Below are 57671 nucleotides of genomic sequence, written 5' to 3'. Positions count from 1 at the left end.
CACATCGGAATGGAACTCGCGGCGATACAAGATCAGCACCACACCAATACTGGTAACCATGAACAACCAGGGTCCGATGAACCAGGTGAGCATGGCCATGCCAAAATAATAGGCGCGCAGGCCCAAGTTGAACTGGTTGGCTGCCAGCGACAGCACGCGCGCGGCACGGGAGGCAAACGCCTTGCGCTCCAGCTCATTGACCTGGCGCTCGCCGATCATCGGCGCCGAGCCGACCAATACCGCGGCGAAGTTGTACTGACGCATGCACCAGCTGAAGGTGAAGAAGGCATAGACGAAGACTGCAGCCAGGCTCAACAGCTTGATCTCCGACATGCCCTGGGACGCCTGCTGGACCAACGGCAGGTCGGCCAGCAGCGACAAGGCCCGGTCCGATGCACCGAGCACGGTGAGGATACCGGCGAGGATGATCAGCGTACTGGAGGCGAAGAACGAGGCGTTGCGCTCGAGGTTACCGATCACGCTGGCGTCGGCAATACGGTTGTCACGCAGGAGCATGCGGCGCATCCAGTCTTCGCGGTACAAGTGCAACACACTGGCCAGGCAGGCGGTGTCGCGGCCTTTCCAGAGCGCATATCGGGTGTAGCCACCCCAGCACAAGGCGAACCAGCAGACCGCCAACAGATTGCTCAGATTGCTTTGAATGAAGCTCATGCAGGCTCTCGACCGTTCAGGTACAAAGAAGGATATTGACCGGGATTCGACGTCTGGATTCGCTAAAAGGCACGTACCGGACAGCGAAATCATCCAATAGAGATATTCTTCACCGCGGTGGATGGCACGGACTTCGCCCGCGAAGAGGCCGTGACTGGCAATGCAAATCTTGGAGAGGACCCGCCGTAAGGGCGGAAGGGGCCAGCACAACCATTACAACAAACGGATAAGCCGACAACTACAAGCCCCATCCCATCGTCCCGCCAATCCGGAAAGAAGCAAAAAAAAACCCGCATCCTCACGGACACGGGGTTCTGCTCTCAACCAACGGCGAGCGCCCTTCGGCTTGTGGCCGGCGCCCTCCTCTCGGCTTCAAGCCATCAGGCCAGCGCCTCGCGCGGCTTGCCCAGCATGCGGTCACAGACCACGGCAACACCCAGGGTGATCACCGACGGCACCAGCCAGGCCAGGCCTTGATCGCTCAGCGGCAAGTGCGCCATGGCATCCGGCAGGACATGCCCGATACTGGTGCCCTTGATCGCATCGATAACGCCGAATATCAGTGACACCAGCATCACCGGACCCATGATACGCACTGGCGAGTTCCACACTTCCTTGAGGAAGCTCAAGCCCACCAGCACGATGCACGGCGGGTAGATGGCTGTCAGCACCGGGATCGAGAACATGATCAGCTTGGTCAGGCCCAGGTTGGAGATCAGCAGCGAGAAGCCCGCCAGGATCACCACCAATGCACGGTACGACAGCGGCAGAATCTGGCTGAAATACTCGGCGCAGGCGCAGGTCAGTCCAACTGCGGTCACCAGGCAGGCCAAGGCGATCAGTACGGCGAGGAAGCCGCTGCCCAGCGAACCGAAGGTATGCTGCACATAGGCATGCAAGACCGCCGCACCATTGGTGGCATCGGCTGCGATGTCATGACTGCCAGCACCCAGACGGAACAGGCTGATGTACACCAGCGCCAGGCCGACACCAGCGATCAGGCCGGCGATGATGGCATAGCGGGTGATCAACTGCGGCGACTCGACACCACGCGAACGGATGGCATTGACGATGACGATACCAAAGACCAGCGCACCCAAGGTGTCCATGGTCAGGTAACCATCGCTGAAGCCCTTGGAGAATGCCGCAGCGGCGTACGCCGGCTGTGCCTCACCAATGGTCCCGGCTGGCAGCGCGAACGCAGCAATGCCCAATACCGCCAGGGCAATGATCTTCAACGGCGCGAGGAAGCGGCCCACGGTATCGAGCAGCTTGCCCGGATACATGGAAACCGCCAGCACTACCAGGAAGTAGACCAGGCTGTAGATGAACAGCGCCATCGGGCTTTCGCCAGTCAGCGGCGCCACACCCACCTCGAACGACACCGTCGCAGTACGCGGGGTGGCGAACAGCGGGCCGACCGACAGGTAGCACACAGCCGCCAGCAGGCCGCCGAAGAACTTGCCGATCGGGCTGCTCAGTGCATCCATGCCGCCGCCGACCTTGGCCAAAGCGACCACGGTAATGACCGGCAGGCCAACCGCGGTGACCAGGAAGCCCAGGGCTGCCATCCACACGTGCGGACCTGACTGCAAACCGACGATGGGCGGGAAGATGATATTGCCGGCGCCTACGAAAAGCGCAAACGTCATAAAGCCAAGCGCCAGGATATCCTGGCCTTTTAAAACTTTCATTTAGGGTAGTACCACACTGCTGAAATCGGGGTTCGAGAAGGGATTTCCCCATGGGTGAGGGAAATGCTGCCCGGCTTGATAGGCCAGACCCGTTTAGCGTGTCGTTCCCTTTTGGGGCACGGGCACAGAGTGAGCACGTAGATTAAACGTTTTGCCTGGAAAAGGCACTGTGACAGTGCGGCTTGTCCGATGTGCGTATACGTTTGTCGTCTTATCGACTGACTTGGGTGGGAATTATCCCAGATTCCAGGCAATCGTCTGTCTGAAAATTCCTATCGCACTGATCGAAAATTCCGAACGTCGGCGAGATGCCCAGACCGGCAGAAGCCAATCTTCACAAAACACAAAGGCCACCCGAAGGTGGCCTCTGTGTTGCGTGGGGGGTAATGCGTGTTACTTACTTCTTGGCTTCCCAGCCAGTCAGCTCGGCCAGGGCCTTGCCGATGTCAGCCAGGGAGCGCACGGTTTTCACACCGGCGTCCTGCAGGGCAGCGAACTTCTCGTCCGCAGTGCCTTTGCCGCCGGAGATGATGGCGCCGGCGTGGCCCATGCGCTTACCAGCAGGTGCGGTAACACCGGCAATGTAAGAAACAACAGGCTTGGTGACGTGAGCCTTGATGTAGGCAGCAGCCTCTTCTTCAGCCGAACCGCCGATCTCACCGATCATGACGATCGCTTCGGTCTTCGGGTCTTCCTGGAACAGCTTCAGGATGTCGATGAAGTTCGAGCCTGGGATCGGGTCGCCGCCGATGCCGACGCAGGTCGACTGGCCGAAGCCGGCGTCGGTGGTCTGCTTGACCGCTTCATAGGTCAGGGTGCCGGAACGCGAAACGATACCGACCTTGCCTGGCAAGTGGATGTGACCTGGCATGATGCCGATCTTGCACTCGCCCGGAGTGATCACGCCTGGGCAGTTAGGGCCGATCAGGGTAACACCCAGCTCGTCGCACTTGACCTTGGCGTCCAGCATGTCCAGGGTAGGAATGCCTTCGGTGATGCAGACGATCAGCTTGATGCCGCCGAATGCTGCTTCCAGGATCGAGTCCTTGCAGAAAGGAGCCGGAACGTAGATGACCGAAGCGTCAGCGCCGGTAGCTTCTACTGCTTCTTTCACGGTGTTGAACACCGGCAGGCCCAGGTGAGTGGTGCCGCCTTTGCCTGGGGTCACGCCGCCAACCATCTTGGTGCCGTAGGCGATGGCTTGTTCGGAGTGGAAAGTACCCTGCGAGCCGGTGAAGCCCTGGCAGATGACTTTGGTGTCTTTATTGATCAGGACGCTCATTACTTGCCCTCCGCAGCTTTGACAACTTGTTGAGCAGCGTCGGTCAGGCTGGTTGCAGCAATGATGTTCAAACCGCTTTCTGCCAGTACTTTAGCGCCGAGTTCGGCATTGTTGCCTTCCAGACGGACGACAACCGGTACTTTGACGCCGACTTCTTTCACAGCGCCGATGATGCCTTCGGCAATCATGTCGCAACGAACGATGCCGCCGAAGATGTTGACCAGTACGGCCGCGACATTGCTGTCGGACAGGATGATCTTGAAGGCTTCGGTCACGCGCTCTTTGGTAGCGCCACCACCTACGTCGAGGAAGTTGGCTGGCTTGCCGCCGTGCAGGTTGACGATGTCCATGGTACCCATGGCCAGGCCAGCACCGTTGACCATGCAGCCAATGTTGCCTTCCAGGGCTACGTAGTTCAGTTCGAACTTGGCAGCGTGGGCTTCACGGGCGTCGTCTTGCGACGGGTCGTGGAAGGTTTTCAGCTTAGGCTGACGGTACATGGCGTTGGCGTCGATGTTCAGCTTGGCGTCGAGGCAGTGCAGATCGCCGTCAGCCTTGATCACCAGCGGGTTCACTTCCAGCAGCGCCAGATCGTGATCCTTGAACAGCTTGGCCAGACCTACGAAGATCTTGGCGAACTGAGTGACTTGCTTGCCTTCCAGGCCCAGCTGGAAAGCCAGCTCGCGGCCCTGGAACGGCTGAGCGCCGACCAGCGGATCGATGGTGGCCTTGATGATCTTCTCAGGAGTTTCGTGAGCGACCTTCTCGATGTCCACGCCACCTTCGGTGGAAGCCATGAACACGATACGGCGGCTCGAGCGGTCGACTACAGCGCCCAGGTACAGCTCTTTGGCGATGTCAGTGCAGGACTCGACCAGGATCTTGGAGACTGGCTGACCGTTGGCGTCGGTCTGGTAGGTAACCAGATTCTTGCCCAACCATTGCGCAGCGAACGCCTTGGCGTCTTCCTTGCTGCGAACCAGCTTGACGCCGCCCGCTTTACCGCGACCACCTGCGTGGACCTGGGCTTTGACGACCCACTCCGAACCGCCGATCTTGTCGCAGGCTTCTGCTGCTGCTTCAGGGGTGTCGACTGCGAAACCCTTGGAAACTGGCAGGCCGTATTCAGCGAACAGCTGCTTACCCTGATACTCGTGAAGATTCATGCTTTTTACCGTCTTCGTTAGGTACTGCGCTTCGGCGCTGCGCCAGTTACGGCGCCGCACCACCTGTGACCGTTAACCTCCGGGTGGTCCCGAAGGCCCGATCCGGCGGACGTTCCGCGGTGAGTCATGCACGCAAGACTCACGACGGGCAGCCCGCCGTGGTTTCTTATAATTAACGCTTCTTACGGTTGGCTACGTGAATGGCGCCGCCATTCACTGCCAGCGCGGCTTCGTGCAGCGCTTCGGACAGGGTCGGATGGCTGAACACCATCATGCCGATGTCTTCGGCGCTGGTGCCGAATTCCATTGCGATTGCGCCCTGCTGAACCAGTTCGGCAGCCGATGGGCCAATCACGTGCACACCCAGTACGCGGTCGGTCTTGGCATCGGCGATGACCTTGACGAAACCACCGGTGTCGTTGGCCGCCATCGCACGGCCGCTGGCCGCGAACGGGAAGGTGCCCACGTTAACCTCAACGCCTTCAGCCTTCAAGGCCTGTTCGGTCTTGCCGACCCATGCGATTTCCGGGTGGGTGTAGATGACCGAAGGGATCAGGTCGTAGTTCATCTGGGCCTTGTGACCCTTGATGCGCTCGACAACCATGATGCCCTCTTCCGAGGCCTTGTGGGCCAGCATCATGCCGCGTACCACGTCACCGATGGCGAACACGCCCGGTACGCTGGTAGCGCAGTAGTCATCAACGAAGATGTAGCCACGTTCGTCGATATTGACGCCGCTGTCGGAGGCCAGCAGTTCGGTGGTTACCGGACGACGGCCGACCGCAACGATCAGCTTGTCGAAGGTGATCTTCTGCTCGCCATTGGCATCGGTGTAGGTCACTTCAACTTCGTTGCCGTTGACCTGCGAGCCGGTCACGCGAGCGCCCAGCTTGATGTCCAGACCCTGTTTGGTCAGGGTTTTCTGCGCTTCCTTGGCAACCGCAGTGTCAGCGGCCATCAGGAAGGTATCCAGGGCTTCGAGAACGGTGACCTGCGCACCCAGGCGCGACCAGACCGAACCCAGCTCCAGGCCTATCACGCCGGCGCCGATGACGCCCAGACGCTGCGGCACGCTCTGGAATTCCAGGGCACCGGTGGAGTCGACGATGACGTTCTGGTCGACCGGAGCCGGCGGAATGTCGATCGGACGCGAGCCGGAGGCCAGGATCACGTTCTCGGCTTCGATGACTTCGGTGGTGCCATCAGCCTTGGTGACTTCGACTTTCTTGCCAGCCAGCAGTTTGCCGTGGCCTTGGATCGAGGTAACGCCGTTGGCCTTGAACAGGGTGGCAACGCCGCCAGTCAGGTTCTTGACGATGCCAGCCTTGCGGCCAACCATCGCTGCAACGTCCATCTTCACTTCGCCAGTGGAGATACCATGAACGTTGAAGCTCTCTTTGGCTTCCTTGTATTTCCAGGAGCTGTCCAGCAGCGCCTTGGAAGGAATGCAACCGACGTTCAGGCAGGTACCGCCCAATGCCAGTTTGCCTTCGGCGTCGGTGTACTTCTCGATGCAGGCGGTGCTCAAGCCAAGCTGAGCGGCCTTGATCGCGGCGACATAGCCGCCAGGGCCCGCACCAATCACTACCACGTCGAATTTCTGGGTCATAAAAGATTCCTTTTCAGCTACAAGCTGCAGGCCTCAAGCGGCAAGCGACGGGCTCGCACGGGAGCCGGCCGGTTGCCGCTTGCAGCTGCGTGTTAGATGTCCAGCAGCAGACGAGCCGGGTCTTCCAGCAGGTTCTTGATGGTTACCAGGAAGGTTACCGCTTCCTTGCCGTCGATCAGGCGGTGATCGTAGGACAGCGCCAGGTACATCATCGGGCGAATGGCCACTTGGCCATTGACCGCCATCGGACGCTGGAGGATGTTGTGCATGCCGAGAATGGCCGCCTGCGGCGGGTTGACAATCGGCGTCGACATCATCGACCCGAATGTACCACCGTTGGTGATAGTGAAGGTACCACCGGTCATGTCTTCGATGCCCAGCTTGCCGTCACGGGCCTTCTTGCCGAAGGTGGCGATGCCGTTCTCGATTTCCGCCAGGCTCATCTGCTCGGCGTTACGCAGTACCGGAACCACCAGGCCACGGTCGCTGGAAACAGCAACGCCGACGTCGGCAAAGCCGTGGTAAACGATGTCGTTGCCGTCGATCGAGGCGTTGACTGCCGGGAAGCGCTTCAGTGCTTCGGTAGCGGCCTTGACGAAGAACGACATGAAGCCCAGGCGCACGCCGTTGTGGGACTTCTCGAACAGGTCCTTGTACTTCGAACGCAGGGCCATGACTTCGGTCATGTCGACTTCGTTGAAGGTGGTCAGCATGGCCATGTTCGACTGGGCTTCGACCAGACGCTCGGCGATCTTGGCGCGCAGGCGGGTCATCGGCACACGCTTCTCGGTGCGATCGCCAGCGGCGGTCACAACCGGTGCAGCGGCAGCAGCGGCAGGCTTGGCAGCAGGAGCCGCGGCAGGCGCGGACTTCTTGTTGGCCACGGCAGCAACCACGTCTTCCTTGGTGATACGACCGCCTTTGCCGGTGCCGGCAACGGTCGCCAGGTCAATGCCGCTTTCTTCGGCCAGCTTGCGCGCGGCAGGCGCGGCAATCGGGTCGTCTTCGCCAGCATCGGCAGCAGCGGCCGGAGCAGCAGCGCCGGCAGCCGGGGCAGCAGCAGGTGCGGCAGCGGCAGCACCGCCTTCCACGATCGAACCCAGGACTTCGTCGGAGAGGACGGTTTCGCCCTCGCCCTTGACGATTGCGCCCAGCACGCCATCAGCGGTGGCCAGAACTTCCAGGACGACCTTGTCGGTTTCGATGTCGACGATCAGCTCGTCACGCTTGACGGCTTCGCCTGGCTGTTTGTGCCAGGTGGCAACGGTGCCGTCGGCGACCGATTCCGGGAAGGTTGGGGCTTTGATCTCGATAGCCATTAGCAGTATTTCCTTAAATTCGGTTTCAGGTGCGCGAAAGCATTAAACGGTGAAGGCGTCTTGCAGCAGTTTTTCCTGCTGCTCGGCGTGCTTCGATGCGTAACCACAGGCAGGCGCGGCAGACGCGTCGCGGCCGGCGTATTCGAGGACCAGTGCCTTGTTGTGGCGGCCCAGAATACGGCGCATGTGGTGCTGGCTGCTGTACCAGGCGCCCTGGTTCATCGGCTCTTCCTGGCACCACACGGCAGCCTTGAGGTTGCTGTACGGGGCGAGAATTTCGACCAGATCGTCCTCAGGGAACGGATACAGCTGCTCGATACGCACGATGGCGATGTCTTCACGGCCTTCGGCACGGCGTTTTTCCAGCAGGTCGTAGTAGACCTTGCCGCTGCACAGCACCAGGCGCTCGACCTTGGTCGGATCGAGCGAGTCGATTTCCGGGATCACGGTCTGGAACGAGCCTTCGGCCAGGTCTTCCAAGGTCGAGATGGCCAGCTTGTGGCGCAGCAGCGACTTCGGCGTCAGGACCACCAGCGGCTTGCGCAGCGGACGGATTACCTGGCGACGCAGCAGGTGGTAGATCTGAGCCGGCGTGGTCGGTACGCAGACCTGGATGTTGTGCTCGGCGCACAGCTGCAGGTAACGCTCCAGACGTGCCGAAGAGTGCTCTGGGCCTTGGCCTTCGTAGCCGTGTGGCAGGAGCATGGTCAGACCACAGAGACGGCCCCACTTGTGCTCGCCACTGGTGATGAACTGGTCGATCACCACCTGGGCACCGTTGGCAAAGTCACCGAACTGGGCTTCCCAGATCACCAGCGCGTTCGGCGTGGTGGTCGAGTAACCGTATTCGAAGGCCAGTACCGCTTCTTCCGAGAGGAACGAGTCGTACAGGTCGAACCGTGGCTGGCCCGGGTACAGGTTTTGCAGCGGCACGTAGGTGCTGGCGTCCTTCTGGTTATGCAACACCGCATGGCGGTGCGAGAAGGTGCCACGGCCGATGTCCTGGCCGGTCATGCGGATCGGGTGACCTTCGAACTGCAGAGTGGCGTAGGCCATGGTCTCTGCGTAACCCCAGTTGATCGGCAAGCCACCGGCCTGCATCTTCTGGCGATCTTCGTAGATCTTCGATACCTGACGCTGAACCACGAAGCCTTCCGGCAGCTCCAGCAGCTTGGCCGACAGGTCTTGCAGGGTCTTGAGGTCAAAGCGGGTGTCGTGACGCGCGGTCCAGGCGTGACCCAGGTACGGACGCCAGTCGACGAACAGCTCGCGGTTCGGCTCCTTGACCAGGCTCTTGACCACGTGCAGGCCGTTATCCAGCGCGTTGCGGTAGTCGTCGATCTTGGCCTGAGCGCGCTCGGCGTCGATGCGACCTGCCTGGATCAGCGACTCGGCATACAGCTCACGGGTGGTGCGCTGCTTGCTGATCTGCTGGTACATCAGCGGCTGGGTGCCATTTGGCTCGTCGGCCTCGTTGTGGCCGCGACGACGGTAGCAGACCAGGTCGACAACCACGTCACGCTTGAACTGCATGCGATAGTCGATGGCCAGCTGGGTAACGAACAGCACTGCTTCCGGATCATCACCGTTGACGTGCAGGATCGGCGCCTGAATCATCTTGGCAACGTCGGTGGCGTACTCGGTGGAGCGCGCGTCCAGCGGGTTGCTGATGGTGAAACCAACCTGGTTGTTGATCACGATGTGCACGGTACCGCCGGTCTTGAAACCGCGGGTCTGCGACATCTGGAAGGTTTCCAGGACGACGCCCTGGCCAGCGAAGGCCGCATCACCGTGGATCGAGATCGGCAGCACCTTGTCGCCAACGGTGTCGTTGCGACGGTCCTGACGGGCGCGCACCGAACCCTCGACCACTGGCGAGACGATTTCCAGGTGGGACGGGTTGAACGCCATGGCCAGGTGAACTTCGCCACCGGTGGTCATCACGTTCGAGGAGAAGCCCTGGTGATACTTGACGTCACCGGAGCCCAGCTCGTTCATCTTCTTGCCTTCGAACTCGTCGAACAGCTCGCGCGGGTTCTTGCCGAAGGTGTTGACCAGCACGTTCAGACGGCCGCGGTGGGCCATGCCGATCACGACTTCTTTGGTGCCGTAGGAGCCGGAGCGCTGGATCATTTCGTCCAGCATCGGGATCAGGCTTTCGCCGCCTTCAAGACCGAAGCGCTTGGTGCCCGGGTACTTGGTGCCCAGGTACTTCTCAAGGCCTTCACCCGCGGTCACGCGCTCAAGCAGATGCGCTTGCACATCGGCGGAGAACTCAGGACGCCCACGCACGCTTTCCAGACGCTGCTGGAACCAGCTGCGCTGCTCGGAATCGACGATGTGGGTGAACTCGGCGCCGATGGTGCGACAATATGTCTTCTCCAGCGCATCGAGAATTTCGCGTAGGCTCGCTTCCTCTTTGCCGATGTACAGGTCGCCGGCACGGAAGGTCGTATCAAGATCGGCATTGGTCAAGCCGTAGTGATTGATCGACAGGTCTACGGGCGCAGGGCGCTGCCACAACCCCAAGGGGTCGAGCTTGGCAGCCTGATGGCCGCGCATACGATAGGCCTGGATCAGTCGCAGAACTTCAACCTGCTTCTTCTCGTGTTCACTGCTCACGCTCCCGGCGGACACCGGTTGAGCGCGGCGCTGGTTCTTTGCCAGCAGTACGAAATGGTCGCGGATTGTCGAGTGCGATACATCAGTAGCGGTGCTGCCGTCGGCGGGCAACTTCTGGAAGTAGGTGCGCCACTCTTCTGGCACAGCGTTAGGGTCGTGCAGGTAGAGTTCGTAGAGCTCTTCCACATATGCAGCGTTACCACCTGAAAGGTGGGCGCTTTCCCACATGCGCTGCATCACGCTTTCTTGCATGCTTGGTCACCCTCGTTCGGGGACGAATCGGCAAGCGCCTCAGCACAACATGAGAAAGCCCGAGAACAGCGACTAATCACGCCACCGAGGATCCTGCAGATTTTCCGGGCACCAGCCCGGAAGCCCCTGCTGGTCTCAAATCTTCATAGGTAATGAGCGCGGGCTTTGTGGGCCCTTGCTCGGGTTTCACCTCAGTGCGGGCTCACCACCCGCACCTCAGTGTCTTGCACTAGCAACAACGATGAATCAGGTGCCGCTTTGCAGCAGCATGTTACGTACATGGCCGATTGCCTTGGTCGGGTTCAGACCCTTCGGGCAAACGTTCACGCAGTTCATGATCCCGCGGCAGCGGAATACGCTGAACGGGTCATCCAGGGACGCCAGGCGCTCCTGGGTCTTGGTATCACGGCTGTCGGCCAGGAAACGGTAGGCCTGCAGCAACGCAGCTGGACCAAGGAACTTGTCCGGGTTCCACCAGAACGACGGGCAGGAAGTCGAGCAGCAAGCGCACAGGATGCACTCGTACAGACCGTCCAGCTTGGCGCGCTCGTCCGGCGACTGCAGACGTTCGATGGCCGGAGCCGGCGTATCGTTCTGCAGGAATGGCTTCACCTTCTCGTACTGCTTGTAGAAGATGCTCATATCGACGACCAGGTCACGGATTACCGGCAGACCTGGCAGCGGACGGACGACCAACTTGTTACGTTTTACGACAGCGGACAGCGGCGTGATGCACGCCAGGCCGTTCTTGCCGTTGATGTTCATGCCATCAGAACCGCAAACACCTTCGCGGCAGGAGCGACGATAGGAGAAACCTTCGTCCTGCTCTTTGATCAGTGCCAGCACGTCCAGCACCATCAGGTCCTTGCCACCGGTATCGACCTGGAACACCTGGGTTTTAGGTGCCGAGTCGGAATCCGGGTTGTAACGATAAACTTCGACTTGCAACATAGCGGCCACCCTCAGTAAGTCCGGACTTTTGGTTCGAACGCCGGTACGGTCTTCGGCGCGAAGTTGACTGCACGCTTGGCAACCCGCTTCTCACCTGGGAAGTACAGGGTGTGGCACAGCCAGTTTTCATCGTCACGATCTTCGAAGTCTTCACGGGCGTGAGCGCCGCGCGACTCTTTACGTACTTCTGCAGCGATCGCCGTGGCTTCAGCGACTTCCAGCAGGTTCTGCAGCTCCAGCGCTTCGATACGCGCGGTGTTGAAGGCCTGGGACTTGTCGTTGATCTTGACGTTGGCGATACGCTCGCGCAGTTGGGCCAACTGCTCGATGCCCTTCTGCATGTATTCACCGGTACGGAATACACCGAAGTAGTTCTGCATGCAGCTTTGCAGCTCGCGACGCAGGGTTGCGACGTCTTCACCGTCGGTGCGCTCGTTGAGCTTGTTCAGACGGCTCAGGGCGACTTCGATGTCGGTGTCGCTGGCGTCGGTGTATTCGATGCCGTCGGACAGCGCCTTTTCCAGGTGCAGGCCAGCAGCGCGACCGAATACCACCAGGTCGAGCAGCGAGTTGCCGCCCAGGCGGTTGGCGCCGTGAACCGATACGCAGGCCACTTCACCCACGGCAAACAGACCCGGGATGATGTGATCGACGCCATCGGCGTCCTGGGTCATTGCCTGACCATGAATGTTGGTGGCAACGCCGCCCATCATGTAGTGGCAGGTTGGAACGACCGGCACCGGCGCGACCACTGGGTCGACGTGGGCGAAGGTCTTGGACAGCTCGCAGATACCTGGCAGGCGGCTGTGCAGCACTTCCTCGCCGAGGTGGTCGAGCTTGAGCATTACGTGGTCGCCATTCGGACCACAGCCGTTACCGGCGATGATCTCTTTAACCATCGAGCGGGCCACAACATCACGACCAGCAAGGTCCTTGGCGTTTGGCGCGTAACGCTCCATGAAGCGCTCGCCATGCTTGTTGATCAGGTAACCACCTTCACCACGGCAACCTTCGGTAACCAGTACACCAGCGCCGGCGATGCCGGTCGGGTGGAACTGCCACATCTCGATGTCCTGCACCGGAACACCGGCACGCAGGGCCATGCCGATACCGTCGCCGGTATTGATCAGGGCGTTGGTGGTCGACGAGTAGATACGGCCCGCACCACCAGTGGCCAGCACGGTTGCCTTGGCCTTGATGTACAGGGTTTCGCCGGTTTCGATGCAGATCGCGATCACACCGACGAACGCGCCGTCCTGGTTCTTCACCAGGTCAACAGCGTAGTACTCGTTGAGGAAGGTGGTACCAGCCTTCAGGTTGCCCTGATAAAGGGTGTGCAGCAGCGCGTGACCGGTACGGTCAGAGGCCGCACAAGTACGAGCAGCCTGACCGCCCTTGCCGAAGTCCTTGGACTGGCCACCGAACGGACGCTGGTAGATACGGCCGGTTTCGGTACGCGAGAACGGCAGGCCCATGTGGTCCAGCTCGAAGACCGCAGCCGGGCCTTCCTGGCACATGTATTCGATCGCGTCCTGGTCACCGATGTAGTCCGACCCCTTGACGGTGTCGTACATGTGCCAGCGCCAGTCGTCGTTCGGGTCGGCCGAAGCGATGGCGCAGGTGATGCCGCCCTGGGCGGACACAGTGTGCGAACGGGTCGGGAAGACCTTGGTGATCACGGCAGTCTTGTGACCGCCCTGTGCCAGCTGCAGCGCAGCGCGCATGCCGGCTCCGCCGCCGCCAACAATTATGGCGTCGAAAGAAATCGTTGGAATCATAGCCATGAATCAGATACCCCAGAGAATCTGCACGCCCCAGACGAAGTACGCGAACATCGCGACACCACAGACCGCCTGGACCAGAAAACGTACCGCAGTTGCCGACTTGCCGATCGCCATTGGCGTCAGGTAGTCAGTCGTAACAGTCCACATGCCGACCCAGGCGTGAGCGCCCAGCGCCACGATGGCAAGAAGACTGAAGATACGCATCAGGTTACTGGAGAACAGCGCATGCCATTGGGCGTATTCGAGCCCTGGATGCGCAACGAGGTAGCCGATCAGGAAAATGAAATAAGCCGCGAGAACGACCGCAGAAACACGTTGTGCCATCCAGTCATACAGACCAGAACGCGACAGGTTGGTGACGTTGGTTACCATATCCAGACTCCCGCCAGTACAAACGCCACCAAGGAAAGGGCGACGATGATTTTCGAGCCCAGCCTGCCGCCCTCGAGCGTTTCGCCGATGCCCGCATCCATGATCAGGTGGCGTATGCCAGCGATCAGGTGATACAGCAAGGATGACAGGAGGCCCCATGCTACGAACTTGGCCAGCGGACTGGTCAGGTATCCCTTCACTTCGGCAAAACCTTCATCCGAACCCAGCGACTTGCTCAAGGCGAAGAGCATGATGCCGAGACCGAGAAAGACGATGATGCCGGAAACTCGGTGCAGGAATGACGTAACAGCGGTTATGGGGACGTTGATGGTCCTTAGGTCTAGGTTTACAGGTCGTTGGCTTTTCACGGCTTTTTTCACACTGAAGAGCCCCTAGCGAACAGGGCAAAGTTGTTGGTAAGTGTACTGGTCAGGTACCCACCACCCAGAGAACGGCGACCCCCAGCAGTTCGGGCTTGCAAGCCCCTGGCGGTCGGCTGCCGAGTATAGACAGTTAGGCTGCTTATGACAACGTGACGGGCTAGCCCAAATAGCGCATTGCCTTTAGCCAGCAAAAGGCGTAAACGGGCGACAAATTCTAGAAAAATCAGGCCTTAGAGGGCGTTTCAAGCAGCCTTTAGGCAAATTGACATCTGAATTTATCCCTCTATAGTGGTGCGGGCCCTGCGTGGGGGGTCTGTCTGATGATTTCTAGCATTAATAGGAGGCCACATGGCTGACAAAAAAGCGCAGTTGGTCATCGAGGGCGCTGCCCCCGTCGAGCTGCCCATTTTAACCGGCACCGTTGGTCCCGATGTAATCGACGTCCGCGGGTTGGGGGCTACCGGTCACTTCACCTTCGACCCGGGTTTCATGGCGACCGCCTCGTGCGAGTCGAAGATCACCTACATCGACGGTGACAAAGGTGTCCTGCTACACCGCGGCTACCCGATCGAACAGCTCGCTGAGCAATCGGACTACCTCGAAACCTGCTACCTGCTGCTCAACGGCGAACTGCCGAACGCCGAGCAGAAGGCTCAGTTCGTCAGCACCGTAAAGAACCACACCATGGTTCACGAGCAGCTGAAGACCTTCTTCAACGGCTTCCGCCGCGACGCTCACCCGATGGCGGTGATGTGCGGTGTGGTCGGCGCCCTCTCGGCGTTCTACCACGACTCCCTGGATATCAATAACCCGCAACACCGCGAAATTTCTGCGGTACGCCTGGTCGCCAAGATGCCGACCCTGGCCGCGATGGTTTACAAGTACTCCATGGGCCAGCCGATGATGTATCCGCGCAACGACCTGTCGTACGCGGAAAACTTCCTGCACATGATGTTCAACACCCCGTGCGAGATCAAACCGATCAGCCCGGTGCTGGCCAAGGCAATGGACCGGATCTTCATCCTCCACGCCGACCACGAGCAGAACGCCTCCACCTCCACCGTGCGCCTGGCTGGCTCCTCCGGTGCCAACCCGTTCGCCTGTATCGCAGCCGGCATCGCCGCACTGTGGGGCCCGGCACACGGCGGCGCCAACGAAGCCGTGCTGACCATGCTGGATGAAATTGGCGATGTTTCCAACATCGACACCTTCATCGCCAAGGCCAAGGACAAGAACGATCCGTTCAAGCTCATGGGCTTCGGTCACCGGGTCTACAAGAACCGCGACCCGCGCGCTACCGTGATGAAGCAGACCTGCGACGAAGTCCTGCGCGAGCTGGGCATCAAGAACGACCCGCAGCTCGAACTGGCCATGCGTCTCGAAGAGATCGCCCTGACCGACCCGTACTTCATCGAGCGCTCGCTGTACCCGAACGTCGACTTCTACTCGGGCATCATCCTCAAGGCGATCGGTATTCCGACCAGCATGTTCACCGTGATCTTCGCCCTGGCGCGGACCGTCGGCTGGATTTCGCACTGGAAAGAAATGCTCTCCAGCCCGTACAAGATTGGCCGCCCGCGCCAGCTGTACACCGGCGAAGCGCAACGCGACATCGTCAACCTGACGGATCGCAAGTAAGCATTGCTGCACTGATGCCGAATGCGTAAAAAGGCTGCCCCCGGGCAGCCTTTTTCGTCTCTTGCACTGAGGTGCTAATACCCCTCAGTGCGCGCCACGACCATGTACGTGGTCAAGCGTACTCCAGCGTCAGTCGCTTCTTGTCGATCTTGCCAACCGCCGTAAGTGGCATCTGCTCCAGCAGTACGACAGCATCCGGGTACTTGAAGTCGGCAAGCCCTAACCCTTTGAGGTAATCGCAGACATCCCGTCGCGAAGGGCCGCTACCCAGGGGGCGGATAAAGTAAACGACGCGCTCGCCCAACTGCCGATCCTCGAAGCCGATCACAGCGCACTCACCTACACGCGACCAGTCGACCATCAGCTTTTCGATGTCGGAGGGCGAATACTTCTCGCCTGCGCGATTAATCTGCTCCTTGACCCGCCCTACCACCGTGACGTTACCTGCTTGATCAAGGCTTACCAGATCGCCGGTGCGGTAAAAACCCTGCTGGTCGAAGGCTGCGGCATTGATCTCAGGCCGAGCATGATAACCGCGAATCGTGTAGGGGCCGCGAACATGCAACTCACCCACTCCACCCGGCAGAACCTGCTCGCCGCGCTCCCCCACTACCCGCAACTCGTCGAACGCCGATAACGGTCGGCCCTGGGTTTCAATTTTGACACGCTCGTCATCCCCGCTCCGGTTAAAACATAGCAGGCCTTCAGCCATCCCATAGATGTGCTGGAGCTCGCAGCCAAGCAGTGTTTTCAACCGTCGAGCAGACTCACGAGAGAATCGGGCAGCGCCAACCTGGACAAGCTCCAACGCCTCAAAGTGGAGCTCGCTGAGCTCCAGGTACTCAATGAGCAATTCGGCGATCGATGGCACCAGCGAAGTCACGGTGATCCGCTCTTCAGCGAGCAGATCACAGAGTTTGAGTATGTCGGGCTGAGGCAGCAGGCGCACTATTCCACCCACCGCCAGCACACCCAGCACCCCAGGACAACCCAAGGCGAAGTTATGCGCGGCAGGCACCACACAGAGGTAACGGCTTTGCGCATGCAGCCCACAGGCTTCGGCCATGGCGGTGATGTTGTAGACGTAATCGGCATGGGTCCGCGGTATCAACTTCGGCACCTGGGTGGTACCGCCCGATAGGAGCAGGAACGCCACGTCATCAACTGCCGGAGAGGGAAACGGTGGCAGTTCGTTCGGGCGCACCCAGACCTGGGACGGCAGACGATCGAGGTAAACCACCCCACCGGCAGGCATACCGCGCTCAACCAAGGCAGACGCCAGAACGTCATAGGTGAAGTCGCCCAAATGGCTCTGGGCAATATACATCCTTGCCCCCGCAGCCTCCTGCAAACCCAGGATCTCGTATTGGCGATGCCCTGGCAAAGCCAGTACAGCAATCGCTCCCACCTTCATGGTGGCGAACAGGGCCACAAAAAAACCCGTGCAATTGGGCAATTGCAGGATGACCTTGTCCTCGGCACGCAGTCCGAGTCCATGCAGGTAGGCTGCCAGCGCATCTGAGCGCTCGGCAAGCTGCTGATAGGTCAAACTTTCGTGGTCATCTTTGAGCGCAACTCGCCCTGCATGAAGGACCGCCCATTGCTGCAGACATTCCAACAAGGTCGTCGCCGGCAGCGCACCCTGGTCAAGGTAGCGCTGAAACGATTGTGGATCAATGTAAGGCTTCATGATTCGAGATCCTTGGCGAAAGCGGCGGCGAAGCGCTTCAGGTGGGCCTGGGGAAGGTTGATCTTGACAGTGATTGCGTCAGGCCTGGACAGGCATGGGAAGAACTGCACGAAGCGCATCGGATCATGCATCGGTGCATCCACGTGTATCGGCGCGCCATGCCCGAGATCGAAGCGCTGCCAGGGCATACCGGTCAAGTTGTTGAACAACACACCGCGACCGTAAAGACTTTCATACAACGGCCTGAGCAGATAACGCCCTTTTTCACCCTCTTCGACCACAGCGCAAATGGCTTCAAGCTCCCCCTGCAGCGCCTCGCATTCGAGCACGCGCTGTCCGGCGGCCTGCCTGACAAGCGCGGCAAGCTCGGGCAAAGGCATGTTCATCACCTGTTGCGCCTGCGCCCTGACCGTGGGATAGCACAGCAGGTTACCCACCCGCGACGAACTGATCTCAATCAGTTGCCGAGCGTCATAAACCGGATAAAGCGTGACATCGCCCTGCGCATCGGCGTCTTCAGTGGCGACAATAAGGCGCCATATATAGCCGATCAAAAAGTCCTGACGCATGAATCCCTGGTAGGTGCAGCCACTCAGCAGCCATGCGATGTTCTCATCGCTGAGGATGAACGCACGCTCCGCAAACGCGCCCGACACCTGCTCGTCTCGCGGGCGCTGCCAGCGATCGACCAGCGCATCATCAGGCACCGGTCCAGACCGCGCCTGTAAAGGTACGAACTCAGGTAACGCGGCGGGTGCCTTGGCGCAGGCAAGTCTCGCCAGCAGCTCGAGAAACTGAAAAAACGTTGTGCCGTCGCTAAGGCCATGCCAGACACTGAACGCTATTACCGTGGCGTCTTCGAAAACACTCAGCCGAACCTGTAGCAGCGGCTGCTTGAGACTGGTCCGGGACAACCGGTGCTGTTCACGCCAATCCCTTGCACAAAAAGCGTCGATGTCGTCGTAGCAGCCTGCAAGAACAGCGTTGGGTAGCGGGCCATCTATCCGACAGTACTCCAAGCGGGCCCCCTCATTGTTGCCGCTCACCACAAGCCCTTGCTCGAGGGTCATTTTGCGTCCGGCAAAGTAAGGATTAATGTCCAATGCACGAGCCAAGTGGCTAGCAACGACGTGAGGATCCAGTACGTAGTCATAAACCAGCAGGTAGTCGGCCCAGGACTCAACCATGGTGTCGATACCGCTCAACCGCCACGGCCCCCGACGCTGCTGCCCCCTCACCTCAATCACGTTGACGCTCATGCATCGGCCCTCTCGCTGATGGCCGAAAACAGCAACGATACATTTTGCCCGCCGAATCCAAACGAATTGGACAGTACATGCCTGAGCTGGACCCCCGCCAGGGCCTGCCCAGCCACTCGCACACCCTGCCCTTCCAGGCTGCCGTCGTAGTGCAGCGTCGGCGTGATAGCCTGACGCGCCAGGCTCAATACCGACACCACTGCTTCCACGGCACCCGCAGCATGTATGGTATGACCGACCATGGACTTCACCGAGGTCACCCAGGGCTGATGTGGGAACAGCTCGCCAATCACCTGTGCCTCCATACGGTCGTTTTCCGGCGTGCTGGTGCCGTGGGCGTTGACACAGTCGACGTCCTCCATTGCCAGCCCCGCCGACTGGACAGCCAGGCGCATGCACTCGCGCATTCCAGCCCCTGTCGGGTCACCTTTGGTGCGATGCACGTTATCGGTAGTGCTCGCGCAGCCGGAGAACCGCGCCAGCACATCGGCACCACGTGCCTGCGCACTTGCTTCACTTTCCAGGATCAGGCAAGCGCCGCCCTCGCCGATTACAAAGCCGTCGCGATCCTCGCTAAACGGGCGACAGGCAGTCTGCGGCGAATCGTTACGGGTTGATAAAGCCGACAGGTTGTTGAACTTGCTGACGGTCTCGTCATAGATGGAGCTGTCCGCCGCCGCAACGATTACCCTGCTGGCGAGCCCGTTGGCGATAGCCTCGTAGCCCAACTGCAAGGCTGAAGCCGAGGAGGCGCAGGCTGTGGCGACAATAGCCGGGTACTCACTCAAGCTGTAGGAACGGGCGAAGCCGCTACTGAGCGACTCTTCCGAGGAAAGCGCCAGAAATGCGCTGTCAGGGCGCTCGCGAGACTTGTCCAGAAGGCGCTGCGACCAGTAATACATACCGCTGGGCAAGCTGTAGTACATACGGTCGAAGGTCGCCTGCCGACTGCCTTCGGCGGCCTCGGCCACCACCTCACGCAGGTAGGTCTCGATAATCACACGCGGGTTGCGCTCATGCTCGAACCGGTCATCCACGGCAGCAAATCGGGTACGGATCGAGCCAGGCGCCAGCCGTTGTGTCAGCTTGATGTTACAGCGCCCCTCGAGCATGGCGTGCCAGTTTGGTGTCACTCCCTGCCCAAGCGATGTGCTCAAGCCGAGCCCGGTTACAACCACATGATTCATTTGCATAGGTGCCTCGGCATCAAAGGTAGGCAGCGACCCGCTCTATGGTCGGGTGCTGAAGAAAGTCGCTCATATCGAGGCGCACGCTGTGTTCGCGCTCGACCAGTTGCACGAAACGCGTGGCCAGCAATGAGTTGCCTCCACAGGCAAAAAAGTCCATGTCAGGCCCGCTCACCTCGACCTTGAGCAGCCGGGAGAAGATTGCCGCGACCTTGCCCTGCTGCTCGGTCAAACCCGCCGCCACCGGTGAGCCGGCCGCGATCATCGATTCCAGAGCTCGCCGATCAACTTTGCCATTGGTTGTCAGCGGCAGCCGATCAATGACGTAAGCCCGCTGCGGGCGCATGTAGGCAGGCAGGCTGTCCAGCCAGGGAGTGAGCTGTTGAAGGGGCAACGGCATAGCCGACGACCGACACGCCGCACCGGGCTGGTAGAGCAAAAACGCCACCAGCAGCTGTCCATCGACCCCATCAGTCAGTGCATGCGCCATGACGATCGCCTCACGGACCAGAGGATCAGCCTTGAGGCAGGCCTCGATCTCTGACAACTCGACACGGTGACCATTGACTTTCACCTGGGTGTCCTGTCGGCCGTGGTAAATCAGCTGCCCCAAGGCATCGCGCGTCACCCGGTCTCCCGTTCGATACAGCCGCACCCACTCGCCTTGCGGTGAGTACCACTGCGTAAAACGTGCGGCAGTTTCTTCCGGGCGATTGATATAGCCGTTGGCCAGGCAGATGCCTGCCAGGCAAAGCTCTCCCTCCTCGCCATCGGCGACCGGGCGCAGGTGCTCGTCGACAACAAATGCGTCCACGTTGGCGATGGGCAAGCCAATCGGCACCTGCCGCGGCCACTGCTCCAGCGGCATGGCATTGCTGTAGCTGGTAACGACATGGGTTTCTGTCGGCCCATAGTGGTTGACCAGCTCGCAGGCACCGCCGCGCAGCCAAGCGATGATCTGCGTAGTGAGCCGCAGGGCTTCGCCCGCCGAAACCACCTGACGCAGGTCGCACGCTTGAGCCCCTTGCCGCTCATGCTCCGTGGCCAGCGTCTGGAGCACCGAGTAAGGCAGGAAAACGCGCTGCACACCGTTGTCACGAATGAAGCGGTACAGCTGGGAGAGATCCTGACGGACCGCAGCGGGCACCACCTGCAGCGCACTGCCGGTTGCCACCGCGCTGAGTACCTCCTGGACCGACACATCAAAACCTGGCGACGCAAACAGCAGGGTTTTCAGCGGGGCGTTAAATGCACCGCCGCTCTCCAGTTGATGATCTATCAGGTTGAGCAGCGCCCGCCGCGTCATCTCCACACCCTTGGGCTGACCGGTAGAACCTGATGTATAGAGCAAGTATGCTGGGGCATCCTCGGCCAACCCAGGCCGGGCTATCGGATCGAAGGGCGCCAAGGCATTGTCGTCGATTCGCCAGAAGCGTTGCACTGCGCTGTCAAGCAATGCCTCGTCGGCATCGGCATCCAGCAATACGCAGGCCATCTGGCAATCGTTAACCATGTACACACGACGAGTCGCTGGCAGCGTGATGTCCAGCGGGACGTACACCATGCCGGCACGCAGCACGGCCAGCATGCCCAGCACGCCTAGACCACGATCTTTTACCTGAACGCCAACACGTCGCGGCCCGCCGCCCAGCATCGCGACAAGCTGGGCCGCGAGTCGCTCTACCCGACTCTCCAGTTCGGCGTAGGTCCAGCTCCAGTGCTGATTGACGATTGCCCGTGCGTTGGGCGAGCGCCGAGCCTGGACGCGCAGGTAGTCAGCCAGGTCACGACCCGGTTTCAAGCTATTCATAGTGAGTCTTCCATGCCAGGTCGCCGGTCAGGCGAATGCGTGCTGAAGGTGAGCCGAGACCTGGTCAATCAGCGTTCTGTTGTCGTGATCCCAGGGGTGAAAATCGGGACGGTAGAAATCCTCGACGTGCCTCACGATTTCGGCAAGCAAGCCGTGCTCGCCGTGCAAGAAAGGTGTCTCCTGCAACCACTGGCGAATGTCCCGTGGCCGCCCCCCTTCCATCATGTACATCTGGCACGCGGTGAACTGAAGGTTCTGGGCCAGTTGCAGTACGGTGCGGCGCATGACCTGATCAAGAAACTCCTTGTCGCCACAAACCTGCAGGTAGACGTCGAAGGCGACAGCCTTGTGTTCAACCTCTTCCACCGAGTGCCACAGCCAGAAGTCACGCACCCGCGGGTCGGCTTCAGCGAGCCAACGCGGGTCACTGATCAAGAGATGGGAAACGATCGCAGTGAAATGTTCCATGCACACCGTGGTCGCCAGCAACAAACGTGGCTCCCCGTACTCGCACAGGTGCTCGTTGTGATCCTTGTAGGGTGCCTCTATCGGTGCCAGGTCGTAGCCGCGATGCTGACAGATCCAGCGGTTGTACTTGACGTGCTCCTGGGTGTGGGTCGACTCCTGTTTGAAAAAGATCTTCACCTCTTCCCGCAGTACCGGGCTGTCGATACTGTCCAGGTAATGACGAAGCGCGCGTATAAACATGCGCTCCCCACTGGGAAGCGGAATCGACAAGGCATTGGCAATAATCGTGCGATAACGATCACCGCCATACCAGTCAGTGGCGAGTGCCGCCTCCAGATCGAAGGGATAGCGGCGCACGACCATGGGCACGCTGGCCTCTCCCGGGGCCGCGCTGTCGTCGCTGTACATAGAGAACGTCCTCCTGACATTGTGCTATCGACGGCTTCATCAGGCCGAGGTAAGGACTGCCGTGGTCTCACGCCGCGTCTGCAGCGCATTGAACATCCCCGACAATTTCAGACGTGTCTCGTCAAACTCAAGCTCCGGCAATGAGTCGGCAACGACGCCGCATCCGGCGAACAGATAAGCCTCGGCGCCACGCACCAGCACTGAGCGCAGGGCTACGAAGAAGTCGCCCTCCGCGCGGTCGTTCATCCACCCCAGCGGACCGGCGTACCACCCGCGATCCAGCCCCTCGTGGCCACGAATGAATGCAAGTGCCTGGTCCAACGCCAGGCCCGCTACGGCGGGGGTCGGATGCAAAGTATCCACCACCTCCAGCACGCCGATCCGAGCGTTTAGCTTGGCGCGCATTGGCGTCGACAGATGCTGCAAGGTGGGGAGCCTGCGCAACTCAGGCATCTGCTCGGCTTCGACCGAGGCCCCTAGTCGCTCCAGGCTTTCACGGATGGTACGCACGACCAGATCGTGCTCTTCGCGCTCTTTTGCAGATTCCATGAGTGCCTCGCCAAGCCGCAGGTCAGACTCTGCATCAGCCCCGCGGGGCGTGGTACCGGCCAGGGCGTGGGTATGCACGATTCCTTGCGCCAGATGAGCCAGACGCTCTGGTGTTGCCCCAAGAAAACAGCTATCACCGCGGCGCACGGCAAACAGATGCGCACCCGGGTCACGCTCACGCAGGCGACGCAGCAGAGAGGCGACATCGATTGATGCAGGATGGGTGCGCTGTACATGACGGGCCAATACCACCTTGCGCATTTGCCCCGAGCGAATCCGTTCCACCGCCGTCGCGACAGCCGCCTTCCAGCGCTCATGGGGCACTGAGTCGCGGTCGACGCCGCTAACAACGGATGCGCCAGCAGACACTGGCGGCGGGCTACCCATGCATTCGAGCAGTCGCTGCCGATCACTGACGAGTGCCTGAATATCACTCTCGCCACCCACCCTGGCCTGAAGCAGCAACCCGCAACCTTCAGGTCGCTGAAACCACTGCAAGGCATGCAGGGTCATGACGGCCGCGGGGAAGTCAGCCCAGTGTGCCTTGCGCTGAGAATCCGCATCGAAGCGAGCCCCGCCCATCATCATCGGGCCCAGTTCACCCTCATGCACCCCCTCTTCCAGCCACTGCTGCCAGTGGCTGGCCATCTGCGCCAGCGGCAAACCTTGGTCGTCCACCAGTTCGTCAGCGTGGCCTAGACCGAACAGCAAATGCTCGGGATCACGTGACTCGATCAGTGCATAAGGGATAGCGAAATTTTCAGCACTGGCCACCTGCTCGAAGACATCGAACGCGGAGACAGGCAGCGACAGGCTCACGAGCACGTGCCGACCAAGACTGGCGGCACGAGCCCGCCCCTGCTCAAGCAGGGCTCGCCATCGTGACCACTGCGCAGCGTGAATACGCTTCATGATTTCGGACTCTGCTGCTTAGATTGCCAGTAGTCGATCTGCTGGTGGATGTACCAATCGATGATTCCGGCAAACAGTTGCTCCACGTAGTCAGCATCCAGGCCAGCCTCGAGCGCCCATGCGCGTCGCTCAGGGAGCATCCGGGCAACCCGGTCCGGGGCCGGGATGCTATGCAGGCTAGGCTTGAACTGAGAGGCTGCCTTGACATACTGCATCCGCAGGCCGAGACACTCGATGATCTGACGGTCAAGGCTATCGATACCGACCCGTACATCGAGCAGGTCTGCACATTCGCTTGGTTTCTTCATTGCTTGCTTCTTCCTTGAAAACCGCCCCATCAATCAGGGACGGTTACTCTTCACAGGCACAGGTTCACTCGTAGAACCCACGCGCCCAGGTGCGAAACTGGCGAATCGGCCCATCCACCCGACTCAGGGGCGGGCGCTCGATATAGATCTTGTTTTCCCAGATGTCGAAATCCTTGGCCAATTCACCGGTCAGGCGTGGCACAAGGTATTTGACGAGCATGCGGTCCTTGCGTGGGTCACCGGTCTGTTTCACCGACACTGTCATGCGGATATCAATGCGCCCCTCAGCGACGGGAGTCACATACAGAAAGCTGCGAAACTGCAGCTTGCCGTTATCAATCATGACCTGTACCTGATGCAGGCCAAGCGCATCCAGAACGACATCGGCCTGCGCGATAGAAGGCTTGCCGGAGAGCTCGCTGGCGCTGATGGAGGTCCAGCGGGCCAAAGCGCCTTCGAAGCGCATATCGCGTAACTCACCAATCGCCTCGGCGCCGTGCACCGTGGTGAAGTGCGCCACGTCTATACCGTTCTCGGCGATGTCCTGGACATGCGCGCGCAGGTTCCACGCACAGTCAGGCCAATGCACCGGTATGGTCCAGCCTTCCTGGTCGACTTCCACGGGCGTCCATAGCGGTGGGCCGCCCGCCTCGTCGAACCAAGCCTGCAGCATGCCGCCGCGGACTACAGTCGGCCATTGCCGCAACGTAAGCTTCATGGGCCCGTCGACGAACGGAATCCTGCTGCAACGCCCCTGGCCGTCGTACTCCCAACCATGAAACGGGCAACGGATGTTTTCATCCTCAACCACGCCGCCATAGCCAAGGTGAGCCCCCAAGTGCGGACAATGGGCGTCGTACACAGACAACTGCCCAGAGGCGGTTCGGACCACAACAATGTCGCGTTCACAGAGCTTTGCCGGCTTGATCGAGGCTAACGCAAGCTGATCAACCCACGCTACCGCATACCAGCCTCGGGGCGAGGCACTGAACGGAAAACGCTCACCCACCTCGCTCCTTGCCGCAAGCGGCAGCGGGTTTTTGATTGGTGTGTTCATCGTTGCCTCAGAAGACGTCCAGGATGAAGGTTTCGTAGCGCTCAAGGCCGATCTGCACCAGCAACATGGCGCGCTTGGGCCCCGCTATCGTCCGGGCACGCAACGCGAGCGCCGCCAGGTAGACCTGGACGGGCAAGGTCGCTTCGTGCAGCTGCCCCATCATGGATTCGACGTCCAGCACAGGCACGCTTACCTGCAGTGATTGAATCCATCCGCGGCCCGCAGTAAAGCCGTGCACCACCAGCAGGGCCGCTTCACTGCGTGCCAGTTGCTCGTCCACCTGCTCCCTCTGGACGGGACCCGCGCGGCGCAGGCTGGCCAACGCCCCTGCAGGCTCACGATCGAGCACCATGCAACAGGCCGCAGTCCCCAACACGCCGAGCAGTTGCCCGGCAGCACCGCGGCGATATTCGTCATGCATCAGCTGATCGCCGTTGAACACGCCACCTGCAAGCACATTGTTCGTGCGCCCCGACCCGAGCTTTTCAAGCGCATGAATCACAGCCTGAACAGATGCCGCCGCCTCACCGACAAAGGTCAGGCTCTCACCCTTTAGCGCCAGCAACATGGCGATATTGGCGGCATACAGATTTGGAAGCTCTGCCAGGAAATGCGTCGGCCGCAGGCGCGCCAACTCGCTATTGATATCGAAATCATCGCGCCCGGCGCCAGCAAGAATCGCTGCATCGACCGCATCGTTGCGCTCACCGATCTTAGCCGCCATGTACAGGTCGCAGGACTGCCGAGCATCACCTTGCAGCCCAGCATCCTCAAGTGCCATCCCCGCTGCACAGACCAGCATTTTCTGCCCTGGCCCCATGGCATTGAGGTCCCGAACCTTGCTGACGAAGCGCTCGAGCGGAAACGCGGGTAACGGCACCTTGCCATCCACTACCGGGGCCGCGTCAGGCAATGCCTGGGCATCACGCAATCCTCGAGCCCCGTCACTGTGGACAATGCCCATGCCCTTTATGTAAATGGTCTTGATCATCCATGCCTCTCAAGACGATCCAGCACGGTACGCTGGATCGATTGACGCAGAACATCGCTGGAAAATGGCATCAGGCGCAGCATCCATTGGGCGCTGGCTACTGCCTGCTCACGCATCAGGACACCTTCACATACCAGGTATCCCTCTCCCCTGTGGGTTATCCGCGCCTGGATACTCAGACGGTCGCCAGGCACTACAAAGCCATTGAACTTGGCCTGTTTAACACTGACGAGAAAAGCCATGTTGGCGAAATCGGACGAGAGCATGTACAAAAAGCCGCTGGCCTGAGCCAGTGCTTCTATCATCAATACACCCGGCAAAATCGGATGCCCTGGAAAGTGCCCCTCGAAAACCGGTGCAGATTCCGGCACACGGCTCTCACAATGGATAGACGCCCACGGCACCACCTCCCGAATTTCATCAACCAGCAAATTCTTTTCTATATTCATGCGCTGACAGGTGCGCCTACGAGAACCTGATGGATGGCCGCCACAAAGTCCTTCATCTTGTGCGTATTTTTTTCACCATTCGGCGTACTGGCCGACCATTGCTCAAGAGGAAACTGTATTTTGTAGGTGTCTTCGATTTCGAACACAATGTCCAGAAAGTCGACACTGTCCACGCCCAACTCTTGAGTCAGGCTCATTTCACCGTCCACCCGTTCAATACCCAAGTCGGCTGTATCGCAATATTGCAGGATGATCTTCTCAACTACTTCATGCACCTGTTGCAGGCTTGGCTCGCTCATTATCGACTCCCTGTTGATATCACGTAATTGGATGCTCGAGATAGCGCACAAGGCGCTCGATCATCGGGGTGTTGCGAAAGATTCCGGAGTGCCCGAGACCTCGGGTCTGGACATATTGCGACTGTATCCATGCGTGGTGAAGCGCCTTCCCACCGGCCTCGATCTCGATAACCGGATCATCCTCGTCATGGTGAATCAACGTCGGCAGCGAAAGCGCCTTGCATAGTTCAATGGGGGAAAAGTCCTCACGCCAGGTAGCGCCAAACACTTGGCTGATTTCCTGCGCCAAGCCCTCCATGGTCAACCCTTGCGCCTGCTGCAGTTGCAGAAAACGTTGAAAGACATATTCCTGAGTCGCCGCAGGCGAGAGGCAAACCAGCCGCTGCGCCGCAAGCCCACCCGTGAGAGCGCGCATGGCCCAGCTGCACGCCATGGAGTGGGCAACGACCGCCGAGGGCTCGGCATAGCGCTGCATTTCCACCAAGGCACGCCAGATGAAGCGTGACGGAATGAACCGTCCCTGCGGATCGTGAGAGGGAATATCAACAGCCAGCACGCCACGGCCCGCTTCAAGCAGGCGCTCGATCAGGCCGCCAAACTGTGCGGCACTGCCATTTGAACCATGCACGCACAGTACCGGTGAGCGCCCCGGCCAGACGTGGCTGCGTACCTGCAAGTCGCCAATTTCGAAGCACTCGCTGTGAGCCTGAGTGAAAATCTTCTGGTAAATCCGCGGCACACGCAAAGGGTCGGGGCGCGCGATTTCGGCGCTCACCGCATCATGCACGCGCGCTCTCCTCACGCGCTTTGATGATGAACCGTGCCTGCTGATCGATCGTCTGCAACTCCGGGTAGCGGCTGACTTCAAGCCTGACTCCGAACGCCTTCATGCTCTGCATAAACAGGCGCATAAGGATCAGTGAACTGCCTCCCGCCTCATGAAACACAGTCGTGTCATCAAAGCGTTCGTCCGGCAATAACGATTGCCATAGCGCTCGAAGCTCAAGGCGCACTGTCTGCTCGTCCAAATCCCTTTCCTCACTTACTATGCGCAGGAGAAACTTCAATTGAATAACTCAACCCTCAATCGAATACACTCATGCGCATCTAATAATTTTAAAGAGACACACAGACGAATAGCGATACGTGCCGACGAGCTAAATAAACACACTCTCTATTGACGGCCAGGCACACGCTTCGTCCATGAAGTGCCTTGATTAGATCTATTCATTTGATCCGTCGCACCTCACACTTGTCAAGCCCGCCATAAAAATTTAATGGCTCGCATACCCACACAAAATTTAAGTAGAAACATACCAGCGGCGTGTTGCAGCGTTTGACAATTTCTACTAGGCTCGCCCCTCGCCAAACATAAAGCGAGCCATTGCAGGTATTGAAAGAGGCACCCCCCTGAAATATTTGTACTTACATTGAAACTTTAAAGGGTGTACGCGCCATGGAGTTTGGCTGGAACAGAATTTCGCGTTTCTATCATCCGGTGTGCGCCGAGCAGGACTTGCGCGATAACCCTATGGCCGTGGAAGTCGGGGGCTTCAAGATTGTTCTGTTTCGGGGCCAGGAAGGCAGGATCGTCGCCATGCCTGACCGTTGCCCACATCGATTTACCCCCCTCTCGATGGGGCGCGTGAACGAGCAAGGCAACCTCGAATGCCCCTACCACGGATGGAGTTTCGATGCCCAAGGGCAAGGTCTCATCCCGACGATGCCAGAATCACGCAAGTGCAAGATCGACGTGCTCAAAAGCATGACTCGCAACGGCGTTATCTGGGTTGGCGGCCCTGACGCCGCTCCACTTGAAGAATTTGCCGACCCTGAGTACACCTTCCTCGGACAGTTTCCAGTGGTCTTCGAGTGCCCCTTGCACGTAGCGCTGGACAACTTCTCGGAAGATGAGCACTTTCCTTACGTACATCAGACGTTCGGCTGGGACCGCGAAGGCGCCAAGGAAGTCGAGTACGAATTCGAGCACGACGAACAGAGCACCCTCAACTACTACCGAGGCCCCATCCGAAAATTCCCGCTGATGTTCCTGACCGGGGTCAAGCCCGGTGATATCTCTCACAACCGGTTCCATACGCTGTTCAATCCCGTGCGCAGCACCTATGAGTCCTGGGTTACCTGCAAGAGTCGCCAGGTCAACATCGGTGGGCACATCAAGACCACCATATTCTTCGTACCGAATGCGGCGAACCGGACAACGCTGTACAGCTTCGTCCATGCCAGGGCTAGCGACCGAAAATCGGCGTTTTTCCAGAAGCACTTTCGCTCGTTCATCCTGCGTTTCATCAAGAAAGAGTTCGAAGCCGATGGAGCATTCTCCAGTCAGCTCGCTCATCTGCCCTACGCCTTGAACGGCGCTCGCTTGGGCAAATACGACAAACCGCTGGTGATCCATCGACGCATGCTCGAACGGATCTATCTGGGCGAATCCTGACCGCTTCCCCACCGCCCTCGCCAGGGCCATCAAACAAGGAGCACAGGGATGTGCGGAATTTTTGCTTCAATCGGTCACGCAGCCGATAGCATCGACCTTGACGCAGCGCTGCTGGCGCTCACTCATCGAGGTCCCGACGGAAAGGCTAGTTATATCGACCGGGATAACCACGTGGTGCTGGGGCATACGCGTCTATCAATCATCGATGTTGCCACCGGTGCACAGCCATTGGTGAGTCAGGACGGTCATAAGGTACTGATCTGCAATGGCGAAATCTATGACCACAAACGTATCCGCGAAGAGCTGGTCGCGGACGGTTACGACTTCAGCACAGGCTCCGATTCCGAACTGATCCTTTACCTGTACGAACGCGACGGATTGGAGTTCACCCGCCACCTACGAGGCGAGTTTGCCTTTGTCCTGCTGGATCGGCGCCTGCGCCGAGTGATTGCCTGCCGAGACAGATTCGGCATCAAACCCTTGTTCATGCACAAGTTGCCAGGGCAAACAGACCAGGTTCTTTTCGCCAGCGAGGCCAAGGCGCTATTCGCCAGCGGCCTGGCAACCCCTGCGCTGGACCCGGTCCGTCTGCGCGACATGCTCAGCTTCGTACCGATGGACAGTCTTTTCGAGCATGTCAGCGTGGTACCGCCTGGCCACTTCATGCTGCTTGAGCTCGACAGCAACACTCAATCGTTGCATGCCTACTGGCCCCTGGACCTGCTACCCGAGCCGCTACCAGAGACCTGCACCAAAGAGAGCCTGCAGCAGACCTTGCGTATGCATCTGGAAGAAGCCGTCGGTTTGCGGCTTCAGGCCGACGTACCGGTTGGCGTCTATTTGAGCGGCGGCCTGGACTCAACGGCCGTAGCCGCAGTTGCCGCGAAACTGAGCGATCACCCGATCGATGCATTCTGTGTATCCTTTAGCGATAACGCTGATTTTGACGAGGCGCTGATCGCCGAACGCACCGCGCGCCATCTCGGCGCAAGATTTCACAAGATTTCCTGCCGACGTGACGACCTGCTGGAAAATCTCGAGGACAGTCTCTGGTACTCCGAGACCCCTGCCGTCAACTACAACGGCGTGGGCAAGTTCCTCCTCTCAAAGTTGGCCAGCCAGCATGTGAAGTGCGTCCTCACGGGCGAGGGCGCGGATGAGGGCCTATTAGGGTATGGCTACTTCAAGGACGACGCGCAAGGGCTTTCCAGCCATGCATACGGTCGCCGTCAGACGGTCACGAGCAAAGCCAGCCAGGCCAGTGCACGGGAGCTTGAGAATACATTCGGCTTCGTTCCTCAACCGGAGATGGCTGAGCTGTTCACTCCTGCGGCGCAACGCATGCTTAATAGCCTATTCAGTGCGCGTCATCGCCAGCAGCTGCAAGCAACGTCACCTTTGCAGCGACTGCGCCAGCGCCTGGACCGCCGCGAACTTGATCGACTGCCGCGATTGAACAAACTGCAAACCTTCAGTATCCGGGGACTGCTCAGCCCATTCATTCTTGCCAACCTGGGAGATCGGCAAGAGATGGCCCATTCGATCGAGGGCCGCACGCCCTTCCTCGACCATCGGTTGTTCCACTGGCTGGCGAAACTGCCTAATGAATGGAAGCTGCGCGGCAACGTGGAAAAGTACCTGTTGCGCGAAGCGGTGAAGGACATCATTCCCGAAGAAATCTACAGCCGCCGCAAATGGCCCTACATCACTCCACCGCTTTGGGTCAGCAAGCGCTCGGGGCCGGCCATGAAGAGGCTGATGGACACTTACCTGAGCAAACCTGCGCTGGTGGCGGCAGGGGTATTCTCACCTGTCATGGTGCGCCTGATGCTGCTGGCGGTAGGGTCATCATTGGTACCTGCCAAGGTCCGCGAGAAGTTCAACAACCTACTGTTATTCATGTTGTCTGTGCAGATTCTCGAGAAACAGTACATTCAACAGTTCTCCAGTAACCTGCAAAAGCACGGCCGCCCTTCCCAGCAAGCGGAACGCAGGGCAACCGTCCACTGCCCCCCTGCGACTGCGACTCAACCGGGATAGGGCAGGCCTGGCACTCTCAAGGCCTCTCGGCGAGCGCCTTGAGTTGCCTCAATGTGTTGAAAGGGGCATCGACGACGAATTTGTTTGCCAACCAGGAAGGCACGCTACCACCAGGCTCGGTGTGCACCTGGTAAGTCACCTCAGTGCTATCGCCCTTTGGCACCAGCTTCCAGAAGCCCTGCACCTGCGCTACACGCACAAAGCCCTTCTCTTCAGGCAGGTACTTCGGCTGCTCTTCAAGCGTGCGCGTGAGGCTGCCGTCCGACCCCTCGACTGTGGTGATGTGCAGGACCGAGTCACGCGGCGTCACCGGCCACGGCGTATTGAACTGGGTGTAGGTCCAGCTCTGGTCACCTTCATGCTTGAGCAATTTTTGCGACTTGCACTCGTACACCCAGGCGCAGGCGCCCGCCACATCCTCCTGCAACGCCCTGACCTTGGCCAACGGCGCCTTGATCACGGCAACGCCACGGTAGGCCTTGTATTCGGAGCCAGCCACCTCACTGAGGGAGACCTTGATCCCGCCCTCATCCTTGGCCAACTTCCACTCTTCGGCCCAGGCCGCCGGCGCCAGCACGGCACCCAGGCTACACAGCAGTGCAATACGCTTGAACGATCTCATCATCTTTATCCTTGTTGTCGAAGATCCTAGGTGTCACGCCGCCGTCATCTGCTCCAGCCAACCGAGAAGCCTGATCGCCTCATCACTGTCTGCACCACACACCTCCACGTCAGCCTTGAAGCCACCACACACCGGCGGGCGCTCGGGCTTGCCGAACAGCTCGCACAGGTTGTCGCGGGTCAGGTGCAGACAACGCTCACCGGCGGGCTTGCCCTTGGGCATACGCGGCATCGGCGAACTGATGGAAGGGGCAATGCAGCAGGCACCGCAACCCTCTCGGCATTTCATCAAAACAGGACTCCCTGGAGCGAAACGGGACGAACGTCCCTGGATAGTAACCGCTCAAACATACGTTTGAAATTGCTGGCGAATTGAAATCCGCCGTGACTCGACAGTCAGTCTGGCTGCTACTGACGAAACTCGAAATCGATGGCCGCACCCTCGACGTCACGGCGACTGTCGTTGCGCAATTGCAGCTGCATCTCGTTGCTGATCAAACGGCCATTGAGCTGGAACGGGCTGTCATCAGGCAACGGATTCTGCGGGAACATCGCCGGCAGCAAGGGCTTGCGTCGTGGCGACAAGGCATCCACGTCGGGCTCGAGATCATCGACCATGTCAGCCGGCAAGCTCAGGTCCAGCTTGGGCTTGGGCAGTGGCTGGGCCACTGCCTTGCTGACCGCTTTGGGCTTGGCCTTCGGCTTGGGTTTGGGCTTGGGCTTGCTGTGTACGGCGGCTTTGCTGTCAGGCTTTTTTGCCGGCGCAGGCGTTGGTTTGCCTGCCGGCTTGGCCGACACACTCTTGGCCGGCTCGGCCTTTGGCGCAGGCTGGGCAGCCTGCAGCATGCCGCTGGACAGAGCCAGCGGCGCAAGACAGAGCATCAAGGCAACAGTGCGCAGTGCTTTCATGGACTTCAAGAACACGGCAGAAAGAGGCATATGCTGTCTGTTATGCCAGCATTAGGCAAGACTAGAACAGTGAACCGGTAGACTCCTTGCACAACTGCTGCGCCAGCAAGCCGAGGGTGATCACCGCACGCTCGGCCTCCTTGTTCCACGGGATCCCGCAGTTCAAGCGTATGCAGTGGTTGAACTGCTCGGTATTACTGAAGATCAGCCCCGGCGCGATACTGATGCCCTGCTCCAGCGCGCGGACGTGCAAATCCTGGGTATTGACCCGCCCGGGCAGGCTCACCCACAAGATGAAACCACCGGTTGGCCGGGTCATCTGGGTACCCTCGGGGAAATGCTGCTGCACAGCCAGCTGATACGCGCTGAGGTTCTTGCGGTACTCCTGGCGAATGAAGCGCAGATGGCGATCATAGCCGCCGTTTTCCAGGTAGGCCGCTACGCCCATCTGGGTCACGCTGCAAGCAGAGTGCGTGGTAAAGGTCTGCAGCCGCTGGATCTCGGCCTGGTAGCGCCCGGCGATCATCCAGCCGACCCGCACACCGGGTGACAACGTCTTGGAGAAACTCGAGCAGTAGATCACCCGGTCCAGCCGATCATAAGCCTTGAGCGCCTTGGTCCGCCCCTGCTCGAACATCAGCTCGCCATAGATATCGTCCTCGACGATCTGGATGTCGAAGTCCGACGCCAGGCGCAACAGTTGCTTCTGGCGCTCCTCAGGAATGGTGCCACCCAGTGGATTGCTTAGCCTGGAGGTCAGCACCAAGGCCTTGATCGACCACTGATTGGCAGCCAGCTGCAGCGCCTCGAGGCTGATCCCGGTAGAGGGATCACTGGGAATCTCGATCACCTTGAGGCCGAGCAGGTCGGCCAATTGCAGCAAGCCGTAGTAGGTCGGCGACTCGGCGGCGATCAGGTCACCCGGCCGGGTCAGCACCCGCAGCGACATCTGCAGCGCATCGACACAGCCATGGGTGACGATGATCTCCCGCGGATCGACCAGCACCCCGGCATCGCGCATACGAATGGCAATCTGCCGACGCAGCGGCTCGAAACCGGGGCTGAACATGTAGCTGAATGCCCGCGGACTGTGAAACCGGGTGACTTTGGCCAACTGCTGGTGCAGCGCCCTGACCGGCAGGTAATCGACATGCGGCACGGCCGCACCGAAAGGGAAGACGCCATCGCGGCGTGCCTCGGTAAGCACCTGCTGGATGATGGTGGCCCGGGTGACCAATCCAGGCCGCTCGACCCGGGCGATATCCGGCGTCTGCGCAGTCAAGGCCGGCGTCTGGTGGACGTAGTAGCCTGACTGCGGACGGGCTCGAATCAGGCCCTGGTCTTCGAGATTGGCATACGCCTGCAATACCGTGGCATGGCTGACATTGAGCTGGGCGCTCATCTTGCGTACAGAAGGCACGCGCTCGCCGGGCTGGTAGACACCACGACGGATGTCATCGGCCAGTTGCTGGGCGATGCGCTGATACAGCAGCAGGTTGGTCATGACGGTTTCTCGAAGCGCGGACGGGTCGTTGTTTTTGTGCGACTCACTGAAAGGCAGAATACCGGAACAGTTGCAAAGTGTACTGGGACAGATTGCAGAATAGTCGACATTACAGTTGCATGACCAGCGCCGCGCGCTTCCTGCGGGGACGCGCGTGTGGCGCGAGAGGGGCGCAAAACGCCCCGCGCTTTTTCAACCAATCACCGTGGCGCGGCGAGCTTGCCTTTATCGTCCGAGAACACGATTTCAACGCGACGGTTCTGCGCCCTGCCCCGCTCCGAGGCATTGGCCTCTATCGGGTACTGGTCACCATAACCCTCGACCTCAATACGCTTCTCGTCGACGCCGAGATCGACCAGCATGTCAGCCACGGCCTGGGCCCGATCACGCGACAGCTTGAGGTTGTCTTCCGGGGCCCCGGTGCTGTCGGTGTAACCCTCGATACGCACCACGCGCCGCGGATTCAACTGAAGAAACTGCACCAGCTTGAGCACCGTGCGGCTGGCCGAGCTCTTCAGGTCGGCACGGCCGGTATCGAACAACACGTCGCCCAACGTCATCACCAGGCCACGATCGCTCTGCTCGGAGGCCAGGGCATTGATCTGCGCTTCGAGCCACTTGCCCTGCTGCTGCACGCTGGCCAGCTTGGCCTCGCGCAGGGCCAGCTGCAGACGCTGACGCTCGAGGTCGAGCTTGGCGATCCGCTCCTGATTCAACGCAAGCTTGGCATGCTCGCCGGCAATCTCGCTGTAGCGCTGACTGAGGTAGGCATAATGGCGCACATCGGCACCGGTGCCGATGTAGCTGGAGAGCCGATCGGCCCGGGCCAGCGACTCACCCGCGCGGATCACATCACGCGGCGCACTGCGCAGCACGTCGGAGTCATCCTTGACCTTCTGGAAGGCCGTGTTGGCATCCGCCAGTGCGCTTTCACTGCGCTGACTGGCACAGCCTTGCAAACCGGCCAGCGCCAGCAATGCCAGGGCGGCGATAGGTGTAGCGCGCCTCATGGCTGTACCTCCAACTGTTTACGCAAGCGCTTGACGCGTGACTCCAGCAGCGTGAGCTGCTCCTCGCTCTTGTGGGTCAGCACCTGCGCCTCGGCCAGACGCGCATCAAGCTCGGCCTGCTCTGCGCGCATCCGCGCGTCGCGGTAGTCTGCAGTCAGCAGGTTGCTTTTCGCCCGGGTCAGCTTGTCTTCAGCCAGTTTCAGCGCTTCGACCTGGTCGGTGGCACCGACGGCCTTGGCCTGCTCCAGCGCTTGTTCAGACAAGCGCAACTGTTCATTGGGCGCCGGGTCATTGGCACAGCCAGCCAGGCCGATTACGGCCAGGGCCAGGATCAAGGGTTGGATTCTCAACACAATCTTCCTACTGTTTGGGGGCGTCCGCAGGCGGCTGCATTTGCGCCTTCCAGCGCTCGACGTTGCGCTGCAGAACAGCCTCGGACGCACCGGAGATCGGCAATTCTGTCAGTTTTTTCGTCAGTTGTCCGCGCAACCAGGCGTCGTTGCAGGCCGAATTGTGCGACACCGCCAGGTACAATCCGGGCCTGTCGACCGGCAGGCCACGGGCAATCAGGTCATCGGCCATGCCCAAGCCCTGCACCATGGCCATCCCCGAGAAGCGCCCAGCCAGGACGTAGTCGACCTGGCCGAGTACCAGTTTCTGAAATGCCTGGGTCAGATTCTGCGCGGGCACCAGCTTGAGCTGAGCCTTGGCGAAGGCCTCGAAGGCGGGCGTCAGCCGGGCTTTTTCCGAGAGGCTGCCCTGGTATTGCGCAAGGTCAGCCGGGCCATCGAACACCACATTGCCGTCATGCCGAGTCCAGACCAGGTACTCGTTCAGCTGTAACGCCGGGTGAATGTAGTCGAAGGCCGTCAACTGCCCGACCTGCATGGGTGTGTCGAGCAACAGGTCCATACGCCCACTGCGCACCTCTTCCAAGGCCTGGTCGCGCTTGCCGGCACTCAGTACTTCGACCTTCACCCCCAGTTCGCTCGCCACCTGGCGCAGCAGGTCGACATTGGCGCCGATCAGGTGCCGTGGATCTGCAGGGTCCTGCCAGGAATACGGCGGGGCATCCGGGCTGCCGGTCGCCACCAGGCGCTCGCACTTGCCCGCCGCCAGTGCCCAAGGCGACAGCAGCGCCGCCAGGCAGCTCAGGGCCGTGGCTGTTCCGCGATACTTCATGCGCTACTCCTTGCAGCCATAAAAAAACCCGGCCCTCGCGATGAGGGCCGGGCTTCTTTATAAGTGAAGCAGGCGGATCAGACCAGCTTTTCCAGCTCTGGAACCGCTTCGAACAGGTCCGCGACCAGGCCGTAATCAGCCACCTGGAAGATCGGCGCCTCTTCATCCTTGTTGATCGCAACGATCACTTTGGAGTCTTTCATGCCGGCCAGGTGCTGGATCGCACCGGAGATGCCGACCGCGATGTACAGCTGCGGGGCGACGATCTTGCCGGTCTGGCCGACCTGCATGTCATTGGGCACGAAGCCTGCGTCGACTGCGGCGCGCGAGGCACCGACAGCGGCGCCGAGCTTGTCGGCCAGGGCGTACAGGTGCTTGAAGTTGTCACCGTTGCCCATGCCGCGGCCGCCGGAAACAACGATCTTGGCAGCGGTCAGCTCAGGACGATCGGACTTGGCCAGCTCTTCGCCGACGAACTTCGATTTACCTGCGTCGTGGGCCGCGCCAACGGCTTCAACCGAGGCCGAACCGCCTTCAGCAGCAACCGGGTCGAAACCGGTGGTACGCACGGTGATGACCTTGACCGCAGCGCTCGATTGCACGGTGGCGATGGCGTTACCGGCGTAGATTGGGCGCTTGAAAGTGTCGGCCGACTCGACCGCGATGATCTCGGAGATCTGGTCGACATCGAGCAGCGCGGCAACGCGCGGCAGGATGTTCTTGCCATTGGTAGTGGCCGGAGCCAGCACGTGGCTGTAGCCCTGAGCCAGCTCGACGATCAGCGGCGCAGCGTTCTCAGGCAGCAGGTGCGCGTAGGCCGCGTTATCAGCAACCAGCACCTTGGCAACGCCGGCGATCTTGGCAGCGGACTCGGCGACGCCGCCAACGTTCTGGCCAGCGACCAGCAGGTGTACATCACCACCGATCTTGGCGGCAGCGGCGACAGTGTTCAGGGTGGACGGGGCAACGGCACCGTTCTCGTATTCAGCGACAACCAGGATAGTCATTTAGATTACCTTCGCTTCGTTCTTCAGCTTCTCGACCAGTTCGGCCACCGACTTGACCTTGATACCCGCGCTGCGGGCAGCCGGCGCTTCGACTTTCAGGGTCTTGGTGGTGGAGGCGGTGGAAACGCCCAGCGCATCCGGAGTAACAGTCTCCAGCGGCTTCTTCTTGGCCTTCATGATGTTCGGCAGCGACGCATAGCGCGGCTCGTTCAGACGTAGGTCGGTGGTGACAATCGCCGGCAGGTTGAGCGCAACGGTCTGCAGGCCACCATCGATTTCGCGGGTGACGTTGAGCGTGTCGCCAGCCACTTCAACCTTGGAAGCGAAGGTGCCCTGGGCGAAGCCGGTCAGCGCGGCGAGCATCTGGCCGGTCTGGTTGTTGTCACTGTCGATGGCCTGCTTGCCGAGGATCACCAGTTGTGGCTGCTCCTTGTCGACCACGGCCTTGAGCGCCTTGGCCACGGCCAGCGAGTTCAGCTCATCGCTGGTCTCGACCAGGATCGCACGGTCGGCACCGAGGGCCAGCGCAGTGCGCAGCTGTTCCTGGGCAGCGGTCGGGCCAACGGAAACGGCGACGATCTCGGTGACTACGCCCTTCTCTTTGAGGCGTACGGCTTCTTCCACGGCGATTTCGCAGAAGGGGTTCATGGACATCTTGACGTTTGCAAGGTCGACGCCGGAGTTGTCCGCCTTGACGCGAACCTTGACGTTGTAGTCGACCACTCGTTTGACAGCTACAAGAACCTTCATGGATTCCTCGTTACTCTCCGGTGAAAAGAATGTCGCCTGGGGGCAAAAGCCCGGCGATTGCGCGTGGGTACAAGGGCACCTCTAAAAACGTTCCAGGGCATGCGATCTTCACAATGACCAATCAGTCTTGTATCGACCCTTGCTGGCAAAACCCGCGAGTCATTTTCTGTGGTGGCGTGTAAACTCCACTACAAAACGGGTTTCAGCCTGAAAACCCTGCTCTGCGCCTGGTCTTTAGGGGTGCTCCTGCGCCCGACGTTCAGCCTACGGCGAGCGTAAAACCGCTCGTATCTTGACCGTAACACCCAGCCCGGTCAATACGGCAAATCGGCCAGCCTCAAGCCGCGTCCCTGTGATTTTACTGGGCTCCGGCAAATTCAAACAAACGTTTGTATTGGACCCGCCGAGTGGTGTAGATATAATGCGCGCCAAGACAAAACGGTGTAGTCGGTTATTCGCAAAGCTACAGCATAGATAGCTACGAGTGGCTACCCGTCACCCACAAGACAAGCAACAGCGATGAGCCTTGAGTAGGAGAGAACCAGTGGAACGCGAATACATGGAATTCGACGTGGTCATTGTCGGCGCCGGGCCGGCAGGCCTGTCCGCCGCCTGCCGCCTGAAGCAGAAGGCCGCCGAAGCCGGTAGCGAGATCAGCGTCTGCGTGGTCGAGAAAGGCTCCGAAGTGGGCGCCCACATCCTCTCCGGCGCGGTGTTCGAGCCGCGTGCGCTGAACGAACTGTTCCCTGACTGGAAAGAGCTCGGCGCACCGCTGAATACCGAGGTCAAGCGCGACGACATCTATGTGCTCAAGGACCAGGGCAGCTCGGTCAAGGTGCCCGACCTGTTCGTGCCCAAGACCATGCACAACCATGGCAACTACATCATTTCGCTGGGCAACCTGTGCCGCTGGCTGGCCCAGCAGGCAGAAAACCTGGGCGTTGAAATCTACCCAGGCTTTGCCGCTCAGGAAGCGCTGTTCGACGACAACGGCGTAGTCCGCGGCATCGTCACCGGTGACCTGGGTGTCGATCGCGAAGGCAATCCGAAAGACGGCCTGTACACCCCGGGGATGGAACTGCGCGCCAAGTACACGCTGTTCGCCGAAGGCTGCCGTGGCCACATCGGCAAGCAACTGATCAAGCGCTTCGACCTCGACAGCGAATCCGACGTCCAGCATTACGGCATCGGCCTCAAGGAAATCTGGGAAATCGACCCGGCCAAGCATGAGCAAGGCCTGGTGGTGCACACCGCCGGCTGGCCGCTGAATGTCGTCAGCAGCGAGAACACCGGTGGCTCGTTCCTCTATCACCTGGAAAACAACCAGGTGGTGGTTGGCCTGATCGTTGACCTGTCCTACAGCAATGCCTTCCTGTCGCCGTTCGACGAGTTCCAGCGCCTGAAGCACCACCCGGTGATCAGCCAGTACCTCGAAGGCGGCAAGCGCATCTCCTATGGCGCTCGCGCACTGGCCAAGGGCGGCTTGAACTCGTTGCCGAAGATGGTTTTCGCCGGCGGCGCGCTGATCGGCTGCGACCTGGGTACGATGAACGTGGCCAAGATCAAGGGCAGCCACACTGCAATGAAGTCCGGCATGCTGGCCGCCGATGCGGTAGCCGATGCGTTGATTGCGGGCAGCGAGGGTGGCGACGCGCTCAACAGCTACGTCGAGGCGTTCAAGGCCAGCTGGTTGCATGATGAACTGTTCGCCAGCCGTAATTTCGGCCCGGCCATGCACAAGTTCGGCCCGCTGCTTGGCGCGGCGTTCAACTACGTCGACCAGAACTGGTTCGCTGGCAAGCTGCCGTTCACCTTGCACGATACCAAGCCGGACTACGCCTGCCTGAAGCTTGCGGCGGACTCGACCAAGATCGACTACCCGAAACCGGACGGCAAGCTGAGCTTCGACAAGTTGAGCTCGGTATTCCTCTCCAGCACCAACCACGAAGAAGAGCAGCCCTGCCACCTGAAGCTGACCGATCCGAACATCCCGATCGCCAGCAACCTGCCGCTGTACGATGAGCCGGCTCAGCGTTACTGCCCGGCTGGGGTGTATGAAGTGGTGACTCAGGACGATGGCGCCAAGCGTTTCCAGATCAACGCGCAGAACTGCGTGCACTGCAAGACGTGCGATATCAAGGATCCGGCCCAGAACATTACCTGGGTTGCCCCTGAAGGCGCGGGTGGGCCGACTTACCCGAACATGTAAGTGCCCTGCTCCGCTGGATGCCTGAAAAAGCCCGCTGGCCGCTAGGTCATGGGGCTTTTTTATGGGTCGTCACGGAGGGCTTGGCTTGGCTTGGGAATTGTGGGCTTATCCAATTGATGTGGTGGCTTTTCGGGCCCCTTCCGCCCTTACGGCGGGTCACTTTTTTTCTTGGAAAAAAGTAACCAAAAACCGCCTGCTCCTGCATCCGGCCCTTCGCTGCGCTGCGGGTTCCCTCGCTCCGGTCTTGCTCCGGGAGGACCGCGCTGTACGGCCCATCCTGGGCCTAAGCGCTTTCCGGCCATCCATGGCCTCCACCTCCCTGCGCAAGACCTCCACTCGGCCTCCTGAAGTCGCGAAGTTACGAGCGGCGTCTGGGCTGGCGTTGTCTTCGATAGTGGCAGGTGTGGTGGATATTCGGGCCTCTTCGCGGGACAAGCCCGCTCCTACAGGATCTGCATAGCTTCCGGGCTCAACGCCAATCCTCCTGAAATCGCGAAATTACGGGTGGCGTCTGGGCTGGCGTTGTCTTCGATAGTGGCAGGGGTGGTGGATATTCGGGCCTCTTCGCGGGACAAGCCCGCTCCTACAGGATCTGCATAGCTTCCGGGCTCAACGCCAATCCTCCTGAAATCGCCAAGTTACGGGTGGCGTCTGGGCTGGCGTTGTTTTGATAGTGGCAGTTGGGGTGGATATTCGGGCCTCTTCGCGGGACAAGTCGGATCGCCGCACCGCCGCCCCTACAGGATTTGCGCCGAATTCAAAATTTGCGCCCATCCTGTAGGGGCGGCGGTGCGGCGATCCGACTTGTCCCGCGAAGAGGCCGGTACTGCCAATGCAAATCGCAGGGCGCAGCCCTGCCCGCCACCCCACAAATCCGCTGGTAGATAAACAAAGCGAGAGCGCAGCGATTCGCCTGCCGTTGCCCTGGCTGTTGATCTTGCTCTTGATCTACCAGCGACTTCAGGAGGCCGAGTGGAGGTCTTGCGCAGGGAGGTGGAGGCCATGGATGGCCGGAAAGCGCTGAGGCCCAGGAGGGGCCGTACAGCGCGGTCCTCCCGGAGCAAGACCGGAGCGAGGGAACCCCGCAGCGCAGCGGAGGGGCCGGATGCAGGAGCAAGCGGTTTTTGGTTACTTTTTTCCAAGAAAAAAAGTGACCCGCCGTAAGGGCGAAGGGGCCCGAAAAGCCACCACATCAATTGAATAAGCCCCCCCAACCTACAAGCCCCAGCCATAGCGCCAGACCATCCGCGGAGAACCTTTGTAATAACGAGGCCGCCCCTCAGATCAAGCCCCACACGCACAGCGCTCGCTCTGAAGGCCGCTGCAAAAACCGGCTAGCACGCTCATTTGTCACCACACATGATCGGCAACGGCTGCGCCGCATACGCCAACGTCTCGCGCCCTTTGAAGTACAGCGCCGTAAGCAAGCCAACCATACCCATGATCAGACAGAACCCAACACACACCCATGGGCTCCACGGCATCAAGGCAATCAACGCAAGCGGCGTGGTGCTCGCCCACAGGGCATAGGCAACGTTATAAGTAAAGGAAATGCCCGATACCCGGATCTCTGCCGGAAACAACCCGACCATCACCGACGGCACAACACCAACCACGCCACAACACAGCCCCGCCAACGCGTAAGCCGGCCAGATCAGGCTCCACTGCCCGACCAGGCTGGCGTACAACGCGCCAATCCCCACCGGCAGCAGCAGGCTGTAAAGCTTCAGCGCCCGCCAGGCCCCCACGCGATCCACTAGCAACCCAGCCAGCACGCAGCCGATATTCAGGAAGACGATACCCACACTGCTCAAGGCGAAGGTGTGCCCGGCAGCGATACCGAAGCGCTGCTGCATCACGGTCGGGGTGATCACCACCAGCACCACCACCGCCGAGGTCAGCACGCAGGTCAGCAGCGCAGCCGGCACCAACGCCCGACGATGCTCGCTGAGTACCCGTCGCAACGGGAAGTCGACCGGCTGCTCACGGCGCTCACGCAAGGCAAGAAACACCGGCGTCTCGCTCAACCAACGGCGCAACCACACACCGATCACACCAAACACACCCCCCAGCAAAAACGGATAACGCCAAGCGTAATCGAGGATCTCCTGCGGGCTGAATACCTGCGCCAGCAAGGTTGCGGTCAGCGCCCCCAGCAGGTAGCCAAACGTCAGCCCCGCCTGCAGGAAGCCCAGCGCATAGCCACGCCGCCCGTGCGGTGCATGCTCGGCAACGAAGGTCCAGGCACTCGGCACTTCACCCCCGACCGCGGCGCCTTGCAGGATGCGCAAGGCCAGCAGGATCAGCGGCGCGGCATAACCGATGTCGGCGTAGGTCGGCATTACGCCGATCAGCAGGCATGGCAAGGCCATCATCAGGATGCTCAGACTGAACACCCGCTTGCGCCCCAGATGGTCGGCAAAGTGCGCCATCAAAATGCCGCCCAACGGCCGCGCCAGGTAGCCCGTGACAAAGATGCCGAAGCTTTGCAGCAGACGCAGCCACTCAGGCATTTCAGGCGGGAAGAACAGCTGGCTGAGGGTCGGCATGAAGAACACGAAGATGATGAAATCGTAGATCTCCAACGCGCCACCCAGCGCCGCCAGGCCCAGGGTCCGGTGATCGCCGCGGCTGAACCGGGGCGGGCTGGCGGTATCGATGGCAGTCATGGCAGGCTTCCGCAGATCGGCAAAGCGCAAGAGGATAACAAATAGCTGCGCCGTTGCCCTGTCCGCTTCGCCCCTAGCGGTTGAACACCGTGTGCGCGAAATTCGCCCGCGGCCGTTGCCGCACTGTAGTAGCCGGCATGCTGCCCGGCAGTGGCAACTTGCCGACCAGCTGTGGCGCGTCGATGATCGCCATGAACGAGGCCAACGCCTCGTTATCAGGCACTTGTGGCAGGCTCAGGCTGACCGCCTGGCGCTCGGCCTGCGGTACTGAAGGCACTTTCAACTGACTGGAGTGGTAAAGAAGGGCGTGCTGGATCTGCGTACTGACGCGGCAGAAGCGCTCCAGGTCGACCCCGGCATGATTGGCCAGCTCGATATTGCCCAGCAACAGATAAAACGGCTGCAAGGCGCAATGCACCAAGCGCTGCAACTCCTCGAAGCTCTCCACGGGGGCTATCCGGTAATAGCCCAGGCCATTGAGCAACCACTCCAACTGCAAGCGCTGGCATAGGTGTGCGTCGGCGATGAGAATGCGCAGAGTCTTGTTTGCCATGGTGGGACCTGGCCAGTTGGGTAATGGGTAAGTTCCATGACCAAACTGCGCCAGTAACGGCTACTGCCAAGGCCAAGCCTGGTAGCGGTCTTCTTTGATAGAAGTCGGGAAACCTGCATAAATCAAGTGATTGACTGACGGAATTTACATTTGCCTTTAACCCCAGGCCTTTAACCCGCCAACCTGGAGTGTAACTCGCGCTCAACCTGCCAAGCCGTGCGGATTACCGCGCGCCCTAAACCCTGACGCTCGGGCTTCGTATAAAAAAGGCGCATGCCCCGAGGCATCGCCTCATTCATTTTCGGAGTACCCAGATGTTTCGCCCTGCCCTAGCCTTTTTCGCCCTGACCCTGTCCAGCGTTGCATGGTCTGCCGAACCCTGTTCCCTGGACATTCGCAGCACTGACCAGATGACCTACGACCTGAAGACGATCAACGTACCGCAGCGCTGCAAACGCTTTACGGTAAACCTGCTACACACGGGCACGATGCCAAGGAACATCATGGGCCACAACTGGGTGCTGGCCAAAAAGGACGACATCAAAGGCGTGACCACCGATGGCGCCGCAGCCGGTGAAGCCAATAACTACATCCAGCCGGGCGACAAGCGCGTGCTCGCCCATACCCGGCTGATCGGTGGTGGCGAAAAGGATTCGGTCAGCTTCGACACCAGCGTGCTGCAGGCAGGTCAGGCCTACGCGTTCTTCTGCTCCTACCCTTTCCACTCGACGATGATGAAAGGCGCGCTGACCTTCGGTACATCGTCAGGCAACTGAAGCTCGGAAAGCGGGCCACACAGGCGCGCATGCGCTCAGGCCTCGGCCCACTCGCGCATCCGCAGGCGGCAATGTTTCATGGCGTTGACAATGTGCTTTTCCACCGTGGCCTTGGACAAGCCCGTACGCGTGGCGATCTCGCCATGCGACAGGCCATCGAGCTTGCGCAGCAAAAAGCACTCCCGGCAGGTTTCGCTCAGTTCCGCCAACGCACGTTGCAGCAACGCCAGGTGCTCTTCCTGGCGACAGACGCCGTGCACGGGCGCGACGAAGAATCGCTCGTCGGTTTCCAGTATCTCCAGAGGCTCGACGCGACGGACCTTGCTGCGCCGATGACCATCGGTGATCAGGTTCAGGGCCGTGCGATAAAGGAAAGCGCGCGGATGGGAGATCTGCGTGTCGTCACGGCGCTCGAGTATCCGCAGGTAGGCTTCCTGAGCGATATCCTCGGCCGCATGGCGGCTGCCGAGACGCGCACGAAGGTACCCGACCAGTTCACGGTAGTAATGCTCTAGCAGTACACCCGAAGACGGCATCGAAGCGCTTTCCCTGTTTTCCGATGATGATAGAAACGCAATGCAGGCCAAGTAGTGGCATTGCCAGCGCTTAAACTATAATAATTCTCATCAAGTTTAAAGACGTCGTTACATTTCCCCCGCCCGCAACAAGCGTTTAACGCTAAATCCGTCCTCATCGCTTTCGTTTAATCGGCAGCCTCCCTAGCTGCTTCCTGGTGACAGCGGCCCTCTCATGGTCGGAATACTGCATGACCCCTCAACGCCTTACCCGTCGCGCCGTGACTCTCGTGCTGTGCCTGATCCCGGTAGCCGCATTCGCTGCCTGGCAATTGTTGCCCGGCGAGACTGATCCGCGACCTTCCGTCAGCGTCAGCCGTGGCAACATCGAATCCAGCGTCACCGCACTGGGCACCCTGCAGCCTCGCCAATACGTCGATGTTGGTGCGCAAGCCTCTGGGCAGATCCGCACATTGCACGTTGAGGTAGGCGACACCGTCAAGCAGGGGCAGTTGCTGGTGGAAATCGACCCCGCCACGCAACAGGCTCGGCTGGATGCCGAGCGCTATGCCATCCAGACCCTGCAAGCGCAGGTCAAGGAGCAGCGCGCCGAGCACGTCCTGGCCCAACAGCAGTTGCGTCGGCAGCAGCGGATGGCCGCCGACGGCGCCACGCGCGAAGAGGATGTCCAGACGGCCCAGGCCAAGGTGCTGACGACCCAGGCGCGTATCGACATGTATGAGGCGCAGATCCGCCAGGCGCAAGCCACGCTGCGTAGCGCCGAGGCCGAGCTAGGTTACACCCGCATCTATGCCCCGATCGGCGGTACGGTGGTGGCTGTCGATGCACGTCAAGGGCAGACCTTGAACGCGCAACAGCGCACCCCGCTGATCCTGCGGATCGCCAAGCTGTCGCCGATGACGGTTTGGGCCGAGGTCTCGGAAGCCGATATAGGCCAGGTCAAAACCGGCATGCAGGCCTACTTCACCACCCTCGGCAGTGGCGGTAGGCGCTGGACCGGCACTGTCCGGCAGATTTTGCCGATCCCGCCCAAGCCGCTGGATCAGCTCAGTCAAGGCGGCGGCAGCCCGGTTGCCGCCGCTGGCGCAAGCGGCAGCGGGACCGGGCGCGTAGTGCTCTACACCGTGCTGCTGGACGTCGACAACGATGACAATGCGCTGATGGCCGACATGACCGCACAGGTGTTCTTCGTCGCCGGAGCCGCCAAGGATGTATTGACCGTGCCCATCGCCGCACTGCAGGGGGGCGGCCAGGGCGAGGGGCTGCAGACTGCCCATGTCCTGACTGGCAAGGGCGAGGTCCAGACGCGCCAGGTTCGCACCGGGCTCAGCGACCGACTGCGCGTGCAGATACTCGACGGGCTTGATGAAGGTGAAAAGCTGCTGATCGGCCCTGTCGGCGGTGAAGGCTGACATGAGCACTGCGCTGATAGAACTGGTCGGCATCCGTAAATCCTACGGTGGCGGCGACAGCCCCCAGGTCGACGTGTTGCGAGGCATCGACCTGAAGATCCATGCCGGAGAGTTCATCGCCATCGTCGGCACCTCGGGCTCCGGCAAGTCGACTCTGATGAACATCCTCGGTTGCCTCGACCGCCCAAGCGCCGGTCATTACCGCTTCGCCGGCCAGGATGTTGCCGGCCTGACCAATGACGAACTGGCCTGGTTGCGCCGCGAAGCATTCGGTTTCGTGTTTCAGGGCTATCACCTGATCCCGTCCGCCTCGGCGCAGGAGAACGTCGAGATGCCGGCGATCTACGCCGGGACCAGCGCTGGCCCGCGCGCCGAAAGGGCAGAGGCGCTGCTGCAACGACTGGGCCTGGGAGACCGCACCGGCAATCGCCCCCGCCAGCTTTCAGGCGGCCAGCAACAACGGGTATCCATCGCCAGGGCGTTGATGAACGGCGGCCACATCATCCTCGCGGACGAGCCCACCGGTGCGCTGGACAGCCACAGTGGCACCGAGGTCATGCGCCTGCTGGATGAGTTCGCCGAGCAGGGCCATGTCGTGATCCTGATCACCCACGACCGCGATGTGGCGGCTCGCGCGCATCGCATCATCGAGATCCGCGACGGCGAAGTGAGCAGCGACAGCGGCGCCGACCAGGCGCCTCCACAGCCTCGCCCAGGCGCGCTGCAAGCCGATGATCTGGCCCGGCGCCTGGTCCGTGCCGACAGCCAGAGCAGCCCCTGGCTGGGCGAGACCCGGGACGCCCTGCAGGCCGCCTGGCGGGTCATGTGGAGCAACCGCACACGCACCGCGCTGACCCTGCTGGGGATCATCATCGGCGTCGCGTCAGTAGTTGTAATGCTGGCGGTGGGCGAAGGCAGCAAGCGTCAGGTCATGGCCCAGATGGGCGCGTTCGGCTCGAACATCATCTTCATGAACGGCGCCCCTCCGGCACCGCGCGCCCCGCCTGGCGACATTCGCCTCAGCGACGTGCAGGCGCTGGCAGAGCTACCCCAGGTCAAGGCCATCATGCCGGCGATGACGGTGCAAGCGCAGGTACGCTTCGGCAATCGCGATCTGGAATCGACCATCGGTGGCTATACCCCGGTGTTTCCGACCCTGATGAGCTGGCCCGTCAGCGAAGGCAGCTTCTTTACCGAAAACGACCTGGCAACGGCTGCGGCCGTGGCCGTGATCGGCTCGGAAGTGCGCAAGAAGCTGTTCGTCGAAGGCCAAGACCCGATCGGCCAGTACATCCTCATCGAGAACGTACCTTTCCAGGTGATCGGCGTACTGGCCAGCAAAGGCTCCAGCGGCGCCAACCAGCGCAACGACCTGCGTATCGCCGTTCCGTACTCCGCGACTTCCATACGCCTGTCCGGCACGCAATACCCGGAATACGTGATCATCGGCGCCGCCGACAGCACCCAGGTGCATGAAACCGAACGGGCGATACGCCAACTGATGCTGAGCCTGCACGATGGCATCGAAGACTTCGAGATCGACAACAGCGCGGCGATGATCCAGGCCGAAGCTACGACGCGCAACGGGCTGTCCCTGATGCTTGGCGCCATTGCCGCCATCTCGCTGCTGGTCGGCGGGATCGGCGTGATGAACGTGATGCTCATGACCGTTCGCGAACGCACCCGCGAGATCGGCATCCGCATCGCCACCGGCGCCCGACAGCGCGACATCCTGCGCCAGTTTCTGACCGAGGCCGTGGTGCTGTCGTTGGCCGGCGGCCTTATCGGCGTCTGCCTGGCGCTGCTGATCGGCGTGGTACTCAGCCTGGCCCAGGTGGCCGTGGCGTTTTCCGCCTTGGCGATAGTGGGTGCCTTCGCCTGCTCGGTAGCCACCGGCGTCATCTTCGGCTTCATGCCCGCGCGCAAGGCTGCCGCCCTCGACCCTGTCGCCGCCCTGACCAGTGAATGACCATGACCAGAACCCCTTTTTTTCTGCTGCCCCTGCTGACCCTGCTTGGCGCTTGCAGCCACACGCCTGCGCCTTTGCACAGCGGCATCGTTGCGCCCGCCAGCTGGCAAGGTCGGACTGGCGGCACGGCGGCCTCGGCCCAATGGTGGACAACCTTCAACAGCGCCCAACTGAGCCAGCTGATCGAGCAGGCGCGCCACGGCAGCCATGACCTGCGCGCCGCCATGGCCAGGGTCAGGCAGGCTCGGGCCGACCTGCGCATTGCCGGCGGCCCGCTGCTGCCGAGCCTCGACGCCAGCGCCGACGCCTATCAGCAGCGCTTGCTGCGAGGCCAAGGGTACAGCGAACAAGACACTTCGAGCAGTAAACGGACCTACCGCTACTTCGACACTGCCCTGACGGCCAGCTACGAGCTGGACTTCTGGGGTGGAAATGCCGCCGCGCGTGACAGTGCCCGTCTTGGCCTGCAAGCCACTGCGCTTGATCGTGACACGCTCGAGCTGAGCCTGACGAGCAGTGTTGCCGATACCTACCTGAGCGCCCTCGCTGCTGGTGAGCAGGCACGGATCGCCACGCTCAACCTGGAAAACGCCGAAAAGATCCTCGAGCTGGTGCGTACGCGATTCCAGGCTGGGTCGTCAACTGCTTTGGAACTGGCCCAGCAGGAGAGCCTGGTGGCCAGTCAGCAACGACAGTTGCCGCTCTACCAGCAAGAAGCCCGTGATGCGCAGATCACCCTGGCAACCCTGCTTGGTGTGCCGGTGCAGGCACTCAAGCTTGCCGATCAGCCTTTCGACCAACTGAACGGCCCAAGCATTGCCGCCGGCATTCCCAGCCAGCTACTGACCCGCCGCCCGGACATCGCCGGCGCAGAGGCGCGCCTGGCGGCAGCTCAGGCGGATGTCAGCGCTGCGCGGGCAGCACTGTTCCCCACGGTGAGCTTGACGGCCAGCCTGGCCACCGGCGACAGAAAGGCCATTGACCTGCTGCACAACCCGGCGCTCAACCTCGGTGCCGGTCTGACGGCCCCCATTTTCAACAATGGCGCCTTGCGCGCCGAACGTGATCGCGCCATCGCTCGCCAGGACGAGCTGCTCGACGCCTACCGCAGCGTGCTGATCACCAGCTTCGGCGAAGTCGAAAAGGCGCTGAACAGCGTCGACGGCCTGGACCGCCAGACACGCTGGCAGAATGAAGAGCTTGCCCAGGCCCAGCGCGCCTTCGATCTGGCCGAAAACCGCTATCGGGCCGGTGCCGAAGACCTGCTCAGCGTGCTGGAGGCGCAACGCAGCCTGTTTACAGCACAGTCCGAGCGGGTGCGACTGCGCGAGGCACGGCTGCAGGCCAGTGTTGCGCTATACAAGGCATTGGGCGGCGGCTGGACAGCATCGAACACACTGATGACGGCGCGGTAGCTCACCCCAACACTTTCGGTGCCGATGAGCCCGAACGCCGCGCGGTCGGCGCTCGGTCTCATCGGCGCTGAAAATCATATGTCTGGCACTCGCGCTAGAGACCGTCACGTCGCGGGCCGGGTGCCAGATGGCGGCCATACCAAGGCCGCCGTGGCACCCTGTCGGACAGGCGATCGGCGTCCTCTTCCGGGCTGAAGATGGCCTGCAAGGCAAGTTTCATGGTCTCGATGTCGAGCTTCCCAGTACCGCCTCCATTGCCCAGCCCCCAGGCGCCGCAGCCATCACGGGTGGGCCCCAGCCAAGGCTCGGCCACACGCACCCAGCGCCCTGGCGCAAACCACGGAACACCATCGATCATTTGCGGCTTCACTTCCCCCGGGTGCGCCTGCTGGTGGGCCAGGTACCAGTCGTTCAGACGATCGTCGATCCAGCCATGAAAGGCCCAGAACACCGGGTTCACGTGAGAGGAAAACGGATCGCCAAGGAAGTCGTTCTCGGCGCGGAACCAACGTTCGGAAAAATCGTAGTTGCGACGCCCATAGGGCATCGGGTAGTCCGAGTTCGGATCTCGCCCCAGGGATGCCCAGCGCATGTGCAGCCAATCGTGGATCCCCAACTCGATGCGCGACCCCAACTCCCCCAGACACAAGGTGCTGAGGTAGTGCGGGTCATGCAGTTGGGCTTCCCACAACTGGAAGTTGGCGTGCAGACCCTGACTGCTCTTGACGTAGTACAGCCACTGGCTGAACGCCTCATCACCGGCCGCCTGCCAATTGGGCGGGACGCTGTAGCCGTCGCGGTTGTCGAGGTAATCGAAGAACGCCTGGGCGCCATGCCCGATCGAGGGGCGGGCTGCGGGCAGGCTTGTCCAGGAACGCAGGTCCTGGACCTCGCGCACGCCATGCAGCATGTGCCGATGCATGAACAGAAAATCCTCGCCGGAGCCGTTGCGATGGCGATCATGCCCGCGGGCGTTGCGCTCCTTGCCCAGCGGGCCGACCTGCCAGCCCAGCGCACGCACCATCTGCCGCCGGGAATCGTCGATGCGGTGCCAGCGATCACGGCTGGCATGCCAGAGCTGATGATAGTAGCGACGCTGCGGCGAAATCAGGTCCTCGTGCAGGGCCGCCACGAACGGCAGCCGCTCACGCGCCAGAACAAACGGTCGACGGACGGCGACAAACCCCGCCTGGGCACCGGAATGCCCGGCCTGGGTGCCTGCCAGGCGTACTTGCCCACTCAGGGTCGCGCTGCCGCCGCCCTCGCTCCAATCGCCCCATATTTCATCCAGCACGGCATCGCAGTCATAGGCTTGGCCAGAGCCGGTGATTATCTTCAGGCGCACGGTCGGCAATCGGTCGGCAGCCAGCGGACCGTAGACCTGCGAACCCTGCTTGCCATACGGCGCAGTGCCCAGGTAGCCGCGCACGGCACGGGCACCCTGCGCTACGTCGAGCAACAGCTGCTGCGGCCCGGCAAGCTCGGCCAGCGCCGGGTGATCGTTGACCAGGCGCCAGTCCCAGATCCCGACCAGGCGCTCACCCAACAGCGCATTGGGCAGGTCGTCGACCGGCACCGCAGGTTCGTCACTGCTCAGCTCCGCTTCCTGGGCCCGCTCCCACTCCTGCCGTGCGTAATAGCCGGCAGGCAGTGCTACACCGGCGGCCACAAGGCCGGCCAGGATCTTTCGACGTGACACTTTCATCCACTGCACTCAAGACGAGACTCCTGCTGCGAAAACGAATGGTTGAGGACGCGATTTAGAGGGTTGCTAAATTCTCTTGGCCTCGGCTCGTTTCACCCAACAAGTTCGAACGGCATAGGGCCGTCGTGCAGGCGGTCGAGTACGCAATGAAGAAACAGGCTTTGTTTTCGCGCAGATGGCCATGGGCATTGGCACTTCTGCTCCTGATGGCCGCAGGCGCCTGGTGGTATTGGGCCTACCTTGCCAAGCACCCCTATGGGCGGGAAATCCAACAGCGAGCCAACGCCCTGCAGGCGCGCATACCGGCCCTGGATGCGCACCTGGACGTGCCGCTGAGCTATGGCACCGATGGCGAAGAAGCGGACCGTGACGGCCCGACCCAGTTCGACCTGGTAAAAGCCGCCAAGGGCCGCCTGAGCGGCGCTTCGATCGCGATCTGGTCATGGCCGGAGTTCTGGAGTGGGCCCAATTGGCCGCACCGCCCCACACCAGGGTTCGAGGCGGCGATGGCCAACGAACTGGAAGTGCGCTACCGGATCATCACCAGTATCGCCAAGGATTTCCCTGCACAGGCCGGCATCGCCTACACCCCGGCTGACTTCCGCCGACTGGTCAGTGAAGGCAAATTCGCCATCATCATCAGCCTGCTCAACGCCGCGCCCCTTGGCGACGACATCGACCAGCTGGATCACTGGGCCGCACGCGGCATGCGGGTGTTCGGCCCGGGCTATGTCGGCAACAACAGCTGGGTAGACTCGGCACGCCCCCTGCCCTTCCTCGGCGACTCGGTCGACCCGCTGGGCGGGCTCTCCGACATCGGTCGCCGCGCCATCACCCGGCTCAACGACCTCGGCGTGGTCATCGACGTGTCGCAGATGTCCAGCCTGGCCCTGACCCAGGTCACCGAACTGAGCCGGGCACCGGTCATGGCTTCGCACACCGGCGTGCAAGGCCTGATGGACATTCGCCGCAACCTCAGCGACGCGGACCTGGCACACATCAAGGCCACCAATGGGTTGGTCAACATCGTGGCCTACTCCCACTACCTCAAGCCGTTCTCGCGCCCGACCATCGAGAAGATGAACGCCTTGCGCGCCAAGCATGGTTTGCCAGACGTGGAGAACCAGACCCAGATGGGCACCACCACCGACCCGGTTTTCTCGATCTGGTCTGAGAAGAAGTTCGGTGAATACCTCACACCCTTCTACGACATCCTCGGCGCCGAGCCCGAGGCCACCCTGGCCGACTATGTCGACTCTATCGACTACGCGGTGAAGAAGATCGGTATCGACCATGTCGGTATCAGTTCCGATTTCAACGATGGCGGCGGTGTGGTCGGCTGGGAAAATGTCAGCCAGAGCCGCAACGTCACTGCCGAACTGATGCAGCGTGGCTATTCCGATGAAGACATCGCCAAGCTCTGGGGGGCCAACTTCCTGCGTGTGTGGGAAGCCGCCCAGAAAGCCGCCAAGCCGACTCCTCCTCCCGTTGCCCACTACCCGCAAGGAAACCCATGAAACGGCTGACTTCACTGATTGCCCTTGGTTGTCTCTCGCTGTCTCTCGACGCCCTCGCTGCCGACCCGACTGCACCGGGCAAGGTCTTCAAGGACTGCAAGGATTGCCCGGAAATGGTCGTGCTGCCCGCCGGCAGCTACGTGATGGGCACCCCCGATGACGAACTGGGCAAACAGGACGATGAAGGTCCGTTGCGTACCGTGACATTCGCCAAGGCCTTCGCCATGAGTCGCTTCCAGGTGACCGCCGGGCAATGGCAAGCCTATGCCCAGGAAACCCGCACTGTGCTACCCGACGGTGACGACCGCCCGGGTCGTCTGTGCAAGAACGGCAAACCCAGCTACCCGCAAGGCCCTGACCAACCTGCAGTCTGTATGACCTGGGAGGAAGCACGCGGCTACATCGGCTGGCTCGCGAAGAAGACCGGCATGCCTTACCGGATGGTCAGCGAGGCCGAACGCGAGTACGCCGGTCGCGCCGGCTCCACCGGCCCCTTCCCGTTCCCCTTCGACGAGGAAGGCGAGTATCAGATCAGCAAGCATGCCAACACCTACGGGCCACGGGATGGCTTCACCTATACGGCGCCGGTCGGCAGCTTCCCGGCCAATGCATTCGGCATGTATGACATGCATGGCAATGTCTACGAGTGGGTCGAGGACTGCTGGCATACCGATTATGTCGGCGCGCCCACCGACGGCAGCGCCTGGACCACTGGTGGCACCTGCACGCACCGGCAGATCCGCGGCAACGACTACCTGGAACCGCCGATCTTCTCCCGCTCAGGCAACCGCAACGAGCGCGAACCCGAAGTGCGCGGTGATTGGCTGGGCTTTCGGGTAGCCCGCGATCTCAAGGACGGCGAACACAACTGACAACCCACAGGGAGAGTGACCATGTCCGCTTTGAGCAGACGCCGTTTCGTAGCTGCAGCCACCTTGACCGGCCTCGCACCCGCTATACCCGCCTGGGCGGCGGGAGCAGCGAGCGATCCGCCGGTGGACGACGACATTATCCGCCTGGACTACAACGAGAGCCCGTACGGTCCTTGCCCTTCGGCACTCGATGCGATGAGCCTGGGTACCCGCCAGAGCGGACATTATTTTCCGGAACATGAATATCGCCTGGCCGAGCTGTTCGCTCGGCAGCACCAGGTGCCCGAGGACCATGTGGCAGTCTTCTGCGGCTCCCGCTCGCCGTTGCAATACGCCCTGGCTCGTCACGCCGACAAGCGCGGCGTAGTCACCGCCGCGCCGACCTATGACTCGGTGGCCAATGGCGCCAGGGCTGTCGGCGCGACCCTGCATGAGGTGCCGCTCGATGCTCGCCACGCCCATGACGTGCGCGGCATGCTTGCCGCCGACCCGCAGCCCGGGGTGCTGTACCTGTGCAACCCGAACAACCCCACCGGCACGCTGACCCCTCGCGCCGACATCGAGCACCTGGTCAGCCAAAAGCCGGCAGGCAGCCTGGCGATCATCGATGAGGCCTACATCCACTTTTCCGACGCCCCTTCCTGCCTGGATCTGGCGGTCAGCCATGACAACGTCCTGGTGTTGAGGACGTTCTCCAAGCTCTATGGCATGGCCGGTGCCCGCCTAGGGCTGGCGATCGGCAAACCGGCGTTGCTCGAAGACCTGCAACGCCTGAACGGCTACAACTTTGTGCCGCTTGCCGCCGCCATGGGCGGTATCGCCAGCCTGCAACAAGAAGATCTGGTCAGCGAACGCAAACGTATCAATCGTCAGATTCTCCTGAGCACCACCGAGGCCTTGCAAAAGGCCGGTTACCGATGCACCGACGCCCACGCCAACTGCTTCATGGTGGCCCTCAATCGGCCTGCCAAACCCGTGATCCAGGCACTCGCACAACGCCAAATTCGAGTCGGACGGGTATTCCAGGCATGGCCAGAGTGGATGCGTGTCAGTGTCGGCACGGCGGAGCAGATGCAAACCTTCCTGAAGGCGTTTTTCGACATGATGCAACGCTGAGATCAGCCGCGCCTGGCGGCAGCAGCTTCACCGATACACGAACCCCAGCGGGCACCCCACGTGGCATGCCTGCGGGGCTTTCGTGCGTCCGAGCACAACGTGTTTCGCCCCTCGAATCACACTATGGCCGTCTCGGCGAGGACCTGCGTGGAGCGCATGTACGACTCGTCGTGACCGGCTAAATCCAGCCTCTGCGGCTTCGTTTAACACCTACTCACCGCTCACCAGGAACAGCAGAGATGAACGAGCCGAGCCCGCCTGGTCCAGCCCTCGCCACTGCCCTGGTGATGCTGTCCAGAGAGCGCTTGTTCGATGAGCGTCTTTACCAACCTCTGGGCAACCATCCGCACAAGGAGTCAACGTCATGAGCGCCGCAACTCTCCACGACCTGATCGGCGTAGGCTTCGGCCCGTCCAACCTAGCCCTGGCCACCCCGCAGCTCAAGGCACCGGTGTTCCTGCAAGGCTTCTGCGAGGCCACCCACGGCTTGAGCGACACCTTGCTTTCGGTGTTGCCAATGCCTAGCGAAGAGATCGGGGAAGCCCTCTATGCCGCCCTGGATCTTTCCAACAGCGCGCACAAGGCGCTGACCAAACCCCTCGCCAGCGTTGTCTGATCAACTCAGGAGCCCATCATGTCCCAGCCCACCCGCGGCGCCGTGCAGGATCTTTTCGCCCTGCTCAAGCCGTTCAAATATACCGTCGCGCTGTCCGTCATCCTGGGCATGGTCGGCGGCCTCAGCATCACCTTCCTGCTGGCCACCATCAACCGGGCCCTGCACGACGACACCGGCCTGACCCAGGGGGTGGTCTGGGGCTTCGCCGGGCTTTGCCTGGTGGCCCTGGCCAGCTCGGTGTTTTCCGACATCGGCAGCAACCGGGTGGGCCAGAACATCATCGCCGCCTTGCGCAAGGAACTGGGCGAGAAGGTGCTGTCGGCGCCCATCGAACAGATCGAGCGCTATCGCAGCCATCGACTGATCCCGGTGCTGACGCACGACGTGGACACCATCAGCGATTTCGCATTCGCCTTCGCGCCACTGGCGATCGCCCTGACCGTTACCCTTGGCTGCCTGGGCTACCTGGCGATGCTGTCCTGGCCGATGTTCCTGCTGATGCTGGCGGCCATCGCACTCGGTACCGTCGTGCAGTACATCGCGCGGTCCAAGGGTATTCGAGGGTTCGTCGCGGCACGTGATGCCGAAGATGAACTGCAACGTCACTACAATGCGATCGCCGGAGGCGCCAAAGAGCTGCGCATCCACCGCGCTCGCCGCCAGCGCATGTTCAGCCGCAACATCCAGGGGACGGCCGACCAGATACGCGATATCCAGATCCGCTCCATCAATACCTTCGTTATCGCCAAGACCTTCGGCTCGATGCTGTTCTTCGTGGTCATCGGCCTGGCGCTTGCCCTGCAATCCCTGTGGCCGAGCAGCGACAAGGCAGTGATGAGCGGGTTCGTGCTGGTGCTGCTGTACATGAAGGGCCCGCTCGAATACCTGATAGGCACGTTGCCCATCGTCAGCCGGGCTCAGATCGCCTTCCGCCGGATTGCCGAGCTGTCCGAGCAGTTCTCCTCCCCCGAGCCACACTTGCTGCTCGAAGACAAAGCCAGCCAGCTGCCCGCCTTGCGTACCCTCGAGCTGCATGACGTGCGCTTTGCCTTTCCTCCGGTCGACGGCAATGCACCATTTACCCTGGGGCCGGTGAATCTGCAGATCCGCCAGGGCGACATCGTTTTCATCGTCGGCGAGAACGGCTGTGGCAAGACCACCCTGATCAAGCTGCTGCTAGGTCTGTACCCGCCGCAAAAAGGCGAGATACGCATCAACGATCAGGCCATCACCGCGCTGAACCGCGATGATTATCGCCAGCTGTTCACCACCATCTTTTCCGATTACTACCTGTTCGACGACCCCTTCCTGGGGGCCCAGCAGGTACCGGAAAGCGCCGAGGTCTATCTCAAGCGACTGGAAATCGCGCACAAGGTGAGCATCCGCGACGGCAGTTTCACCACCACCGACCTCTCGACCGGGCAACGCAAGCGGCTGGCACTGATCAACGCCTGGCTCGAAGAACGCCCGGTGCTGGTGTTCGACGAGTGGGCTGCGGACCAGGACCCGACATTCCGACGCATTTTCTACACCGAACTGCTGCCCGAGCTGAAGCGCCTGGGCAAGACAATCATCGTCATCAGCCATGATGACCGTTATTTCGATGTCGCCGATCAGCTGGTGCGCATGGAGGCCGGCAAGGTGGTGGTCGAGGCGTGCGTCGCCTGATGCGATAAAAGCGAAACATTTGCATTCCG

At 60.9% G+C, this 57671-nt stretch carries 51 protein-coding genes and 1 pseudogene (1 of these 52 only partly in view); 14 read left to right on the top strand and 38 right to left on the bottom strand.

Annotated features, from left to right (window positions below; genetic code table 11):
- From J3B00_RS10800 to sdhC, 11 genes are all read right to left on the bottom strand, one after another.
- Positions 1–672 carry the 5' portion of a DUF599 family protein gene (locus J3B00_RS10800; RefSeq protein WP_209867507.1) on the bottom strand. Its footprint begins 93 nt before the window's first position, so 672 of the gene's 765 nt are visible here — the first part of the coding sequence; the start codon lies at positions 670–672; the stop codon falls past the left edge of the window.
- A 380-nt stretch (positions 673–1052) separates the two neighbouring features.
- The gene (gene brnQ / locus J3B00_RS10795; protein ID WP_209867506.1) at positions 1053–2366 is read right to left on the bottom strand and encodes a branched-chain amino acid transport system II carrier protein; all 1314 of its coding nucleotides are present in this window, start codon (positions 2364–2366) and stop codon (positions 1053–1055) included.
- A gap of 397 nt (positions 2367–2763) precedes the next feature.
- A complete protein-coding gene (gene sucD / locus J3B00_RS10790) occupies positions 2764–3648 on the bottom strand; it encodes a succinate--CoA ligase subunit alpha (RefSeq protein ID WP_003254203.1) in 885 nt (294 codons plus the stop codon).
- The gene (gene sucC / locus J3B00_RS10785; RefSeq protein ID WP_119142987.1) at positions 3648–4814 is read right to left on the bottom strand and encodes an ADP-forming succinate--CoA ligase subunit beta; all 1167 of its coding nucleotides are present in this window, start codon (positions 4812–4814) and stop codon (positions 3648–3650) included. Before sucC ends, sucD begins: the two co-directional genes overlap by 1 nt.
- Positions 4815–4986: 172 nt before the next feature.
- Positions 4987–6423, bottom strand: a complete 1437-nt coding sequence (gene lpdA / locus J3B00_RS10780) for a dihydrolipoyl dehydrogenase (protein ID WP_209867505.1) — start codon at positions 6421–6423, stop codon at positions 4987–4989.
- Between the two features lie 92 nt (positions 6424–6515).
- A complete protein-coding gene (gene odhB / locus J3B00_RS10775) occupies positions 6516–7742 on the bottom strand; it encodes a 2-oxoglutarate dehydrogenase complex dihydrolipoyllysine-residue succinyltransferase (protein ID WP_209867504.1) in 1227 nt (408 codons plus the stop codon).
- A 42-nt stretch (positions 7743–7784) separates the two neighbouring features.
- A complete protein-coding gene (locus J3B00_RS10770; protein ID WP_209867503.1) occupies positions 7785–10616 on the bottom strand; it encodes a 2-oxoglutarate dehydrogenase E1 component in 2832 nt (943 codons plus the stop codon).
- Positions 10617–10862: 246 nt separating this feature from the next.
- On the bottom strand, positions 10863–11567 hold the full coding sequence (locus tag J3B00_RS10765; protein WP_209867502.1) for a succinate dehydrogenase iron-sulfur subunit: 705 nt from the start codon (positions 11565–11567) through the stop codon (positions 10863–10865).
- 11 nt (positions 11568–11578) lie between these two features.
- The gene (gene sdhA / locus J3B00_RS10760) at positions 11579–13351 is read right to left on the bottom strand and encodes a succinate dehydrogenase flavoprotein subunit (protein ID WP_209867501.1); all 1773 of its coding nucleotides are present in this window, start codon (positions 13349–13351) and stop codon (positions 11579–11581) included.
- A 3-nt stretch (positions 13352–13354) separates the two neighbouring features.
- Positions 13355–13723, bottom strand: coding sequence for a succinate dehydrogenase, hydrophobic membrane anchor protein (gene sdhD / locus J3B00_RS10755; protein WP_209867500.1), 369 nt, complete (start codon positions 13721–13723; stop codon positions 13355–13357).
- Complete coding sequence (gene sdhC, locus J3B00_RS10750; protein ID WP_209874760.1) at positions 13717–14091, bottom strand: succinate dehydrogenase, cytochrome b556 subunit; 375 nt, start codon at positions 14089–14091, stop codon at positions 13717–13719. The genes sdhD and sdhC overlap by 7 nt, the downstream gene beginning before the upstream one ends.
- Positions 14092–14454: 363 nt before the next feature.
- Here sdhC and gltA point away from each other — a divergent pair, with 363 nt between their 5' ends.
- Positions 14455–15744 (top strand): citrate synthase, encoded by a 1290-nt coding sequence (gltA, locus tag J3B00_RS10745; RefSeq protein WP_209867499.1) that lies wholly within the window; start codon positions 14455–14457, stop codon positions 15742–15744.
- A 112-nt stretch (positions 15745–15856) separates the two neighbouring features.
- Here gltA and J3B00_RS10740 read toward each other — a convergent pair whose 3' ends face one another.
- From J3B00_RS10740 to J3B00_RS10680, 13 genes are all read right to left on the bottom strand, one after another.
- Positions 15857–17434 carry an AMP-binding protein gene (locus tag J3B00_RS10740; RefSeq protein ID WP_209867498.1) on the bottom strand — a complete coding sequence of 526 codons (1578 nt, stop codon included), beginning with the start codon at positions 17432–17434 and terminating at the stop codon, positions 15857–15859.
- On the bottom strand, positions 17431–18693 hold the full coding sequence (locus tag J3B00_RS10735; RefSeq protein WP_209867497.1) for an acyltransferase: 1263 nt from the start codon (positions 18691–18693) through the stop codon (positions 17431–17433). The genes J3B00_RS10740 and J3B00_RS10735 overlap by 4 nt, the downstream gene beginning before the upstream one ends.
- Complete coding sequence (locus J3B00_RS10730) at positions 18690–19880, bottom strand: beta-ketoacyl-[acyl-carrier-protein] synthase family protein (RefSeq protein WP_209867495.1); 1191 nt, start codon at positions 19878–19880, stop codon at positions 18690–18692. Before J3B00_RS10730 ends, J3B00_RS10735 begins: the two co-directional genes overlap by 4 nt.
- 19 nt (positions 19881–19899) lie before the next feature.
- Entirely contained in the window at positions 19900–21690 is a 1791-nt protein-coding gene (locus J3B00_RS10725) for a non-ribosomal peptide synthetase (protein ID WP_209867493.1), read from the bottom strand.
- 27 nt (positions 21691–21717) lie between these two features.
- Positions 21718–22566, bottom strand: coding sequence for a metal-dependent hydrolase (locus J3B00_RS10720; protein WP_209867491.1), 849 nt, complete (start codon positions 22564–22566; stop codon positions 21718–21720).
- Positions 22567–22605: 39 nt separating this feature from the next.
- Positions 22606–24027, bottom strand: a complete 1422-nt coding sequence (locus tag J3B00_RS10715) for an isochorismate synthase (protein ID WP_209867488.1) — start codon at positions 24025–24027, stop codon at positions 22606–22608.
- Positions 24024–24335, bottom strand: a complete 312-nt coding sequence (locus tag J3B00_RS10710) for an isochorismate lyase (protein WP_209867486.1) — start codon at positions 24333–24335, stop codon at positions 24024–24026. Before J3B00_RS10710 ends, J3B00_RS10715 begins: the two co-directional genes overlap by 4 nt.
- Before the next feature lie 64 nt (positions 24336–24399).
- Complete coding sequence (locus tag J3B00_RS10705; RefSeq protein WP_209867484.1) at positions 24400–25392, bottom strand: Rieske 2Fe-2S domain-containing protein; 993 nt, start codon at positions 25390–25392, stop codon at positions 24400–24402.
- A 7-nt stretch (positions 25393–25399) separates the two neighbouring features.
- Positions 25400–26383, bottom strand: a complete 984-nt coding sequence (locus J3B00_RS10700) for a beta-ketoacyl synthase N-terminal-like domain-containing protein (RefSeq protein WP_209867482.1) — start codon at positions 26381–26383, stop codon at positions 25400–25402.
- Positions 26380–26832: a 3-hydroxyacyl-ACP dehydratase FabZ family protein gene (locus J3B00_RS10695; RefSeq protein ID WP_209867480.1), complete on the bottom strand. Its 453-nt coding sequence runs from the start codon at positions 26830–26832 to the stop codon at positions 26380–26382. The genes J3B00_RS10700 and J3B00_RS10695 overlap by 4 nt, the downstream gene beginning before the upstream one ends.
- A complete protein-coding gene (locus J3B00_RS10690; RefSeq protein WP_209867478.1) occupies positions 26829–27131 on the bottom strand; it encodes a phosphopantetheine-binding protein in 303 nt (100 codons plus the stop codon). The genes J3B00_RS10695 and J3B00_RS10690 overlap by 4 nt, the downstream gene beginning before the upstream one ends.
- 19 nt (positions 27132–27150) lie before the next feature.
- A complete protein-coding gene (locus tag J3B00_RS10685) occupies positions 27151–27918 on the bottom strand; it encodes an alpha/beta hydrolase (RefSeq protein ID WP_209867476.1) in 768 nt (255 codons plus the stop codon).
- Positions 27911–28159 (bottom strand): acyl carrier protein, encoded by a 249-nt coding sequence (locus tag J3B00_RS10680; RefSeq protein ID WP_209867474.1) that lies wholly within the window; start codon positions 28157–28159, stop codon positions 27911–27913. Before J3B00_RS10680 ends, J3B00_RS10685 begins: the two co-directional genes overlap by 8 nt.
- 428 nt (positions 28160–28587) lie before the next feature.
- Between J3B00_RS10680 and J3B00_RS10675 the strand changes: the two genes are divergently transcribed.
- On the top strand, positions 28588–29586 hold the full coding sequence (locus tag J3B00_RS10675; RefSeq protein ID WP_209867472.1) for an aromatic ring-hydroxylating dioxygenase subunit alpha: 999 nt from the start codon (positions 28588–28590) through the stop codon (positions 29584–29586).
- A 48-nt stretch (positions 29587–29634) separates the two neighbouring features.
- Positions 29635–31626: an asparagine synthase (glutamine-hydrolyzing) gene (gene asnB, locus J3B00_RS10670; protein WP_209867469.1), complete on the top strand. Its 1992-nt coding sequence runs from the start codon at positions 29635–29637 to the stop codon at positions 31624–31626.
- A 16-nt stretch (positions 31627–31642) separates the two neighbouring features.
- Here asnB and J3B00_RS10665 read toward each other — a convergent pair whose 3' ends face one another.
- The 9 genes from J3B00_RS10665 to J3B00_RS10625 form a co-directional block, all read right to left on the bottom strand.
- Positions 31643–32248: an START domain-containing protein gene (locus J3B00_RS10665; RefSeq protein WP_209874756.1), complete on the bottom strand. Its 606-nt coding sequence runs from the start codon at positions 32246–32248 to the stop codon at positions 31643–31645.
- 33 nt (positions 32249–32281) lie between these two features.
- The gene (locus J3B00_RS10660) at positions 32282–32536 is read right to left on the bottom strand and encodes a YkgJ family cysteine cluster protein (RefSeq protein WP_209867467.1); all 255 of its coding nucleotides are present in this window, start codon (positions 32534–32536) and stop codon (positions 32282–32284) included.
- Positions 32537–32655: 119 nt separating this feature from the next.
- Positions 32656–33156, bottom strand: a complete 501-nt coding sequence (locus tag J3B00_RS10655; protein ID WP_209867465.1) for a hypothetical protein — start codon at positions 33154–33156, stop codon at positions 32656–32658.
- A 61-nt stretch (positions 33157–33217) separates the two neighbouring features.
- Positions 33218–34660 carry a PLP-dependent aminotransferase family protein gene (locus J3B00_RS10650; RefSeq protein WP_209867463.1) on the bottom strand — a complete coding sequence of 481 codons (1443 nt, stop codon included), beginning with the start codon at positions 34658–34660 and terminating at the stop codon, positions 33218–33220.
- Between the two features lie 200 nt (positions 34661–34860).
- Positions 34861–35670, bottom strand: a complete 810-nt coding sequence (locus tag J3B00_RS10645; protein ID WP_209867461.1) for an OmpA family protein — start codon at positions 35668–35670, stop codon at positions 34861–34863.
- Positions 35667–36020, bottom strand: a complete 354-nt coding sequence (locus J3B00_RS10640) for a DUF4398 domain-containing protein (RefSeq protein WP_209867459.1) — start codon at positions 36018–36020, stop codon at positions 35667–35669. Before J3B00_RS10640 ends, J3B00_RS10645 begins: the two co-directional genes overlap by 4 nt.
- Before the next feature lie 10 nt (positions 36021–36030).
- On the bottom strand, positions 36031–36852 hold the full coding sequence (locus J3B00_RS10635) for a transporter substrate-binding domain-containing protein (protein ID WP_209867457.1): 822 nt from the start codon (positions 36850–36852) through the stop codon (positions 36031–36033).
- A 77-nt stretch (positions 36853–36929) separates the two neighbouring features.
- Positions 36930–37859: an FAD-binding protein gene (locus J3B00_RS10630; protein WP_209867455.1), complete on the bottom strand. Its 930-nt coding sequence runs from the start codon at positions 37857–37859 to the stop codon at positions 36930–36932.
- The gene (locus J3B00_RS10625; protein WP_209867453.1) at positions 37860–38609 is read right to left on the bottom strand and encodes an electron transfer flavoprotein subunit beta/FixA family protein; all 750 of its coding nucleotides are present in this window, start codon (positions 38607–38609) and stop codon (positions 37860–37862) included. It lies immediately after the preceding gene.
- Positions 38610–39153: 544 nt separating this feature from the next.
- Here J3B00_RS10625 and J3B00_RS10620 point away from each other — a divergent pair.
- Positions 39154–40818, top strand: a complete 1665-nt coding sequence (locus tag J3B00_RS10620) for an electron transfer flavoprotein-ubiquinone oxidoreductase (RefSeq protein ID WP_209867451.1) — start codon at positions 39154–39156, stop codon at positions 40816–40818.
- A 443-nt stretch (positions 40819–41261) separates the two neighbouring features.
- On the opposite strand, the gene J3B00_RS26805 is transcribed toward J3B00_RS10620, so the two are convergent.
- From J3B00_RS26805 to J3B00_RS10610, 3 genes are all read right to left on the bottom strand, one after another.
- Positions 41262–41393, bottom strand: coding sequence for a hypothetical protein (locus tag J3B00_RS26805; RefSeq protein WP_281075263.1), 132 nt, complete (start codon positions 41391–41393; stop codon positions 41262–41264).
- Positions 41394–42161: 768 nt separating this feature from the next.
- Entirely contained in the window at positions 42162–43487 is a 1326-nt protein-coding gene (locus J3B00_RS10615; protein WP_209867449.1) for an MFS transporter, read from the bottom strand.
- A 73-nt stretch (positions 43488–43560) separates the two neighbouring features.
- Positions 43561–44040, bottom strand: coding sequence for a histidine kinase (locus tag J3B00_RS10610; protein ID WP_209867447.1), 480 nt, complete (start codon positions 44038–44040; stop codon positions 43561–43563).
- Positions 44041–44354: 314 nt separating this feature from the next.
- Here J3B00_RS10610 and azu point away from each other — a divergent pair, with 314 nt between their 5' ends.
- A complete protein-coding gene (azu, locus tag J3B00_RS10605) occupies positions 44355–44816 on the top strand; it encodes an azurin (protein ID WP_209867445.1) in 462 nt (153 codons plus the stop codon).
- Positions 44817–44851: 35 nt separating this feature from the next.
- Here the strand turns inward: azu and J3B00_RS10600 are convergent, their stop codons facing one another.
- Positions 44852–45352 (bottom strand): sigma-70 family RNA polymerase sigma factor, encoded by a 501-nt coding sequence (locus J3B00_RS10600; RefSeq protein ID WP_209867442.1) that lies wholly within the window; start codon positions 45350–45352, stop codon positions 44852–44854.
- A 230-nt stretch (positions 45353–45582) separates the two neighbouring features.
- On the opposite strand from J3B00_RS10600, the gene J3B00_RS10595 reads away from it, so the two are divergent.
- Genes J3B00_RS10595 through J3B00_RS10585 form a run of 3 tightly spaced genes read left to right on the top strand, consistent with a single transcriptional unit; the run spans position 45583 to position 50148 of the window.
- The gene (locus tag J3B00_RS10595) at positions 45583–46764 is read left to right on the top strand and encodes an efflux RND transporter periplasmic adaptor subunit (RefSeq protein ID WP_209867439.1); all 1182 of its coding nucleotides are present in this window, start codon (positions 45583–45585) and stop codon (positions 46762–46764) included.
- Between the two features lies 1 nt (position 46765).
- Complete coding sequence (locus J3B00_RS10590) at positions 46766–48733, top strand: MacB family efflux pump subunit (protein WP_209867437.1); 1968 nt, start codon at positions 46766–46768, stop codon at positions 48731–48733.
- A complete protein-coding gene (locus J3B00_RS10585; protein WP_209867435.1) occupies positions 48730–50148 on the top strand; it encodes an efflux transporter outer membrane subunit in 1419 nt (472 codons plus the stop codon). Before J3B00_RS10590 ends, J3B00_RS10585 begins: the two co-directional genes overlap by 4 nt.
- A gap of 94 nt (positions 50149–50242) precedes the next feature.
- Here the strand turns inward: J3B00_RS10585 and J3B00_RS10580 are convergent, their stop codons facing one another.
- A complete protein-coding gene (locus tag J3B00_RS10580; RefSeq protein ID WP_209867433.1) occupies positions 50243–51853 on the bottom strand; it encodes a PvdJ/PvdD/PvdP-like protein in 1611 nt (536 codons plus the stop codon).
- A gap of 146 nt (positions 51854–51999) precedes the next feature.
- Here J3B00_RS10580 and J3B00_RS10575 point away from each other — a divergent pair, with 146 nt between their 5' ends.
- The 6 genes and pseudogenes from J3B00_RS10575 to J3B00_RS10555 all read left to right on the top strand — a co-directional run bounded on the left by J3B00_RS10575 (position 52000) and on the right by J3B00_RS10555 (position 57642).
- The gene (locus J3B00_RS10575; protein WP_209867430.1) at positions 52000–53370 is read left to right on the top strand and encodes a dipeptidase; all 1371 of its coding nucleotides are present in this window, start codon (positions 52000–52002) and stop codon (positions 53368–53370) included.
- On the top strand, positions 53367–54242 hold the full coding sequence (locus J3B00_RS10570; protein ID WP_209867428.1) for a formylglycine-generating enzyme family protein: 876 nt from the start codon (positions 53367–53369) through the stop codon (positions 54240–54242). The genes J3B00_RS10575 and J3B00_RS10570 overlap by 4 nt, the downstream gene beginning before the upstream one ends.
- A 21-nt stretch (positions 54243–54263) precedes the next feature.
- On the top strand, positions 54264–55358 hold the full coding sequence (locus J3B00_RS10565; RefSeq protein WP_209867426.1) for an aminotransferase class I/II-fold pyridoxal phosphate-dependent enzyme: 1095 nt from the start codon (positions 54264–54266) through the stop codon (positions 55356–55358).
- 239 nt (positions 55359–55597) lie between these two features.
- Complete coding sequence (locus J3B00_RS26800) at positions 55598–55726, top strand: hypothetical protein (protein WP_281075256.1); 129 nt, start codon at positions 55598–55600, stop codon at positions 55724–55726.
- Positions 55727–55782: 56 nt separating this feature from the next.
- Positions 55783–55974: pseudogene (locus J3B00_RS10560) on the top strand (ornithine monooxygenase); the annotation flags it as partial.
- 18 nt (positions 55975–55992) lie between these two features.
- A complete protein-coding gene (locus J3B00_RS10555) occupies positions 55993–57642 on the top strand; it encodes a cyclic peptide export ABC transporter (protein WP_209867424.1) in 1650 nt (549 codons plus the stop codon).
- Positions 57643–57671 lie beyond the last annotated feature (29 nt).

It is taken from the genome of Pseudomonas sp. BP8 (assembly GCF_017875955.1).
Classification (GTDB): Bacteria; Pseudomonadota; Gammaproteobacteria; order Pseudomonadales; family Pseudomonadaceae; genus Aquipseudomonas.
The sequence above is the reverse complement of the archived record's forward strand: the minus strand, read 5'-3'. Positions and strand labels throughout refer to the sequence as shown.

Bases quoted from the DNA above. Each gene is read 5' to 3' on its own strand.
- J3B00_RS10725 (WP_209867493.1), bottom strand. From the start codon at position 21,690: ATGAATAGCTTGAAACCGGGTCGTGACCTGGCTGACTACCTGCGCGTC.
- J3B00_RS10655 (WP_209867465.1), bottom strand. From the start codon at position 33,156: ATGAAAGCACTGCGCACTGTTGCCTTGATGCTCTGTCTTGCGCCGCTG.
- lpdA (WP_209867505.1), bottom strand. From the start codon at position 6,423: ATGACCCAGAAATTCGACGTGGTAGTGATTGGTGCGGGCCCTGGCGGC.
- J3B00_RS10690 (WP_209867478.1), bottom strand. From the start codon at position 27,131: ATGAGCGAGCCAAGCCTGCAACAGGTGCATGAAGTAGTTGAGAAGATC.
- brnQ (WP_209867506.1), bottom strand. From the start codon at position 2,366: ATGAAAGTTTTAAAAGGCCAGGATATCCTGGCGCTTGGCTTTATGACG.
- gltA (WP_209867499.1), top strand. From the start codon at position 14,455: ATGGCTGACAAAAAAGCGCAGTTGGTCATCGAGGGCGCTGCCCCCGTC.
- J3B00_RS10635 (WP_209867457.1), bottom strand. From the start codon at position 36,852: ATGAAGTATCGCGGAACAGCCACGGCCCTGAGCTGCCTGGCGGCGCTG.
- sucC (WP_119142987.1), bottom strand. From the start codon at position 4,814: ATGAATCTTCACGAGTATCAGGGTAAGCAGCTGTTCGCTGAATACGGC.
- J3B00_RS10590 (WP_209867437.1), top strand. From the start codon at position 46,766: ATGAGCACTGCGCTGATAGAACTGGTCGGCATCCGTAAATCCTACGGT.
- odhB (WP_209867504.1), bottom strand. From the start codon at position 7,742: ATGGCTATCGAGATCAAAGCCCCAACCTTCCCGGAATCGGTCGCCGAC.
- J3B00_RS10705 (WP_209867484.1), bottom strand. From the start codon at position 25,392: ATGAACACACCAATCAAAAACCCGCTGCCGCTTGCGGCAAGGAGCGAG.
- J3B00_RS10565 (WP_209867426.1), top strand. From the start codon at position 54,264: ATGTCCGCTTTGAGCAGACGCCGTTTCGTAGCTGCAGCCACCTTGACC.
- J3B00_RS26800 (WP_281075256.1), top strand. From the start codon at position 55,598: ATGAACGAGCCGAGCCCGCCTGGTCCAGCCCTCGCCACTGCCCTGGTG.
- J3B00_RS10600 (WP_209867442.1), bottom strand. From the start codon at position 45,352: ATGCCGTCTTCGGGTGTACTGCTAGAGCATTACTACCGTGAACTGGTC.
- J3B00_RS10675 (WP_209867472.1), top strand. From the start codon at position 28,588: ATGGAGTTTGGCTGGAACAGAATTTCGCGTTTCTATCATCCGGTGTGC.
- J3B00_RS10765 (WP_209867502.1), bottom strand. From the start codon at position 11,567: ATGTTGCAAGTCGAAGTTTATCGTTACAACCCGGATTCCGACTCGGCA.
- J3B00_RS10610 (WP_209867447.1), bottom strand. From the start codon at position 44,040: ATGGCAAACAAGACTCTGCGCATTCTCATCGCCGACGCACACCTATGC.
- J3B00_RS10730 (WP_209867495.1), bottom strand. From the start codon at position 19,880: ATGAATCATGTGGTTGTAACCGGGCTCGGCTTGAGCACATCGCTTGGG.
- J3B00_RS10555 (WP_209867424.1), top strand. From the start codon at position 55,993: ATGTCCCAGCCCACCCGCGGCGCCGTGCAGGATCTTTTCGCCCTGCTC.
- J3B00_RS10660 (WP_209867467.1), bottom strand. From the start codon at position 32,536: ATGAAATGCCGAGAGGGTTGCGGTGCCTGCTGCATTGCCCCTTCCATC.
- J3B00_RS10645 (WP_209867461.1), bottom strand. From the start codon at position 35,670: ATGAGGCGCGCTACACCTATCGCCGCCCTGGCATTGCTGGCGCTGGCC.
- sdhA (WP_209867501.1), bottom strand. From the start codon at position 13,351: ATGGCTATGATTCCAACGATTTCTTTCGACGCCATAATTGTTGGCGGC.
- J3B00_RS10700 (WP_209867482.1), bottom strand. From the start codon at position 26,383: ATGATCAAGACCATTTACATAAAGGGCATGGGCATTGTCCACAGTGAC.
- J3B00_RS10585 (WP_209867435.1), top strand. From the start codon at position 48,730: ATGACCATGACCAGAACCCCTTTTTTTCTGCTGCCCCTGCTGACCCTG.
- sdhD (WP_209867500.1), bottom strand. From the start codon at position 13,723: ATGGTAACCAACGTCACCAACCTGTCGCGTTCTGGTCTGTATGACTGG.
- azu (WP_209867445.1), top strand. From the start codon at position 44,355: ATGTTTCGCCCTGCCCTAGCCTTTTTCGCCCTGACCCTGTCCAGCGTT.
- asnB (WP_209867469.1), top strand. From the start codon at position 29,635: ATGTGCGGAATTTTTGCTTCAATCGGTCACGCAGCCGATAGCATCGAC.
- J3B00_RS10570 (WP_209867428.1), top strand. From the start codon at position 53,367: ATGAAACGGCTGACTTCACTGATTGCCCTTGGTTGTCTCTCGCTGTCT.
- J3B00_RS10720 (WP_209867491.1), bottom strand. From the start codon at position 22,566: ATGTACAGCGACGACAGCGCGGCCCCGGGAGAGGCCAGCGTGCCCATG.
- J3B00_RS10715 (WP_209867488.1), bottom strand. From the start codon at position 24,027: ATGAAGCGTATTCACGCTGCGCAGTGGTCACGATGGCGAGCCCTGCTT.
- J3B00_RS10575 (WP_209867430.1), top strand. From the start codon at position 52,000: ATGAAGAAACAGGCTTTGTTTTCGCGCAGATGGCCATGGGCATTGGCA.
- J3B00_RS10650 (WP_209867463.1), bottom strand. From the start codon at position 34,660: ATGACCAACCTGCTGCTGTATCAGCGCATCGCCCAGCAACTGGCCGAT.
- sucD (WP_003254203.1), bottom strand. From the start codon at position 3,648: ATGAGCGTCCTGATCAATAAAGACACCAAAGTCATCTGCCAGGGCTTC.
- J3B00_RS10770 (WP_209867503.1), bottom strand. From the start codon at position 10,616: ATGCAAGAAAGCGTGATGCAGCGCATGTGGGAAAGCGCCCACCTTTCA.
- J3B00_RS10695 (WP_209867480.1), bottom strand. From the start codon at position 26,832: ATGAATATAGAAAAGAATTTGCTGGTTGATGAAATTCGGGAGGTGGTG.
- J3B00_RS10735 (WP_209867497.1), bottom strand. From the start codon at position 18,693: ATGAGCGTCAACGTGATTGAGGTGAGGGGGCAGCAGCGTCGGGGGCCG.
- J3B00_RS10595 (WP_209867439.1), top strand. From the start codon at position 45,583: ATGACCCCTCAACGCCTTACCCGTCGCGCCGTGACTCTCGTGCTGTGC.
- J3B00_RS10615 (WP_209867449.1), bottom strand. From the start codon at position 43,487: ATGACTGCCATCGATACCGCCAGCCCGCCCCGGTTCAGCCGCGGCGAT.
- J3B00_RS10630 (WP_209867455.1), bottom strand. From the start codon at position 37,859: ATGACTATCCTGGTTGTCGCTGAATACGAGAACGGTGCCGTTGCCCCG.
- J3B00_RS10625 (WP_209867453.1), bottom strand. From the start codon at position 38,609: ATGAAGGTTCTTGTAGCTGTCAAACGAGTGGTCGACTACAACGTCAAG.
- J3B00_RS10665 (WP_209874756.1), bottom strand. From the start codon at position 32,248: ATGAGATCGTTCAAGCGTATTGCACTGCTGTGTAGCCTGGGTGCCGTG.
- J3B00_RS10710 (WP_209867486.1), bottom strand. From the start codon at position 24,335: ATGAAGAAACCAAGCGAATGTGCAGACCTGCTCGATGTACGGGTCGGT.
- J3B00_RS10580 (WP_209867433.1), bottom strand. From the start codon at position 51,853: ATGAAAGTGTCACGTCGAAAGATCCTGGCCGGCCTTGTGGCCGCCGGT.
- J3B00_RS10740 (WP_209867498.1), bottom strand. From the start codon at position 17,434: ATGAAGCCTTACATTGATCCACAATCGTTTCAGCGCTACCTTGACCAG.